This window comes from Raineyella sp. LH-20 (assembly GCF_033110965.1).
Taxonomy (GTDB): domain Bacteria; phylum Actinomycetota; class Actinomycetes; order Propionibacteriales; family Propionibacteriaceae; genus Raineyella.
The window spans coordinates 57,672-115,342 of record NZ_CP137003.1; the positions used below are offsets into that span (position 1 = coordinate 57,672).

Below are 57,671 nucleotides of genomic sequence, written 5' to 3' on the forward strand. Positions count from 1 at the left end.
GTCGCCGCTGGCCGTCGCTGGCCACCCGGGCCTCCGGACGTCGCCTCGGATCCGCCACCGGCAGCCCGCGCCCCCCGGGGCCGACCGACGGCCGGCGCCGTTCCGGCCCGCCGGATCAGGAACCGCGCGGCCCGGCGGCCGTCCATCTCCAGCACCGACACCTCGACCGCACGATGCTGGTCCGGGTCATCGGCCGACGCCAGTTCCGCCTCCGTGCTGTCACCCACCGAGGGGATGGCGCCGAGGCGGAACATGAACCAGCCGGCCAGGGTGTCGTACGGTCCCTCCGGGAGCACCATCCGGGTCTCGTCCTCGAAGTCCTCCAGCGAGGTCAGCCCGTCGACCTCCCGTGTGTTGGGCGCCGCCGGGGCCTCTTCCTGGACGATGTCGTACTCGTCGGTGATCTCGCCGACCAGCTCCTCGACCAGGTCCTCCATCGTCACGATGCCGGCGGTGCCGCCGTACTCGTCGCGGACCACCGCCATGTGGCTGGACACCCGCCGCATCTCCGCGAGGGCGTGGATGACGTTGACGGTCTGCGGGAAGTTCGCCATCGGCCGGACGAGCTCCTCCACCGGGGTCGCGCGCTGGGCCCACCCCGGGTCGAACAGGTCACGGACGTGGACGAAGCCGAGCAGGTCGTCGACCGACGCCCCGGTGACCGGGTAGCGCGAGTGCGGCGCCCCGGTCAACTCGCGGACGGCCTTGTAGACCGGTGTGTCGCCGGGCAGGAAGTCGACCTCGGTGCGCGGCACCATCACCTCGCGCAACGTACGGTCCCCGGCCTCGAAGACGTCCTCCAGGATCCGGCGCTCCTCGTCGCCCAGGGCGGCCGCGTCGGAGACCAGCGACCGCAACTCCTCCTCGGTCACCTCCTCCCGGGCGGCCTCGGGCCGACCGCCGAGCAGCCGGACGACGGCGTTCGTGGAGACCTCCAGCAGCCAGATCACCGGCCGCATCGCCTGGGCGATCCCGTCGACCGTCGGCCCCAGCGCCATCGCGAACGATTCGGCCCGCTGGAGCGCCAGCCGCTTCGCAGCGAGCTCACCGAGCACGATCGACACGTACGAGATGACGATGGTGATGACCACCAGGGAGGCGGTCGAGGCGACACCGTTCGGCACCCCCCAGCCGACCAGCACCGGGGTGAGGCGACCGGCGAGGGTGGCGCCGCCGAACGCGGACGACAGGAACCCGAACAGCGTGACGCCGATCTGCACGGCCGACAGGAAGCGCTGCGGATCGGCCGCCAGGTGGGCGACCTTCTGCCCGCGCCGCCCTCGGGTGCGGAGCTGCTTGATCTGGCTCTCCCGCAGCGAGATCAGCGCCATCTCCGCCGCGGAGAAGAAGCCTCCGCAGAGCGTGAAGAAGAGGATCAGCAGGATCTCGCTGATCATGCGGCTCATCGACGCCCGCCTCCCCACGTCATCGGCCGAGGTGCCTCTCTCTGGCACCGGTGCGGGGAGGCGCCGATACTGTGGTCATCGATCACCCGCACAGAATAGCGGCAGGTGCCCACAGACGAGGGCCTGCACGGCGCGCTGTCCGGGCAGGACCGGCGCCAGTCCGGGAGACACCCGGTCCGGCCTGGTGCTATCTGTTTCAATCGACGACGTGACGACTCTTCCCCGCTACGGGCTCCGGACCATCGGTCGGCGGACGTTCGACTTCGATCGGCAGGCGGCGGTGATGTCGGTGGTGAACCGTACGCCGGACAGCTTCTGGGACCGGGGCCGGACCTACCTCCTCGACGCCGCCGTCGAGGCGGCGCTGGCCGCGGCGGCCGAGGGTGCGGACTGGGTCGACATCGGCGGGGTGCCGTTCTCGCCCGACACCCCCGCGGTCACGGTGGCCGAGGAGATCGAGCGGGTGGTCCCGGTGGTCGAGGCGGTGACCGCCGCCAGCGACGTGGTGATCTCGGTCGACACCACCCGGGTGGACGTCGCCGAACGGGCGATCGCCGCCGGCGCGGCGGTGATCAACGACACCTCGGGGCTGGCCGATCCGGCGTTGGCCGAGCTGGCCGCTGCCACCGGGGCGACGCTGATCGTCACGCACTGCCTGGCGGCACCACATGCTCACCATCCGCGGCCGCACTACGACGACGTGGTGGACGAGGTGGTCGCCTTCCTCGCTGACCGGCTCGACCGGGCCCGCGACCTCGGCGTACGTGACGAGCAGATCGTCCTCGACCCGGGCCACGACCTGAACAAGAACACCCGACACACCCTGGAGCTGACCCGCCGCTTCGATGAGGTCGTCGCGCTGGGCCTGCCGACGCTGGCGGCCGTCTCCAACAAGGACTTCATCGGCGAGACGCTGGGCCGCGACCGCGAGGAACGGACCATCGGCTCGGTCGTCGCCGCCACCTGGTGCATCCAGCAGGGCGCCCGGGTGATCCGGATGCACGACACCCGGGCGGCGGTCGACACCGTGCGGCTGTGCGCGGCGATCGCCGGCACCCGCGAGCCGGCGTACGAACGCCACAACCTCTGACCGCCCGAGTCGCCGTCACCCCGACGGCGCCGTCACCCCGAGTCGCCGTCACCCCGAGTCGCCGTCACCCCGATGGCGCGGAACCAGCCGGCACCCCGATCGTCACGGGATGTCGGCCGGTTCCTCGTCACGACGCGCCCGACGGGGTGGCGCCGGCGCGTCTCCGGGGCCGGGTCAGGCCCGCCCGGGGCGGGTGGCCTGCAGGCCGAGTACCTTGCCCTGGCCGGCAGCCGGGGTCAGCGAGGTCACCGTGCCGGTCCGCTGGTCGAGCAGCACGGTCGGCGCCTTCGGGTGGCTGAAGTCGAACATGCCGGTGATCGGATTGGCGATCGCGTCGAACGAGCTGTCGCCGATCCGGCCGGTCTGCCAGTTGTCCTCGACGAACGTCAGGATCGAGGACTGGTCGGTCAGGGTGTGGTCGACGTAGTTGGTCTTCGCGTAGGGCGAGATGACCAGCAGCGGCTGGCGCGGGCCGTAGCCACAGCGATCGGCGTAGCCGCCGAGCACCGGAGTGCCCTTCGCCGCGGCGTCGGTGCACCAGGCCGCGTCGTCGGCCGAGGCGGAGGCGTTGACGACCGGCGCCTTGGCGTGGTCGTACCAGCCGTCGGAGTCGTCGTACGCGATGACGACGGCGGTGTCCTGCCAGTTCTTCGACTGCTGGATCTCGTTGACGGTCTTCGCGATGAAGGCCTGCTCGTCGGCCGGGTCGGAGTAGTTGGCGTGGCCGTCCTGGTAGGACGAGGCCTTGAGGAAACTGACCGCCGGCAGGTTGTCGGTGGTGACGACCTTGTCGAAGTCGGTCAGGTCGTACTGGTGGTTGGCCTGGCCGTTGTGGCCGATCTCCGCGTCGCCGGCCGGTGCGACGTGGTGCGGGTTGGCGGTCGACTTGTAGTACTGGAAGGGCTCGTGGTGCGGCGAGTAGTCGACCACGGAGGCGCCGCCCACGTTGGTGTGGGTGCTCTTGCAGGCGGCCGGGGTGGTCGCGGTGGCAGCGGTGGTGGGACGGAAGCCGCCCTGGAACCAGCCCCAGCTGACGCCCTTGTCGTTGAGCAGGTCACCGATGTTCCTGCCGTCCATCCCCGCGAGGGTGTTCTTGGACGCGTGCGAGTTGTTGGAGCAGTCGTCGTACACCGGATCGGGGTCGTTGGTGACGGTGCCCACGCCGTTGGCGTCGGGGACGCGTACGACGTAGTCGCTGGCGGTCGGCTTGACCTCGGTCGTGCCGTCGGCGCTGAACTCGTGCACGCCGTGGGTCTGGCCGGAGATCAGGTTCAGCGCGCCCGGGGTGGAGGGGCCGAACGTGGTGCTGTAGGAGTTGTCGCTCATCGCGTACTGCTGGGCGTAGTTCCACAGGCCGGTGACCGTGTTGCCGTCGTAGTAGCCCATCACCAGGCCCTTGGTGCCGAAGACGCCGGGCGGGGTGGCACAGGTGTCCTTGCTGGTGGTCTCGACGGCCTTGTCCATCAAGCCGCCGTCGTACGCCCGCTGCTCATTGGTGTACGTGTGGTCCTGGTCGCAGGTGATCTGCTGGCCGGGGGTGAGCCGGAAGGGCTGCACACTGTTCGGGTTGGACGGGGCAAGCAGGCCCGCGTTCTGCAACGTGTCGATGGTCTTCGGGGTGCCGGGGCGGGCCTGGAAGGCCGGGGCGGTGACCCCGGTGCCCTGCTGCTGCTCACCCGCGGTGTTGGCGGCGTACGGGTAGGTCGCGAAGTAGTGATCGAAGGAGACGTTCTCCTGGAAGATCACCACGACGTGCTTGATCGGGGTCGTGGTCTGCGCAGCGGCGCGGGGTGCGGCAGAGGCCTGGACGCCACCGAAGACGGTGGTGGCCAGGCAGACCGCACCCACGCCGGCCAGCACGCGCCTGCGCGGGTGACTGGTGGACATGAGCGGCTCCTCAGCTGGGCGGGCCCGGCCGGTCCGGGTCCCCCAGCGCCGGAAGCTACGCGGCCCCGCCGGAGCCGGGCGAGACCTGCGACACATGATTCGGCGTGAATTCATCGGCCGTTCGGCGGTCGTTGCCGCGACACACAGGTCGGCACGCTATTGACAGTCCATCCCTGTCGGATCTTCACGATGCTCCAAGGATCGGCTCGGGAAACGTACGGTCCGACAGGGTGGGACCACGGCCGGCGAGCACCACTGCAGACCGTCGCTCCGCGCGCTGAACGGCGTTCTGCCCATCGCCATCGTCGGCTAGCCTGACGGGGTGATCGAGGGTCAGAACGCGGCAGCGGGGATCGACGGCAGCGCCGACCAGTGGGTCGTCACGTTGAGCTGCAAGGACCGGCCGGGCATCGTGCACAAGGTGTCGGGTGCCGTGGTGGGCGCCGAGGGCAACATCACCGAGTTGCAGCAGTTCACCAGCCAGGACACCGGCAACTTCTTCATCCGGCTGCAGTTCGCCACCCGGCAGCCGCGCGAGGCGATCGTCGACCAACTGACCCCGGTGGCCCGGGAGCTGCAGGCCAGCTGGCAGATGGATGTCGTCGGTCGACCGCTGCGGACGCTGATCCTGGCGTCCCGCGCAGGGCACTGTCTGCAGGATCTGCTCTTCCGCCAGCACGCCGGGCAGCTGTCGGTGCACGTGCCCCTGGTGTTGTCCAACCACGACAACCTGCGCCAGCTGTCCGACTTCTACCACGTGCCCTTCGAGTCCCATCCGGTCACCCCGGAGACCAAACCCGACTTCGAGCGTCGGGTGCGTCAGGTGGTCGAGGACGAGGGCGTCGAGCTAGTCGTCCTCGCCCGCTACATGCAGATCCTCTCCCCCGAGCTGTGCGACTTCCTGCAGGGGCGCGCGATCAACATCCACCACTCGTTCCTGCCCGGCTTCAAGGGCGCCAACCCGTACCGCCAGGCGCACGCCCGCGGCGTCAAGCTGATCGGGGCCACGGCGCACTTCGTCACCGCCGACCTGGACGAGGGCCCGATCATCGAGCAGAACGTCGTACGGGTCGACCATGCGGACTCCCCGAAGCAGCTGATGGCGATCGGCCAGGACGTCGAGTCGCGGACGCTGTCGCAGGCCGTCCGTCTGTTCTCCGAGCATCGGGTGCTGCTGGACGGGATCCGGACGATCGTCTTCCAGTGACCCTCGGGCAGGTCAGGTTACTACATCGACCGTAGTCACGACGTCGTTGTGTCGTACGTCACACGAATGGCTTGACTTTGCAGTGTTCATGCGTGGTCAGACCATTTTAAATGACAACAACGGATACCCCCTCCACCCCCTCGACGACGATCCCGGGGGTGCTAGCGTCAGCCTCGTACGGACCCGAGTCCCCGGGTGCCCAGACAACTGACAAGGGAGTACACCGTGTCTCAAGCCCCCGTGAAGGTGGCTGTCACCGGCGGTGCCGGTCACATCGCCTACAGCCTGCTGTTCCGCATCATCAACGGCCAGCTGCTGGGCAATCGCCCGATCCAGCTGAGTCTGCTGGAGATCACGCCCGCGATGAAGGCCCTCGAGGGCGTCGCGATGGAGATCGAGGACTGTGCCTCGCCGCTGGTCGCCGGGGTGGACCTGTCGGACGACCCGAACGTCGCCTTCGACGGCGCGAACATCTGTCTGCTGGTCGGTGCCCGCCCGCGTGGCAAGGGCATGGACCGCTCCGACCTGCTGGCCGCCAACGGCGCGATCTTCGCCCCCCAGGGCAAGGCCATCAACGACCACGCGGCCGATGACGTGCGTGTCCTGGTGACCGGCAACCCGGCGAACACCAACACGCTGATCGCCCGTACGCACGCTCCGGATGTCCCGGCGACCCGCTTCACCTCGCTGATGCGCCTGGACCACAACCGGTCGATCGCCCAGATCGCCGCGAAGACCGGCTTCTCGGTCAAGTACATCGAGCGGATGGTCGTCTGGGGCAACCACTCCGACACCCAGTACCCCGACGTCACCAATGCCACCATCGCCGGCAAGTCGGTGATCAGCATCGTCGACGACGACAAGTGGCTCGAGGAGACCTTCATCCCGCGGGTCGCCAAGCGCGGTGGCGCCATCATCGAGGCCCGCGGTGCGTCGTCGGCGACCTCGGCCGCGAACGCCACGGTCCAGCACATGCGCGACCTGCTGCTGGGCAGCCCTGAGGGCGACTGGGTCACCATGGGCGTGACCTCCGACGGGTCGTACGGTGTCCCCGAGGGCCTGACCTTCGGCATGCCGTGCATCACGAAGAACGGTGAGTACGAGATCGTCCAGGGTCTGACGTTCAGCGATTACGGCAAGGCCAAGCTGGCCGCCACCATCGAGGAACTGGAAGCCGAGCGCGCCGCGGTCCACGAGTTGGGACTGGTCTGAGCCTCCGAGCTTCCCGGTCACAACGGCGTGGCAGGGCAACGTGAGAGGGGTGGGAGCCTACGGGCTCCCACCCCCCTCGCGTTCCGGCGATGCGGTGGTTCCTTGACGTCGTGACGCAGTGGTCACCCGATGTCAGGAGCGGGCCAGTACCATCCCCCGCGACGTCAGGAGCGGGCCAGCACCATCCCCCGCGACGTCAGGAGCGGGCCAGTACCATCGCGATGATCCCGGCGCCGACGCCGAGCATCCACAGTACGTCGAAGACCTTGCCGCGGACTCGTAGCAGTCCGATCTCTCGGGTGGGGATGCTGAGCCGCATCAGCGCGCCGACGATCATCCCGGCCCCGATCAGGCCGCTGCCGGCCTGCCACAGCCCCATCGCCGTCACCACCACACCGATGGCCATGATCGCCAGGACGATCGCCAGCCAGGTCCACCGCAGACCGGGATCCTGCCGGGTGCGTTCCCGGCCGGTGAACGGGACGCCGGCGGGCGGCACGGTGCCCGGCGCGGGCGGATCGGGGATGATCGGCACCTGCGGGCCGACCGGTCCCTCGACGGGTGACGGCTCTCCCCCGTCGCCGGCCGCGGCCTCGCCGGGGAGGTCTTCGCCGCTCCGGTTCACCGTGAGGACTGCCCCGCCAGATCCAGCTCCGCCTGCTCCACCACGTTGGCGAGCAGCATCGCCCGGGTCATCAGGCCCACGCCGCCGGGCGTCGGGGCGACCTTCGAGGCGACCTCCCAGACGGACGGGTCGAGGTCGCCGACCAGACCGGCATCGGTGCGGGTCATGCCGACGTCGACGAGCACCGCACCGGGCTTGACCATGTCGGCGGTGATCAGACCGGGGCTGCCGGCGGCACCGACGACGATGTCGGCCCGGCGGGTGTGCGCGGCCAGGTCGCGGGTGCCGGTGTGGCAGAGGGTGACGGTGGCGTTCTCGGTGCGGCGGGTCAGCAGCAGACCGAGCGGGCGGCCGACGGTGGTCCCGCGGCCGACGACGCACACCTCGGCACCGTTCAGTTCGACGTCGTTGCGGCGGAGCAGGTCGACGATGCCGCGCGGGGTGCACGGCAGCGGGGCCGGGACACCGAGCACGAGCCGGCCGAGGTTCGTCGGGTGCAGGCCGTCGGCGTCCTTGGCGGGATCGATCTGCTCGAGCGCCCAGTTGTCGTCGAGGTGGCCGGGCAGCGGCAGCTGCACGATGTAGCCGGTGCAGGCCGGGTCCTCGTTGAGCCGGGCGATCTCGTCGGCGAGCCGCTCACGGGAGGTGTCGGCCGGCAGGTCGACCCGGATGGAGGCGATACCGACCTCGGCACAGTCGCGGTGCTTGCCGCGGACGTACGCGTGGCTGCCCGGGTCGTCGCCGACCAGCACGGTGCCGAGCCCGGGGGTGATGCCCTGCGCGACGAGCGCGGCCACGCGGGCCTTGAGGTCTTCCTTGATCGCCGCCGCGGCGATCTTGCCGTCCATCTTCGTTGCCGTCATCAGGCTCCTCCTCCGCCGGGTGGTCGACGTGTGACGTACGTCCCGGGCCGTCGTCGCACGCGAACAGCCTAGTGCCACGGCCGCCCGCCAATGGCGACGGCCGAGGACGGCGGAAATGCGTACGGGCCGGGCGGGACCCCGCAGGGATTCCGCCCGACCCGTGGTCGGCCCGTCAGGACCGCTGCCGGTGGAGCACCGACCTCAGTGGAAGAAGTGGCGGGTCTTGGTGAAGTACATCGTCACGCCGGCCGCCTTCGCCGCCTCGATGGTCTGATCGTCGCGGATCGAGCCGCCGGGCTGAACGATCGCCTTGACCTTCGCGTCGAGGAGGATCTGCGGGCCGTCGCTGAACGGGAAGAACGCGTCCGAGGCGGCGACCGACCCGGCGGCGCGCTCCCCGGCGCGCTCGACCGCGAGCTTGCAGGAATCGACCCGGTTGACCTGGCCCATCCCGACACCGACCGAGGCGCCGCCCTTCGCCAGCAGGATGGCGTTGGACTTCACCGAGCGGCAGGCCTTCCAGGCGAAGACCAGGTCGCGCAGCGTCTCCTCGTCGGCTGCCTGGCCGGCGACCAGTTCCCAGTTCGCCGGGTCGTCGCCGGCGGCATCGATCCGGTCGGGCTGCTGCAGCAGCGCACCACCGGAGATCGGGCGCAGGTCGACCGGCCGATGGGCGTACGCGGGGGCGGTGAGCAGGCGGATGTTCTTCTTCGCCGAGAGGATCTCCAGGGCGCCGTCCTCGTAGCCCGGGGCGATGACGACCTCGGTGAAGATGTCTTTGACCGTCTCGGCCATCGCGACGGAGACCGGGCGGTTGGTGGCGATCACGCCGCCGAACGCGGACAGCGGGTCGCAGGCGTGGGCCTTGGCGTGGGCGTCGGCGATGTCGGTGCCGACGGCGATGCCGCAGGGGTTGGCGTGCTTCATGATCGCGACGGCCGGCTCGGCGAAGTCGTACGCGGCCCGGTAGGCGGCGTCGCCGTCGGTGTAGTTGTTGTACGACATCTCCTTGCCGTGGTGCTGCACGGCCTGGGTGAGCCCCTCGGTGCCATCCTCGGCGGCGTACAGCGCCGCGGCCTGGTGGGAGTTCTCCCCGTAGCGCAGGGTGCCCTGCTTGGTCCAGGCGCCGCCGATCCAGGCGGGGAAGCCGTCGCCGGCGGAGGAGTCGGTGAGCACCGACCCCATCCAGGAGGCCACCGCGATGTCGTACTCGGCGGTGTGCACGAAGGCGGCAGCCGCGAGCTGCTGGCGCTCGGCCAGGGTGTACCCGCCCTCGGTGAGGGCGCGCTTCAGGTCCTCGTACTGGCCGGCGGAGGTGATGATCGCCACGCTGGGGTGGTTCTTGGCTGCGGCGCGGACCATCGACGGCCCGCCGATGTCGATCTGTTCGACGCACTCGTCGGGGGTGGCGCCGGAGGCGACGGTCTCCCGGAACGGGTACAGGTTGGACACCACCAGGTCGAACGGCGCGACACCCAGCTCGACCAACTGGTCGCGGTGGGACTGCAGCCGGCGGTCGGCGAGGATGCCGGCGTGGATCTTCGGGTGGAGGGTCTTCACCCGCCCGTCGAGGCACTCCGGGAAACCGGTGACATCCTCGACCGGGATGACCGGGACGCCGGCCTCGGCGAGCTTCCGGGCGGTGGAGCCGGTCGAGACGACCTCGACACCGGCCGCGGCGAGGGCGCGGCCGAGATCCTCCAGACCTGTCTTGTCATAGACGGACACCAGGGCTCGCTTGATGGGGAGCCGCTCGGGCGTTGCGGACATCGGACCTTCTTCCGGTGGGTGTTCGGGACGGTGGACGGATGGGGGTTCGGCCGCCTGGGCGGCCCGATCAGGCCTGCCGGACGTCGGCCGGTGGAGTGCCGTCCGGAGCACTGCCCGACCGGGCCGGCTCAGCCGGGGCGGCACCTTCACCCGGGGTCTGGGCCCGTGCGGCGTCGGCCAGGTCGGCGACAGCGTCGATCAGCAGCCGGCGCTCCTCGACCTTGATCCGCTCGTGCAGGGTCTCGACGGTGTCGTCGGGCAGCACCGGCACGGCCGCCTGGGCGATGATCGCGCCGGTGTCGACGCCCTCGTCGACGAAAAAGACGGATGCGCCGGTCACTTTGACGCCGTACGCCAGGGCATCCCGCGGCCCGTGGGTGCCGGGGAAGGCCGGCAGCAGAGCGGGGTGGGTGTTGATCATCCGGCCGCCGAACCGCTCGAGGAAGGCCGGGCCGACGAGCTTCATGAATCCGGCGCTGACGACCAGGTCCGGCTCGTACGCGGCGACCGCGTCGGTCAGCGTACGGTCCCAGGCGGATCGGTCGTCGCCCTTGCGCAGCGGGACGACGAAGGTGGGGATCCCGGCCGCGTGTCCACGCTGCAGACCGTACGCACTCTCCCGATCCGCTCCGACGGCGACCACCCGGACGTCGTGCGCGGCCGCCCAGTCGGGGTCGGCGCAGGCGTCGAGCAGGGACTGCAACAGGGTGCCCGAGCCGGACACGAGGACGACAACGGAATACGCCACGGGGGCAGCCTACTCAGCCGCGTCCCCGAGGTCCGAGGCGTCCGCCCCGACGACAGACCCGGCAGGAGTGTCGGACGCACCGGTAGAGGCCGTCCCGATCGGGGCGTCGTGGCTCGTGCCCGTCGGGACGTCCGCCGCCGTCCCCCCGGCCGGCGGGACCGAGGCCGTCACCCGGGCCTGCCGACGGCCGGTCAGCCACCGTGCGATCCCGATGCCCAGCCCGGTCACCAGTCCGCCGGCCGTGGCGAGCGTGACCGCGAGGACCAGCAGTTCCAGTGGACGCGGACCGAGGCCGACCAGCCGGGACACCCCCAGATCGCCGCGGGTGAGCAGACCGATCCCGGTGGTCACCAGTCCCACCAGAAGCCCGACGCCGCCGCCTGACGCCGTGCTGGTGTCCGGCCGGGTGCGACGGGCCCCCCGCAGGAACGTCCAGGCGGCGAGGCCACCGGCCACGACGCCGCCCGCCAACCAGACCAGGCCGAGCACGGTGCCCGGGCCGTTCGGCGGGACCGCGGCGGTGAGCGGCCAGCCGGGCAGCAGACCGAGGTGGGTGTCGCTCGGGGAGACGAGCGACCCGTCGCCGAGACCGACCCCGGCACCGAGGGTGTAGCTGACCGCCCAGACGATGACGGTCGGCAGATAGGCCGCCTGGGCGACGACGGCACCGAGGCCGCCGACCACACCGCCGCCCAGGGCACCGGTGAGCACGACCACCTGCGCCCAATGCACGACGAGTCCGGTGACGAGGGCGCCCGCCCCGACCGTCGCGAGCGTGAGCAGCCCGATGGCCAGGGCGCGCAGCAGGCGGCGGACCCCGTCCGGCACCCATGCCTCGCTGCCACGGCCGAACGTCCTGGCTCCGGCCCAGCCGACGCCGGCCACGGCGACCGCGACGGCACCGGCGAAGGCCCCGACCCCCTGACGCGGATTACCGAGGGCGAGGCCGACCCCACCGACGATGACCGCGTAGATGAGGACGACGAGAGCACCGCGGGTGAGCAGGGTGATCCCTCGGGGCTCCTCGGCGTCGCGCCACCGGCGCAGGATCTCTCCGCTGACCAGGGTGAGCAACCAGACCAGCAGCAGGCTGATGCCGTACGGCACAAGGGTCCACCGGGTGCCCTCGATGTACAGGCCACCGCCGTGACCGGCCAGCCAGAGCTGGGTCGAGACGGCAAGCACACCGCCGTACGTTCCGACCGGGGCGGTCAGCCAGGCCAGCGACGCCAGCGCGGCCAGTGCCACCCAGCCGACGACCGCGGGCACGCCGCCGGCCGCCAGGATCCACAGCCAGCCGGGACGCCGGGCGGCGGTGACCAACGGCACCTCCGCCAGCGGCAGCTCCGGGCGTACGCCGGTGACGCCCTCCACGAGATCGTCGGGCTGCTGGTCCGCGGTCCGGGCGCGCCCGTCGCGAGGCGTACGCCGCACTCCGGCGGGCCGACCGAGGTCCGGGCGGGTGCGGGGTGGGGTGTTCCGGTTCTGGCTCATAGCTGTTCCATGCTCGCGTGCGAGGCGGGGACGGGTCGCTAAAGACACGCCTCACCGGGTAATGTCGAAACGACCAGTGACCGTCCGGGACGTCTGGATCGCAACGGGGGCGACCGACATCGGCGTCGCTCCACCGCTGCCCGGTCGGATCGATGCACCGGATCGGCACGACGGACGGGAAGGACTGAAGTGGACGACAACGTACCCGAGGTGCCTCGGCCCCGTCGTGCGGCACCGCCGCCCGGGGACGGCCCGGAACCCCAGGGGACGCCGGGCGACGACCGTCCCCGCGCCCGCCGCGCGCTCGGCCCACTCCCGGGGAACGATCGCCCCGCCGGGGCGTCGAGCCCGTCCCGCCCGACGAGCCCCTACCCGGCACCCAGCGCCCGCCCGGCACCGACCCCGTATCCGGCGCCGACCGCCCGCCCGTCCGCGAGTCCGTATCGCCCGGTCGGCCCCGCCCGTCCGGTGAGCCCGACCAGTCCCACCGGCCCGGCCCGCCATGCCGGGCCCGAGACGCCGCCGCCCCGCCCGCAGCCCCCGCACAGTGCCTCTCCGGGGTGGTCCGATGCCGCCGCCACCGGACGATCGGCCCCACGGAGCGGGTCGGTCTCCCCCGGACTCCCGTCCAGCCCCACCAGTCCGGCCGGCCCGACCCGGCCGTCCCCATGGCTGTCGTCGGGACCTGCGTCGCGCGACCCGGCGACCACCGGCCCGCTGCCCCGGGTGACGCCCGACCCGACGACCAACGGCTCGATACCGCGAGTCACTCCCCATCCCGCCGTCACCGGCCCGATTCCGCGAGTCGCCCCCCATCCCGCCGTCACCGGCCCGTTGCCCCCGGTGACGTCTCCCACCTCCGCACCGCCAGGCGCCCCTGCGACGCCTGCGACCGGTGCCGCGGCCCCTTCCGGGTCCGGGACGCCGTCCAGTCCGCGTACGCCCACCTACCCGGCGGATCCGTCGGGCCCCGCCACGGGCATCGGCGCCACCATCGCCGCCGCAGCCTCACCCACGCGTCCGGCCCGTACTCCTTCGTCGCCCTCCCCGGCGCCGGTCACGCCGTCACTCACCGAGACCGGCATCACCGCGGCGATCACCGCGGAACAGCAGCTCTGGTCTCCTCATGGCGGTGAGGGCGGTGCCCCCGCGTCCGCCGGCTCCCCGCCCGGCGTCGGTTCACCCACCACCCGGTCGTACGACACCACCGGCCTGACCCCGGTCAGTCGGACCGACACCACCGGCCTGACCCCGGTCAGTCGGACCGACACCACCGGCCTGACCCCGGTCAGTCGGGCCGACACCACCGGCCTGACTCCGGTCAGCCCGGCCGCGGCCGCCGACCAGTCCCCCTCATCCCCCAGCACAGCGGGCTTCTCGCCTTCCCGTGCGGCCGAGGGCCCGGCGATCCCACCCGGTGGAGCGGCCCCTGGTGGAGCCGACAATCCTCCCTCGCCGCCGCGAGGCAAGGGCCCCTCGCGCGCGATGGACGACGGTGGAGGTCGGGGCTGGTCGAGCCCCCGTACGCTTCTGATCGGCGCAGTCGCCGCCGTCCTGGTCGTCGGTGTCATCGTGACGACCGTGCTCTTCCGTGACCGTACGCACGGCCCGGTCGCCACCGGTACCCCGACATCGTCGGAGAGTCAGGTGCTGTCGGCCGATGCCCTGCTGACCACCGACGATGCGAAGCGGCTGGATGACAAGGTCGCCTGGACCGAGACGCTGACCCAGGGCCGGGTCGACGCCAACACGCCCAAGCCGAACTGTCTGACCACCGACGCCGAGGGCGTACCGCTTCCCGTCGCCACCATGGTGCGCGCCATCCAGGGCGGGGACGCCAACACGAACCTCCTGAACGAAGCTTTCCAGTTCAACTCGGCGAAGGACGCGACCACCGCGGCCACGATCTGGACCACGCAGCTCGGAGCCTGCGAACGCCCGGTGAGCTACCTCGAGGGCGGCTGGACGGTGAGCAATGTCGGCGATGCCTCGGTCGGCGTCTCGGCCGTGGTGCAGGACAAGACCTCCGTCCACCACACCGTGATGCTCAGCCGCAGCGGTTCGGTGATCACCGTGGTCGACGCGAGCCGCCCCGACAACACGCCTGACGGCGCAGTGGTCGCCGGTCTCCTCGGCACCGCGGTGGGACGCACCTGTCAGGCCGCCGGCGGTGCCTGCACGACGGACGCACAGGCCACCAGCGGCGTGCCGCCGAAGACGGCCACCGACCCTCAGTTCCTGGCGAACGCGGACCTGCCGCGGATCACCGCCGGAACCGGACGCTGGGGCGGGACCGACGTCGCGACCAGCTTCGACTTCTTCGGCAGCCAGTGCGAGGGCAAGGATCTCGCCACCGTGGGCGGACCGACGGACCGCAAGCACCGCGCCTACCTGCTGCAGGAGGATGCGTCCGCGCCGCAGACCTTCGGCGTGGACGAGTACATCCTCACCTTCCCCGATCGAGCGAGCGCCGACAGCCTGGTCAAGGACGTCAGCGGCTCGATCGACGGCTGTGACAAGGCCATGCTGACCGCCAAGATCGAGAAGACCGACGACCTGTCGGCCAAGGGGGCCGCGGACAAGGCCATCACCGGTCGGACCTGGGTGGTCACCCAGCAGGTCAATCAGACCACGAAGCAGAAGTACCGTCTCGCCCTGGCCCAGGTCGACAACTCGGTGATCTACCTGATGGTGCCGACCGGCGATACGTTCGACTTCAACAACGCCCAGTGGAAGGCCATCGGCGAACGGGCCGGCTCCCGACTGAGCAGCACGCTCTGACGCCCCACCGAGCGGACCCGGCGGCCCGACGAGCCGACCGGCGTCGCGGCCGGTCCGGTACGACCTGACCGGCCGAGGAACGACCCTCCCGACCACCGGCCTGCCCACGCCGGTACGCGACGGACCACAGCTGTACACACGGAGGAGGGGCTCCCGAGTCATCCCGGGAGCCCCTCCTCCGTCGCCGCCTGGGCGTCAGCCGGTCGGTCAGGACCTCACAGGCCCAGCTCGGCGATCAGCTGCTTGGCCAGCCCGGCGGTCTCCGACGGCGTGTGGCCCACCTTGACGCCGACGGCCTCGAGGGCCTCCTTCTTGGCCTGCGCGGTGCCTGCGGAGCCCGACACGATCGCGCCGGCATGCCCCATCGTCTTGCCCTTCGGGGCGGTGAAGCCGGCGACGTACGCCACGACCGGCTTCGTCACGTGCTCCTGGATGTAGCGCGCGGCACGCTCCTCGGCGTCGCCACCGATCTCGCCGATCATCACGATGACCTTGGTGTCGGGATCGGCCTCGAACGCCTCCAGAGCCTCCACATGGGTGGTGCCGATGATCGGGTCGCCGCCGATGCCGACGGCGGTGGAGATGCCGATCTCGCGCAGCTCGTACATCATCTGGTAGGTCAGGGTGCCCGACTTCGACACCAGACCGATCGGGCCGGGGCCGGTGATGCCGGACGGGATGATCCCCGCGTTCGACTCGCCGGGCGACTGGATGCCCGGGCAGTTCGGGCCGAGGATGCGGCTGGTGCCCTTCTCCTTGGCGTACGAGTAGAACTCGGCGGTGTCGTGCACCGGGACACCCTCGGTGATCACGACGATCAGCGGGATGCCTGCGTCGATGGCCTCGATGACCGCACCCTTGGTGAACTTCGCCGGGACGAAGATGACCGAGACGTTCGCCCCGTCCTTCTCCATTGCCTCGGCCACGGTGGCCCGGATCGGGACGGACGCCAGGCCGCCGGCCCAGGAGAAGTCCAGCGACTGGCCGGCCTTCTTCGGGTTGGTGCCCGCGACGACCTTCGCGCCGGAGGCCAGCATCAGCTGGCCGTGCTTGCGACCCTCGGAGCCGGTGAGGCCCTGGACGACGATCTTGCTGTTCGAGTCGATAAGGATGGTCATCAGTTCTCGCCTTCCGGGGCATCGCGGAGCTCGTCGACAGTGGCGACACCGGCCGCCAGCTTGGCGGCCTTGAGGGCGCCGCCGTCCATGGTGGTGGCGATCACGACCACGCCGGCCAGGCGCTCGCGTGCCTTGCGGAGCACCTGCCGACCACCGGCCGCGTTGTTGCCGTCGAGACGCAGCACCAGCGGCTTGTTCGCACGCTCACCGAGCAGCTCGAGGGCCTGCACGATGCCCTGGGCCACCTGCTCGCAGGAGGTGATGCCGCCATAGACGTTGACGAAGACGCTCTTGACGTCAGGGTCGGACAGGATCAGCGACAGGCCGTCAGCCATCACCTCGGCCGAGGCGCCGCCACCGATGTCGAGGAAGTTGGCGGGGCTCGGCTTGCCCGGCAGGTCCTCGCCGGCGTACGCCACGACGTCCAGGGTGCTCATCATCAGACCGGCACCGTTGCCGATGACGCCGACGTTGCCGTCCAGCTTCACGTAGTTCAGGCCCTTCTCGCGGGCCTGCTGCTCCAGCGGGTCCACCGCCGACGTGTCAGCCAGAGCCTCGTGGCCCGGGTGGCGGAAGGCGGCGTTGTCGTCGAGGGTGATCTTGCCGTCGATGGCGATCATCGAGCCGTCGCCGGCCTTGATCAGCGGGTTGACCTCGACCAGCGTGGCGTCCTCGTCGCGGAACACCTCCCACAGCTTCGTGAAGATCGCCTCCAGAGCGGGGCGATCGGCCTCCTCGAAGCAGGCCGCGGCGGTGATCTCGGCCGCCTTGGCCGCATCGATGCCGACCAGCGGGTCGATCCCGACCCGGGCCAACTGATCGGGGTGCTCGACCGCGAGGGTCTCGATGTCCATGCCGCCGCTGCGGGAGCACATCGCCAGGTAGCGGCGCTCCGAACGGTCGACCAGGATCGAGAAGTAGTACTCCTCGGCGATGTCGGCGCCCTCGGTCACCATCACCCGATGGACGGTATGGCCCTTGATGTCCATGCCGAGGATCTGTCCGGCCAGTTCCTCGGCCTCGTCTGCGGTCTTGGCCAGCTTCACGCCACCGGCCTTGCCGCGCCCGCCGGTCTTCACCTGGGCCTTGATGACAGCCGGCCAGCCGAGCTCTTCGGCGACCTGTCGTGCCTCGGCCGGAGTGGTTGCGGTCTGAGCCCGCATCACCGAAACGCCGTAGGACTCGAACAGGTCGCGGGCCTGATACTCGTACAGATCCATCGCGATCCTTTCGCCTTGACAGGCGGCACACAGGCGCCGCCCTCGCCCCGGCATCGGTGCTCGGGGCATGCAACGGCGCCGAGTCTAAACGAGACCGGGTCCGTGACGGAGACCACCCCTCCCTACACATCCGACAACCACCCGACGGCCCGTCGTTCGGGGGATCGAACGCGAGACGAGGGTGCCCGCCGGCCGAGCCACCCAGGCACATAAGCGACACGGCACAATAAAAACGACACGGCCGGCAGGAGCCCCCGAGGGGCCGACCTGCCGGCCGAGGTGTCGTCGGAGCCGGGCCACTCCCCCGAGCCCCGCGAGCCTGTGTATCGCGCGATCTGTCAGGCGGCGTGGGTATGCACGTTGCCCCGGACCCACTCCACGATGCTCTCCATCGTGGTCCCGGGGGTGAAGATCTGCGCCGCGCCCATGTCGCGGAGCGGCTGGATGTCCTCCTCCGGGATGATCCCACCGCCGAAGACGACGATGTCGGCGGCGTCCTGGGCCTTGAGCTGCTCGAGGACATCCTGGAAAAGGGTCAGGTGGGCGCCGGAGAGCACCGACAGGCCGATGCCGTCAGCGTCCTCGGCGATCGCGGTCTGCACGATCTGCTCAGGGGTCTGATGCAGACCGGTGTAGATGACCTCCATGCCGGCGTCGCGAAGGGCGCGGGCCACCACCTTGGCCCCGCGGTCGTGGCCATCAAGGCCGGGCTTGGCGACTACCACTCGAATCCGTGCGTTCGTATCCACGAGCCATAGCCTAGCCGTGCGCCTTCTGCCGCGAGGGGCGGCCCCGTCAACTCCCCGTGCCGGTTCCACCACGTTCTCCCGGCGGGCCGTCGACCGGCCCCGACGGCCGCTGCGGCAGAGGACACGTCCCTCAGAACGGCACATCAACCTGCTCCGGACACCGTCCGGGACCTGTGATCTTGTACACGTCCCGCCCCCGGTTTCCGCGGCGATCCCGCGACTTTCGGCTACTAGGGGGCTCGACCCGCAGTCCCGCGATTTGGCTCTCGGTTTACCAATCCGTTATGTTCGCCAAGGCGTTTGTTTCCACCCGTGAGAAACGTACGTCGTTTGGTCAGCCGAACCGAGGAGAGCCCGTGTCACGGATCCCGACACCCTCGTCGCATCCCCGACGCGCCGTCGCCGCCGACGACTCATCGGAATCGACCCTCGGATCCCCCCGGGCCCCCATCACCACTCTCCGCGACCGGTTCCAGCAGCCGGCTGCTGACGGCACGCCGGGGCGCTATGCCCAGATCGACGGCGGCGACGAGACCGACGACAACCGCCACACCCTGAACACCAGCCTGGCCGCCCTGACCGTCTCGGCTCTCGGTCTGGCCGTGGCCGGCGCGGTCACCCTGACCTCCAACGCTCAGGCGGCCAACCCTGAGGCCGTTCTCGCGGCGCAGCAGCGCAACGGCGGCTCGCCGACCGTGGCGCAGCCCGCGCCCGCCTCCGCCGCCGACACATCCAACGGGGGCGGTGCGGCCAACACGTCGGACGGCCAGTCCCCGGCGGGCGGCGCCCTGGACGGCAGGTCCACCGACGGCACCTCCCGGACGGCGGCCCGTACGGAGCTCGACGCGGCGATGAGCGCCCAGCTGGCGACCGAACGGTCCAAGCAGCTGTCCGCCGCCAACAACTCCGCCACCGAGGCGTCCATCTCGAAGGCCTCGGCCTCCCGCTCTGCGCTGCTGAACGACGCGAAGAAGGCCACGTCGAGCCAGAACGAGCAGCTGAAGACCCCGACCGGCACCCTCAGCGGTGCAGCCGCCCGCTCCGCCACGATGTCCGTCGCGGCCTCCGGTGGCGGCGGTGCGACGCCGCTGAAGCCGGGCACCTACACCCTCGGCGCACGGTTCGGCGCCGTCGGCTCGTGGTCCCGCTACCACACCGGCCAGGACTTCCCCGCCCCGATCGGCACCCCGATCTACGCCGCGGCCGCCGGCGTGATCGCCCCGGCCAACGGCGGGTCCTGGGCCGGCAACCATGTGGTCATCGACCACCCCGGTGGTGGCGCCACCCTGTACGCCCACATGTCCTCCACCGCGGTACGCGTGGGCCAGCAGGTGCAGGCCGGCCAGCTGATCGGCTACGTCGGGGTGACCGGCCGCTCCTTCGGACCGCATCTGCACTGGGAGTACTACCCGAACGCCAAGACGGTCGGCGACCCGTACACCGCGGCGAACCCGGTGCCGTGGCTCGCGGCCCGCGGCGTCGCTCTCTGATCCTCCGCTGACCCTGCCAGCGGGCGTACGTCGCTCGTCAGGGCACTGACCTCCCAGGGGCCCGCACCTCGTCGTGGTGCCCCCGGAGCCCGGCTCGGCCGCCCGTTTCTCAGGCTCTGCCCGGCCAGATTCCCAGCCTCAGCCCGGTAAGGTCCTCAGCCTCCGCCGCGAGGTCCTCAGGCTGTTCGGCTAGAGCTTCTCCATCGGCGCGTGCCGCAGCGACAGCCGCTTCACCCCGAGGGACCCGAAGTCGACATCGGCCTTCGCATTCTGTCCCACCCCCACTGTGCCGACCACGGTGCCCAGTCCGAACGACGTGTGCAGCACCCGGTCCCCGACCGCCACGGCATCCACGTGCGGTCCCCGCGGCGGCTGACCGGACCCGAAGATCCGGCCCCCCTCGGTACGGTCCTTGGCCGAGGACGTCCGGGCCGCGGCGCGGATCTCCCAGGTCGACCCCGGCTCGACAAGACGGCGCCAGTCCAGCAGATCCGTCGGCATGTCCGCGATGAACCTGCTCGGCGGGTTGTACGAGGGCTGCCCCCACTGCGTCCGCACCACCGCGCGGGTGAGGAAGAGCCGCTTGCGGGCCCGGGTGATCCCGACGTACGCGAGGCGGCGTTCCTCCTCCAGCTCGTCGGGATCGTCGAGGGCACGCATGTGCGGGAACACCCCGTCCTCGAAGCCGGTGAGGAACACCGTGTCGAACTCCAGGCCCTTCGCGGTGTGCAGCGTCATCAGGGTGACCACGCCCTCCTCGTCGCCCTCGGGCACGGAGTCGGCGTCGGCGACCAGGGCGATCCGCTCCAGGAACGCCGGCAGTGAGTCGTCCGGTTCCGGGGCTCCACCGCCCAGACCGCCGAGCTCTGCAGACACCGCCGGCCGCTCGGCGTCGGACTCGGACTGCTGGCGCTCCGCATCCTCGACGTCGGGGTCGGTGGCGAGCGGGGTGCCGGTCTCCGGGTCGATCGGCCGTCCGGTCTCGTCGTCGATGTCGACCACGTGGGCCTGGGCGACGAACTCCTCGGCCACCGCCACGAACTCGGTGAGGTTCTCCAACCGGCTCTCGTCCTGCAGGTCGGTGCTCTTGCGCAGCGTGTCGACGTAGCCGGAGGCCTGCAGGATCGACGCGAGGATCTCGTCGGCCGGGCTCCCGGCCGCCATCAGGGCGCGGTGGTCGGCCATCATCGTGGCGAAGCCCCGCAGCTGCGTGGTCGAGCGGGTGGCCAGACCCTCGATCTCGTCCAGGCGGTCCAGCGCGCTGCCGAAGCTGATCCGCTCCCGGTCGGCGAAGTGCTGGACCTGCTCCTGGGCCCGGTCGCCGATGCCGCGCTTGGGCTCGTTGACGATGCGGCGTACGGAGACGTCGTCGTGCGGGTTCGCGATGGCCTTCAGGTAGGCGATCGCGTCGCGCACCTCCTTGCGCTCGTAGAAGCGCACCCCGCCGACCACACGGTAGGGCAGCCCGACACGGATGAAGACGTCCTCGAACGCCCGCGACTGCGCGTTGGTCCGGTAGAACACCGCTGTCTGGCCGTACGTGGTGGTGCCCGCATCGACCAGCCGATCGACCTCGTCGGCGACGAACTGTGCCTCGCCGTGTTCGGTGTCGGCCACGTAGCCGACGATCTTGTCCCCTTGCCCGGCGTCGGACCACAGCCGCTTCTTCGGTCGGTCGGGGTTCTTGGCGATCACCGCGTTGGCCGCGGAGAGGACGGTCTGGGTGGAGCGGTAGTTCTGCTCGAGCAGGATCGTCCGGGCGCCCGGGAAGTCCTTCTCGAAGTCGAGGATGTTGCGGATCGTCGCACCCCGGAAGGCGTAGATCGACTGGTCCGAGTCGCCGACGACCATCAGCTCCGGCGGGTCCATCGGGACGATCCCCGCCTCGGCGAGCCCCTGTGCGGTCTCGTCGCGGTGCTCGTCGACACCGCACAGCTCGCGCACCAACGCGTACTGGGAGGGGTTGGTGTCCTGATACTCGTCGACCAGTACGTGCCGGAAGCGCCGCCGGTACTTCTCCCGGACCTCGGGGAACTCGCGGAGGAGCCGTACGGTCTCCATGATCAGGTCGTCGAAGTCGTACGCCTCCGCGGCACGCAGCCGCCGCTGGTAGTCGGCGTAGACGCCCGGGTAGACGTCCTCCTGCCCGCGCGGTGCCCGCCCGGCCGAGCCCTCGGGACGGACCAGCTCGTTCTTGCAGGCCGAGATCCAGTTGAGCAGCTCACGCGGCTGGTAGCGCTTGGGATCCAGGTTGCGGTCCCGGCAGATCATCTGCATCAGGCGCTTGGAGTCTGCGGTGTCGTAGATGGAGAAGTTGGCCGAACGGTCGAAGTGGCCGATCTCGGCACGCAGAATGCGGACACAGGCCGAGTGGAAGGTCGACACCCACATCACCCGGGCCCGCGGGCCGACCAGCTCCACCACCCGGGAGCGCATCTCCGCGGCGGCCTTGTTGGTGAAGGTGATCGCCAGGATCGATCCAGGATGCACATCACGTACGCCGACGAGGTACGCGATGCGGCGGGTGAGCACCCGGGTCTTGCCCGAACCGGCCCCCGCGACGACCAGCACCGGGGCCCCCGCGTGGACGACCGCCTCCCGCTGCGGGTCATTCAGCCCCGCGACCAGTTCCTCCGGGGTGACCTTGTGCCGCCCGCTCCGCGGACGTCCGCCGGCCGTGGTGCCGGCAGGCCCGGCCTCCCGCAAAGCACCGGCGCCGCCGGGCCCCGAGCCACCCGCACCGCCGGCCATCAGATCGGCGGCCATCGGATCGCCAGCCATCGGATCGGCGGCCTCACCGCCCTGACCGGGTCGGCCGGTGTCCGGACGCTCGCCGACACGCCCGCCGCGGCTCGATGCCGAGCGGGGTCGGGTGGGCGCGCCGAAGGCGGCACCGAAGGCAGGAAAAAGGGTCGGCGAGTCAGCTTCGTTCATGGCATCGTCCAGCCTAGAGGGTGTCTCGGCTATTTTGGGTGGCATGCCAGAGCGTCGAGGGGCCGCAACCACCAGGCCGGTCCGGCACCCCGCCAGGCTCTTCCCGGTGAGTCCGCTGCCCCGGATCCGCCGCCTGGCGGGCCGCCTGTTCGCCCTCGTCGGCATCCTCCAGGCCATCAGCATCGCCGGCCTGCAGGTCGCCGCCTACCTGCGCAAACGACGCCAGGGCCCGATCCGGTTCCCGCGTACGCCTCCCCAGGAGTTCACCACCGCCGAGGGCACCGCGACGATCTTCACGTACGGCCAGGATCTCTACGACGACATGCTGGCGGCGATCCGCTCGGCGCAGCACAGCATCTACTTCGAGACCTTCATCTGGAAGGGCGACGAGATCGGCCAGCAGTTCAAGGACGCCTTCGTCGAGGCCGCCGAACGCGGCGTCGAGGTGTACGTGGTCTGGGACCGCTTCGCCAACCTCGTCGTCGACCACCGCTTCTTCCGGTTCCCCACGACCGTGCACGCCCGCCGACACCCGTTCTATCTGCGGTGGCCGCGTGGGCTGCGGCTCGGCAAGTACGCCCGCAACCACCGCAAGGTGCTGGTCGTCGATCTGGCGACGGCCTGGGTCGGCGGCTACAACATCGGGGCGCGCTACGCCGGCGACTGGCGCGATACCCACGTCCGGCTCACCGGCCCGATCGCCCCCGATCTGGCCGACGCCTTCGTCGACTACTGGAACGCGATCGGCGGCCCCCGGGGCAGGCACCTCGAGGAGCCCCGCGGCCGCGCCTGGCACCGTGCCTCGCGGGTCCACCGCAATGTCCCGATGTACGCGACCTATCCGATCCGCGGGTTGTACCTGGAGGCCATCGACCGCGCCAGCCAACGCATCTGGCTGACCCACGCCTACCTGATCCCGGACCAGGACCTGCTCGACGGCATCCTCCGGGCTGCGGCGCGCGGGGTGGACGTACGGATCATCATCCCGGCGGAGTCCAACCACATCGAGGCGGACTGGCTGTCGCGCGGCTTCTACGGCACGCTGCTACGCGGTGGCGTACGCCTCTTCCTCTACCAGCACGCCATGGTGCACTCGAAGACGGCGACCATCGACGGCGAGTGGGCGACGATCGGCACGGCGAACCTGGACCGGCTGAGCCTGGTCGGCAACTACGAGATCAACGTCGAGTTCATGGATCCGTCGGTCGCCCAACGGATGGAGACGATCTTCTCCACCGATCTGACGAACTGCCGGGAGCTGACCCTGCGGGAGTGGCAACGCCGACCGCTGATGGCGAAGGTCTCCGAGGAACTGCTGAGCCCCTTCCGGCCGTTCCTCTGACGCCTTCCAGCCCGTTCCGGGGACGACACTCGTGGTCGAGTCGGGGTGATCCCCCGAACGCTCCCGTGCCTCCTTCAGGAGCGGTGCCCCGCGCGCCGCGCCCACCTACAGTAGGAGCCATGACAGAGCTTCTCGTTCCTCTCGCCCTCAACGTCGGTTGGTTCGGTCTCATCATCATCGGACTCGTCGCCGGCGCCATCGCCAAGGCCATCCTCCCGGGCAACGACCCCACCAGCTGGGTCACGTCTCTCATCCTCGGTGTCGTCGGCGCTCTCGTCGGCGGCTGGATCGGCAGCCTGGTCGGGATCCAGGGCCACGGCTTCTTCTCGTTGTGGACGTGGATCCTCGCCATCGTCGGCTGCATCGTCGTCCTGTTCGTCTATGGCCTCCTCACCAAGAAGAAGGTCTGATCCGTCCGTCCTTCGCGATCTGACAGTGCAGAAGCCCCACCCGGGAGTCCGGGGTGGGGCTTCTGAGCGTCCGGGCGAGTGCCCGAGCCAGTCCGGGCGAGTGCCCGAGCCGGTCGCGAGTCTCAGACCAGTCGCCGATCGTTGGCCCAGCGGGCGAGCTGGTGGCGGTTGGACAGCTGGAGCTTGCGCAGCACGCTCGACACGTGGGTCTCCACCGTCTTCACCGAGATGAACAGCTCCTTGGCGACCTCCTTGTAGGAGTAGCCGCGGGCGATCAGGCGTAGCACGTCCCGCTCCCGCGGCGACAGCTTGTCGAGGTCCTCGTCGACGCTGGCCACGTCGATCGACCCGGAGAAGGCATCCAGGACGAAGCCGGCCAGCCGCGGGGAGAACACCGCGTCCCCGCCGGCGACCCGTTCGATCGCCTCGATCAACTCATCGGCGTTGATCGACTTGGTCACGTAGCCGCGAGCACCGCCCCGGATCAGCGAGATCACGTCTTCGGCGGCGTCCGACACCGACAGTGCCAGGAAACGTACGTCCGGGTGGCGCTGGTGGACCTGGCGCAGCACCTCGACCCCGCCGCCGCCGGGCAGGTGCACGTCGAGGAGCACCACATCGGGATCGGTGGCGAGGATGGTCCGGACGGCGCCGGGCGCGTCGGCCGCCTCGCCGACGATGGTCACCCGGGCGCCGATCTCGTGCTTCACGCCGGCCCGGAACATGTCGTGGTCGTCCACCACGACCACCCGCAGCGAGCCGGTCCGCAGGCCCTCGCGCGGTCCGGCGCCCTCGGCGTCCGGTGTCTGCGGTTCGGGTTGATGGGTCGTCATCGTGTCATCTCCAGTCGTACGTCGGTCCCCTGGCCCGGCGCCGAGCGGATCGTGGCCCGCCCACCGTGCCTCTCCATCCGTTCCATGATGCTGCGCCGGACCCCTTGGCGGTCGGCGTCGATCGCCTCGGGGTCGAATCCCTGACCGCGGTCACGGACGAACACCTCGACGGTATCCTCCAGCACTTCGGCGTACACGTCGACCCTGTCGACGCCCGCATGCTTCGCCGCGTTCACCATCGCCTCGCGGGCCGCCCGCACCAGCGCGTCCAGGTCCGGGGTCATCGTCGTGTCGCCCACCGTGACGAGTTCGACGTCGATGTCGTGCTCGTCCTCCACTTCCAGCGCGACGCGGCGGACAGCCGCCGCCAGCGTGGTGTCGTCCGGTGGGCTGCCGTACAGCCACTCCCGCAGTTCCCGTTCCTGCCGGCGGGCGAGCCGGGTGACCGCCCGCGAGTCGTGGGCCTGTCGCTGGATGAGGGCGAGGGTCTGCAGCACCGAGTCGTGCAGATGGGCCGCCATGTCGGCCCGGGCGTCCGCCCGGATCTTCTCCTCGCGGATCCGGTCCAGCTCCGCACGGGTGCGGAAGAACCAGGGGGCGCCGACCACGGCGACCCCACCCAGGCTGAGGATCAGCACCATCATCAGTTCGGACGTACGCCCCTCACCGCCCGGATCCGGCACCACCAGCACGAAGGCGATGCCGAGCAGCAGCAGGCCGGTCAGCGCGACCAACAGTGATCCCAGCCGGTCCCGCCGCGACGGGCCACCGTCACCGGCGCGATTGCCCCGCCAGGTGCCCATCGAGTCCGCCTCGCGCCAGATCACGGCCACTCCGGCGCTGGCCAGCATGACGGGCCAGAAGACCGCCCACGGCATGCCGAACCGGGTCATCTGGACCAGCCACAACACGCCCCCGCCGAAGAGGCCCATCGCCAGCGCGGCGCCCATGTCGATGCGGCGGCGCAGCCTGCGCGGAACCGTACGGGCCCCGGTCCGCGCCGCCGACTCCAGGCCCGGAGCGGAGGCCCGTGGCGGTTCGGGCGGCAATGCCACCCACAGCACGGCGTACACCACGGCACCGACGAACTGGGTCATCGTCAGACCGACGAAGGCCAGCCGCAGCAGCATCACCGGCCAGCCGAGATGCTGGCTCAGCCCGGCGCAGACCCCGCCCAGCCATCGCCCGTCGTCGACCCGGTAGGCACGGCGGCGCTCCGGCTCGGCCGGCAGCGCGGGGCCCCTGCCGGTCGGGGGCACGCCGGGGCCCTGCCCTGACCCGCGTGCGGAATCCTTCGCGACACCGGTAGGGTCCCCCGGGACGGGCGAGAGATCATCCATGGTGGATCCAGCAAACCACGCGCCGCTGACAAAGCCACCCTCGGCACCCCTCGTCCCAGCGAAGATGGGGGATGTGCCCGATGGTCCCTTCCACGGACGCGAGACAGGATGGGGGCATGGAGCCGGCGACCACCATGCATCGACCCGCGACGGGAGCACCGATCGCGGGTGTCTGCGCCGCCATCGCCGACCGCGTCGGGATCGATCCCCTGATCATCCGCGTCGCCGCCGTCGTTCTCGCCGTGAGTTCCGGCATGGGCGTCGTCCTCTATCTCGCCGGCTGGGTGCTGATCCCCCGCGAGGGTCACGAGCGGGGTCCCCTGCTGGAGACCTTCCCGGCCCTCACCCGCGCCCCACGCTGGGTGCTGATCACCGCCGTCGCCGTCGTCGTCGTGGCCGTCGCCGCCACCCTCGGCAGTGTGACGTCGCTCTCCCTGTTCCCGGCGGTGGTGCTCGGCCTTGTCTACTACTTCGGCGTGCACCGGCCCCGCCGCGAACGTTCCTTGCGCCGGCCCGGTGTCCCGCCGGTCGTGCCCCCCGGCACCATGGGCCGGTATGTCCCGGGCAACGGTGACCGTGCGACCGGTGATCCCGGCCCCGCCCAGCCGTACGGGCAGGGGCCTCGGCTGGATCAAGCCCAACCTTTCGGGGCCCCTCGGCCGATGACCTCCTCCCCGCAGACGCCGCCGCAGGCCTCGCCTCCGTGGCCCGAGGGAGAGATCCCTACGGCGGTCCGTCCGGTCGCCGGTCCCGCCGCACCCCACGACGTGAGCAACTACCTGGCCAATCCCGACCCGATCGGCCTGTACGCGCCTCCGCCCCCGCGACCCCGCGCCCCGCGAGTACTCGACCCGCAGCGAGTGGGCAAGCGGACCCTCGCCCTGGTCACCCTGACCTCCGTCGGCCTGCTGTGGACTCTGCTGTCCCTGCTCGGCTCCACCGGACGCCCGGTGCCCCCGTTCGCCTGGGCAGCCTCGGCGCTGGTGGTCGTCGGGTGTGCACTGGTGATCGGGGCATGGGCCGGCAGGCCCCGCGGTCTGATCGCGGCAGCGGTGATCCTCGGACTCATCGCGACTGTCGGCGCCTACCAGCACGGACATCCGTCCATCGGCGAACGTCCGGTCGCGGCAACCGCCCCGGTCTCCGTGACGTACGTGAGCGAAGCCGACCTGCCCTCCGGCGACAACTGGGACTTCGGCCGGGTGACGGTCGACCTGTCCGCGCTGGATGCCACTCAGGACGTCCGGTACGAGGCCCACATGGGTGCCGGTTCGCTGACGATCCTGGTGCCCGCCGACATCCGCGTGGTCGCGACGACCCAGGTCGGGATGGGGACGCTGCAGCTCGGCGACTCGGCTCCGGAGTCGGTCACCCAGGAGGATCCCACGACGACGGTCCTCCAGCCCGGCCGCCCCGGCGCCCCGACGATCACGATCAATGCCTCCACCGATCTCGGTGAGCTGGTGGTGAAGACGCGATGAGCACACACCGCACTCCCCCACGCCGCCCGCGCCGCGCCGACGTGCTGTCCTTGGTCCTCGGCCTGCTGGCCATCATCTACGGCGCCGCCATCCTGTGGTCCGGCATGGTGGGCCCGATCGATCGGGACCTGGTGAGCATCGCGCTTCCCGCCGCGCTCGTGGTCATCGGCGTCATCGGCCTCGTGGCCGGTGGCAATCGCGGGTGATCCCCGGTAGCTCGCCTGGTCCCGGGTAGTTCACCTGGTCCCGCACATGTCGCCTGATCCCAGCACCGGACGTACGGAGGGGACGGACCACGTGGTCCGTCCCCTCCGTACGTCGTCGTCCCCGCCTCGCGGGGTGGCGACTCACTCCCACTCGATGGTGCCCGGCGGCTTGCTCGTCACGTCGAGGACCACGCGGTTGATCTCGCGCACCTCGTTGGTGATCCGGGTGGAGATCTTCTCCAGCAGGTCGTACGGCAGCCGGCCCCAGTCAGCGGTCATCGCGTCCTCGCTCGTCACGGGGCGCAGCACCACGGGATGCCCGTACGTACGACCATCGCCCTGCACACCCACGGAACGTACGTCGGCGAGCAGCACGACCGGGAACTGCCAGATGTCGTTGTAGAGGCCGGCGGCCTGCACCTCGTCGCGGGTGATCGCGTCCGCACGCCGCAGCAGGGCCAGCCGCTCCTCATCGACCGCGCCGATGATCCGGATCGCCAGGCCCGGGCCGGGGAACGGGTGGCGCCAGACCATCTCCTCGGGCAGTCCGAGCTCGGTGCCGACCGCCCGGACCTCGTCCTTGAACAGGGTGCGCAGGGGCTCGATGAGCTTGAACTGCAGGTCGTCGGGCAGACCGCCGACGTTGTGGTGGGACTTGATGTTGGCAGCGCCCTCACCACCACCGGACTCCACCACGTCCGGGTAGAGGGTGCCCTGGGCGAGGAACTCGATGGGCTCGTCCTCGTTGAGTTCCCGGGTGGCCGCCTCGAACGCACGGATGAACTCCCGGCCGATGATTTTGCGCTTGGTCTCGGGATCGGTCACCCCGGCGAGTTCGCGCAGGAAGACGTCAGCGACCTGCTTGACGACCAGGTTCACCCCGGTCGCGGCGACGAAGTCCTTCTCGACCTGTTCGGCCTCTCCCTCGCGCAGCAGGCCGTGGTCGACGAAGACACAGACGAGCTGGTCGCCGATGGCCCGTCGCAGGAGCGCGGCGGCCACGGCGGAGTCGACGCCGCCGGACAGGCCGCACAGCACGCGCTTGTCGCCGACGATCTCCCGGATCCGGGCGATCGAGTCCTCGACGATGTTGGCCGGGGTCCAGTCGGGGCGGCAGCCGGCGATGTCGTAGAGGAAGTGCTCGAGCACGCGCTGGCCGTGTTCGGAGTGCATCACCTCGGGGTGCCACTGCACGCCGGCGACCCGACGGTCCAAGTCCTCGAACGCCGCGACCGGGGCGCCGGCGGTGCATGCCAGGGCGGTGAATCCCGCCGGTGCCTCGCGGACGGCGTCACCGTGGCTCATCCATGTCCGGAACTCGGCGGGAAGGTCACGCAGCAGGGTGCCCGCCTCGACGACGGTGGTCTCGGTGCGTCCGAACTCCGACAGCCCGGTCCGGGCCACCTCACCTCCGAGTGTTGCTGCGATCGCCTGGTAGCCGTAGCAGATGCCGAATACGGGGATGCCGGTGTCGAACAGTGCCGGATCGACCTGTGGCGCTCCCTCGGCGTACACCGACTGCGGGCCTCCTGACAGGATGACCGCCCTGGGGTGCCGGGCGGCGACCTCCGCGGCGGTGGCCGTGTGCGGCATGATCTCGGAGAAGACCCGGGCCTCGCGGACGCGGCGGGCGATGAGCTGTGCGTACTGCGCGCCGAAGTCGATGACGATGACGGTGTCGTGGGTCTCTGCCCCCGCAGCACCGCTCGCTGTCTGATCTGCCATAGGCGGCAGTCTAGGGCCTCGCACCGACACCCCCGGCGGCGCCCGAGGTCGGCACCTCACGCCCCACAACACGTGATATAGACCATAAGTTGGTGTATGACTTGGTCATGGCGCTTTTCGAGAATGTCACCCAGGCCTTCGGCAACACCCCGCTCGTCCGTGTCAATCGCCTGTTCGGCGACACGGCCGCCCATGTGTTCGCGAAGCTGGAGTACTACAACCCCGCGAACTCCGTGAAGGACCGTATCGGTGTCGCCATCGTCGACGCCGCTGAGGCCTCCGGCCAGCTGCAGCCTGGCGGCACCATCGTCGAGGGGACGTCCGGCAACACCGGCATCGCGCTCGCCCTGGTCGGCGCGGCCCGTGGCTACAAGGTCGTGCTGACCATGCCCGAGACCATGTCCAACGAGCGCAAGGCACTGCTGCGCGGGTACGGGGCCGAGCTGGTCCTGACCCCGGGCAAGGAGGGCATGCGTGGGGCCGTGGCCAAGGCCGAAGAGATCGCCGCCGAGCGCGGTGGCATCCTCGCCCGCCAGTTCGAGAACCCGGCCAACCCCGAGATCCACCGGACGAGCACCGCCGAGGAGATCTGGACCGACACCGCCGGTGCGGTCGACATCTTCGTCGCGGGCATCGGCACCGGTGGCACCATCACCGGCGTCGGCGAGGTGCTGAAGTCCCGCAAGCCCGAGGTGAAGGTCGTCGGCGTCGAGCCGGCCGATTCTCCGCTGCTCACCGAAGGCCACCCCGGACCGCACAAGATCCAGGGCATCGGCGCGAACTTCGTCCCGGAGATCCTCAACCGCGACGTCCTCGACGAGGTGCTCACCGCGACCACCGAGGAGTCGGTGACGTTCGCCCGCGGCGCGGCGACCCAGGAGGGTCTGCTCGTCGGCATCTCGTCGGGTGCGGCACTGAGCGCCGCGGCCAAGGTGGCCGCCCGCCCGGAGAACGCCGGCAAGAACATCGTGGTCCTGCTGCCGGACTTCGGCGAGCGCTACCTGTCCACCGTCCTCTTCGAGGGCCTCGTCTGAGGGATGAAACGAACGGGCCCGGGTCCGGAAGCGATTGCTTCCGGACCCGGGCCCGCAGCATGGTCGGCCGTCGGTCCGACGGCGGCCGGCTCAGCCCTTGGCGGCGGTGATCTCGGAGACCCGTTCCTCCTCCGCCCGGGCGGTGAGGTCGGCACCGGCCGCCGCATCCCGGGTGAGGTTGCTGCCGTCGGTCGGGTCGAACACGTGCACCTTGCGGGTGTCGACCCACAGCTGCGCAGGCCGTCCCCCGCGGACCGTGCTGGCCGAGTCCAGGCTGACGACCAGCGTCGGCGGGATCTCGTCCTGGTCCAGGTCGCGGGCCAGTTCCGCCATCAGCGCGGCGACCTTCGGATCCGGCTCGTAGTCGATGTAACCGTACTGTTCGTTGCCGAGCCACTCGGTGTGGGTGGCGGTCGCCTGGAAGGTGGTGCCGTACGGGCGCACCGCCGGGTCCACCAGGGCGTCGTCCTCGAAGAACTCGGGGCGTACGCCCAGGATCACGTTGTCCTTGCTCCGGGCCGCCGCGAGCACCCGATCGGGCACGGTCAGCACCCCGATCGGCGTGACGAGGCGGTCGCCCTCGACATGGCTCGGCAGGAAGTTCATCGACGGAGAGCCGATGAAGCCCGCCACGAACAGGTTGACCGGCTGCTCGTACAGCTCCCGGGGGCTGCCGACCTGCTGGAGCAGACCCTTCTTGAGCACGGCCACCCTGTCGCCGAGCGTCATCGCCTCGGTCTGGTCGTGGGTGACGTAGACCGAGGTGGTGCCGAGGCGACGCTGCAGCTGCGCGATCTGCGAGCGCATCTGGCCGCGCAGCTTGGCGTCCAGGTTGGACAGCGGCTCGTCGAACAGGAACGCATCGGCGTGCCGTACGATCGCCCGTCCCATCGCCACCCGCTGTCGCTGGCCACCGGAGAGGTTGGCCGGCTTGCGGTCCAGGTGTTCGCGCAGGTCGAGCATGTCGGCGGCCTGGCGGACCCGGCGGTCAAGTTCCTCGGCGGGGATCTTGTTCTTGGTGAGCCGCAGCGGGAAGGCGATGTTCTCGTAGACGGTGAGATGGGGGTAGAGCGCATAATTCTGGAAGACCATCGACAGGTTGCGGTCGCGCGGCGGGAGTTCGTTGACCCGTGTCCCGTCGATCAGCAGGTCCCCGGAGGTGATGTCCTCCAGGCCGACGATCATCCGCAGCAGGGTCGATTTGCCGCACCCGGACGGGCCGACGAGGATCATGAACTCGCCGTCGGCGATCTCGAGGCTCACGCCCTTGACCGCGGTGAAGCCGTCGTCGTACGTCTTGACGAGGTTGTTGAGAGATATCTGGGCCATGGCAGTTCCTTGGGTGTGAAGGGCCTTGGGTGTGAAGGGCCCGGAGAGTGGAGGCGCATTGCCGGTGCTGGGCCCCGACGGTGCCGGAGCGACAGCAGGCGTCAGCCCTTGACCGCGCCCTGGGTCAGGCCGGAGACGATCTGGCGCTGGAAGAGCATCACGATGATGACGATCGGGATGGTGACGACGATCGCTGCGGCAGAGATGGCCCCGGTCGGCTGCTCGAACTGCGAGGCCCCGGTGAAGAAGGCCAGCGCGGCGGGCACCGGTCTGGCGATCGAGGTCGATGTCAGCGAGATGCCGTAGACGAAGTCGTTCCAGGCGATGAAGAAGGCGATGATCGCGGTGGTGAAGACTCCCGGCAGGGCGAGCGGGATGATTACCCGGCGGAAGGCCTGCCAGGTGGTCGCGCCGTCGACCTGGGCCGCCCGTTCCAGGTCCCACGGAATCTGCTGGAAGTACGCCGCGAGGGTGTAGATCGAGATCGGCAGGGTGAGCGACAGGTACGGGATGATCAGGCCCGGCCAGGTGTCGTACAACCCGATCCGGCGCCACAGGTTGAACAGCGGTGTGGTCAGCGAGATGATCGGGAAGATCGACACCCCGAGCGCGGTGTTCAGGACGAGCCGCTTGCCGGGGAAGTCGAGGCGGGCGATGGCGTACGCACAGAACGTGGCCAGGACGACCGCGATCGCCGTCGCGATCAGCGAGATGCCGATCGAGTTGCGTAGGGCCGGCAGGAACAGGCTCTGCGCGGCGCCGGCGAAGATCATCGCGTAGTTGTCCCCGACCCACGCGGAGGGCCAGAAGTTGCCCGAGGTGACATCGGAGGATGACTTGAAGGAGGTGACCAGGATCGAGAAGATCGGCCACAGTGTGTAGAGCAGGACGAGCAGGGCGATGAGTCCCCACAACACCCGCTGTCTGGTGGACAGACCGTTCATGTCACTTCACCCCTCGTCCGGCGAGGTCCACCCGGAATCCCTTGATGGCGATCACCGAGATGAGGATCACGCTCAGGAAGAGGATCACCGACACGGCGGAGCCCAGGCCGATCTCGAGGCGCCCGATGGATGTCCGATACGCGAGCAGTGACAGCGCCTCGGTGCCGTACGCCCCGTTGGTCATGATGAAGATGTTGTCGAAGATGCGGAAGGCGTCGAGGGCCCGGAACAGCACCGCCACCATGATGGCGGCCCGCATGTTCGGCAGGATGACCCGGCTCATCCGCTCCCACCAGGTGGCCCCGTCGACCCGGGCGGCCTCGGTGAGTTCCGTGGGCACCTGGGCCAGACCGGACAACAGCAGCAGCGAGATGAACGGCGTGGTCTTCCACACCTCGGAGGCCATGATGACGAACAGGGCCGGCGCGGTGGAGCCGAACCAGTCGAACGTCGGCCCGATGCCTGGCAGCCACCCGAACCACTTGTTCACGTACCCGGCGTTGATGTCGAACATGTAGAACCAGGCGAAGGCCGACACCACGGTGATGGTGCCGTACGGGATGAGGATCACCGTACGCAGCCATCCGCGGATGGTGCGCAGTGCGTTGTTCATCACCAGGGCGAGGAAGAAGCCCAGGACGAGCTCGACGGCGACGGTCACCACAGTGATCAGCACGGTGACGCCGAAGTCGCGCCAAAAGACCGGATCGGTCAGCACCACGCCGTAGTTGGCGAGCCCGACGAAGCGGCGCTCGGCGGGCGCGGTCAGCCGGTAGCTGAACAGGGAGTCGTAGACGCCCTGGAGGATCGGGTAGATGGTGACGGCGATCATGATGAGGAAGGCCGGGGCGGCGAGTGCCCACCCCATCCGACGTTCGCCGCGGGCGCGGGCGGTCAGCGGCGGCCGCCCCTCGACGACGGCGTGTCGGGCCTGGACGGTGGACGCGGCAGTTGCTGTGGTGCTCATAGCAGTCGTTCTCCCTTCAGCACGGCCATCACGAAGTCCTGAGTCTCTTTGGGCGTCGTCGGTGTCACCTCGGGAAGCGGTGTCCACCGCTGCTGGATCGACGTGCTGATCTCGTTGTAGAACGGGGTCTGCGGACGCGACTTGGCCAGATCGAGCGACTCACGGATGGTGTCGGCCATCGGATACTTGGCACGGACCGCCGGGTCGTCGTACGCCGTCTTGTCGGCCGGCGGATTGCCGTTGGAGACGAAGTAGTACGCCTGGTTCGCCGGCGAAACGATGCAGGAGATCGCCTTGTAGGCAAGGTCGGGATGCTTGCTCTTCGAACCGACGCCGAGAACGATCCCGCCGTACGGCGGCGCGGTCGGCTCGTCGGCCTTCACTCGCGGGTAGAGCGCCCAGCCCATGTCGTCGAGGACGGACTTCTGGACGGTGCCCTGCTCCACCGCGCTCTGGGTAGCGGCGTAGACGAACGGCCAGTTCACCATGAAGGATCCCTGGTCACCCTGCCAGTTCACCATGGTGATGTTCTCGTTCTGCGTGGTGATGCCGGGCCCACCGAGGCCCTTCTGGCCGATGGTCGACACGATCCGGGCGGCTTCCTTGCCGGCGGGCGTGTCGAGGCCGAGCTGGTAATCGGCGGCCGGCGCGTCCGGGTTGAGGACGATGTGCTGACCCTGCGACTCGTACAGGGCGTTCACCCAGACCGTCATCGACTCCGAACGGATCCCCTGCACGCCCAGTTGCTTGCCGGTCTTCTCGGTCGCGGCCATCAGCTGGTCCCAGGTGACCGGCTGGCTCATGTCCAGCCCGGCTTGCTGGGCGACGGACTTCTTGTACCACAGGAGCTGCGTGTTCGCCCAGAACGGGACTGCCGTGATGCGCCCGCCCCAGGTCGCTGCCTGGACCGCCCCGTCGACGGCGTTCGCTGTCGACGCCGCCGCCACGTCGGCCGGCACCGGCGCCAGGAAGCCTGGCTCGGCCAACTCCGGCATGAACGGCGGATCGAGGCTCATGATGTCCAGTGAGGAGTCGCCCGCGGCCAGGCGGCGGGCCAGTTGTTCGCGCTGCGAGGTCGCGTCACGCGGGAGCAGGGAAGTCTGGATGGTGTACGCGCCGCCGGAGGCGGCCGAACAGCGCTGGGCGATCTCCGCTTGACCGCCGTCATCGGGGTTGATGTACCAGGTGAGCGTGGGGGTGCCAGAGCCCCTCGTCGAAGCGCAACCGCTCAACGCGATTGTCGCCGCGAGCGCGACAGCTGCGGCCGTCGCCAGCGCCCGCCGTGGCCGCCTGGGAGGCGAACCGGGCTGATGCATGACCATTCCTTCCACAACGTTGTAGACAGGGACGCGCCGGGGGAAACGCCGAGAGTGGAGGGGCCATAATGATGCGTACGTCACTCCAGACCTGACTCGACCATCGCTATCCCCGCAGCGAATGTCAAGGGTCTAGCATGCAAAAACAACCGACGCGCCGGGATACAGGCAACTGAATGGTGCCGCGGCAGAACTCACGGTCGGTGCTCAGCCGAATCCCGCCGAGGTTCCGAAGAAGTCGAAATAGCCTCGGTCGGCCAAGAACGACCTCAGCGCTCTTGCCGGCATGGGATCGTTCCGGAGTTGTCACCGGTGGGAACGACGGACCTCAGTCCGTGCCCCGGCGCGGTCAGCCTGTCGGTCGGCTGGGCCACAGTGCCGGCTCAGCGCCGGGAGGACCGGCCACGCCGTGATGACCGGCCACGCCGGCCGGAAGGCGGCCGCGTCACTACCATCCGTGACGGCTCAGCACTCGGGCGGAAGGTCTCGCCGGATCGCCTCATGATGCCGGACCACCTCCGACACGATGAAAGCCAGGAACTTCTCCGCGAACTCGGGGTCCAGGTGGGATTCCTCTGCCAACCCCCGCAGACGGCGGATCTGCTCGGCTTCGCGCAGCGGATCGGCGGCAGGAAGGTCGTGGGCAGCCTTCAGCACCCCGACCTGTTGGGTGATCTTGAACCGCTCCGCCAACAGGTGCACCAGCGCAGCATCCATGTTGTCGATGGACGCGCGCAGACGCCCCAGCTCCGCCATCACGTCCTCAGGTGCCACATCCCCGACCCTAGCGCAGGAGGGCCCACGGCACGCGAATCCGGAACGACCCGAGCGATCGCGCCACCCATGGACTTCTGCCTCCCGCTCCTCCACGGTCGGTGGGGCCTCCGGGGGCGGGTTGCCCACGCGTAGGCGCCCGGCGTCCATGGCAGTCCGCGCGGCGGCAGGCTGACACCGCGTCCCCGCCGTGGCCGCCCGGACCCCGTCTCCGATCGTGGCCGACTGGGTCCGCCAGCCGATCGTGGCCGACTGGTCCGGCCTCCCCCGAATCCGCCGCATGTCAGGGCCAGTCTGAGCCGGTGATCAGAGCCCGGCCCGTCGCTGCCGCTGCAGCCAACCGCCGCCGTTTCAGCTAGCCGCCGCCGTTTCAGTCAACCGCGGCGCGTCGGCGGGCCGCGGTTGACTGAACGCGCGGCGTATGCCGATGTGACGCACCTGTCGGCCCTCGAAGACACCATCGGGTGCTCCTGGCAGTCGCAGTAGATCCCGCCTGCGGGATTCGCCTGTCGCCTCAGTGCGGACCGGACCGAGGGGCGTCCCGTGGCTGGTCGACTGGTCGCCTGTGGGTTGACGTGAGGTGGCTCTCATCCCTGTGGATAAGTCGTTTCCGCGGCTTGTTGTGGCCCGTCTGTACGACAGGCTGTGCGGAACGCGAGTCGAAGGGGATGAGACGTGGCGTCGAGACGTGTCTGCGGGTCCGTGGTGGCGTGGATGATGGTCGGTGCGGCCGGCTTGTTGGCCGGTTGTGGCGGTGGTCCTGGCGTGGCGCCGAGTCCGACGCCGACGTATTCGTGTACGCCGGATCCAGCGGGCGCTCCGTGCACGCCGGAGTTGGCTGCGTCGCAGGCTGAGGAGGCCGAGGCGTACGAAGACGCGGTCTTCGTGTATCAGGAGTTCACCAAGGAGCGGAACCGGCTGATTCTGGCAGGCGGGAGTCCGACGCCTACGCCGACGATGGAGAAGTATGCTTCTGGTGACTATCTCGATACTGTTGCGGAATTTATCTCGTCGGGGTATTTTGCTGGCCGGCGAGCTTCGGGTCCTCTGGAGATCCTGAGACTGGAAAAGCTTTCAGTTGATGCGGATCGGGTCACCTTCCTTGCTTGCGAGGATGGCCGCCGCATAGAAGTAGTTGATGCCGAGGGCACCGTTGTTGCGCGTGGTCAGCTGGGGGCGCTCGAGATTGTTGCTGAGCGCTCGGCCAGTGGGTGGATGTTGGTCAATGGTGCCGATGTCGAGGTGTCTCGATGCGGGTAATTCAAGGAATCGCTGTCGGGGTCATTCTATTGATGGCTGGTTCTTCACCTACGTATGCAAACGCGTCCCCGGGCGGTTTTACGGACTTTTCTAGTGTTGAAGTAAGGCCAGACCAGGGCTCGGCGAACGGGCGTGTTCGTGTTGAATCTCGGATGGATGGTCAAAGTAGTGAATCAACGTCCATACGAAAGCAACCTGTGAGTGAGGTGAATTCTGAGGAGCGCCTCATTCGATACAAGCGTATTTTGGGTTTGGATCAGACCAGTGGAAAGGGAGTGCTAGTCGTCAATCCTCCTGATCCGCATCTGCCATTCGCTCGGCTGGCACCGCCGACACGATATCGGGCAGCGCCGCCGGCCGACTTAGCTGTTGTGGCTCGGGAGGCGTCGGCGATGTTGCGGTTGCCGGGTCAGGTGGTGCGGGTGGGGCCGGATCCGTCGTTGAATGAGTGGAACATGCTGGCGGTGGGGTTTCCGGTGTGGTTGTGGTGGGAGGGTGACAGCACGACGAGTCAGACGGTCACTCTGGATGGGGTGACGTTGGAGATGGTTGCTCGTCATCAGTCGTCGTCGTTCGAGATGGGGGATGGGACGACGGTGACGTGTGGGGTGTCGACGCCGTGGGTGGCGGGGGCGCGGCCGCCGGGGTCTCCGTCGCCGACGTGTGGGCATTGAACCGCCCCGGCATGTCCGGAGACTCGCTGGTTTGACTCCTCAGCTTGCTGCTGAGGGTTGTTGTTGAGCGTAGTGGGCCTGCTCGAGAACGACCGGTGGCATGTCTCCGCAGTACTCGTTGAGGCGGCGGTGGTTGTACCAGTCGACCCACTTTGCGGTGGCGATCTCGACGGCGTTCACGTCCCTCCAGGGTCCCTGCCGGCGAATGACCTCGGTCTTGTACATCCCGTTGATGCTCTCGGCCAGGGCGTTGTCGTAGCTCGATCCGACGGCGCCGGCTGAGGGGGTGATGCCGGCGTCGGCGAGGCGTTGGCTGTGGGCCAGGGAGAGGTATTGGCTGCCGTGGTCGTGGTGGGCGACCAGGGCGGTGAAGTCGGCACGGTCCTCCCGCTCACGCACCCAGATGGCCTGCTCGACCGCGTCGAGGACGAGGTCGGCGGTCATCGTGGTAGCGGCCCGCCAGCCGATAATCCGGCGGGCGTAGGCGTCGACGACGAACGCCACGTAGGTCCAGCCGGCCCAGGTCGACACGTAGGTGAAGTCGGCGACCCACAACCGGTTCGGCGCGAGCGGCTCGAAGTTGCGATTCACCAGGTCGGCCGGCTTGGGCCCGATCCCGGCGATCGTTGTCCGTTTCACCTTGCCGCGGACCACCCCGGCCAGCCCCGCCTGGCGCATCAGCCGCTCGATGGTGCAGCGGGCGACGGGTATGCCTTCCCGGTTCAGCGCCAGCCACACCTTGCGGGGTCCGTACACCCCGAAGTTGTCGGCATGGATCCGCCGGATATGTGCCAGCAGCACCTCGTCGCGCTGCTCGCGCTTGGAGGGCAGCCGGTCGCGCCACTCGTAGTAGGTCGACGGGGCGATCTTCACACCATGCTCGGACAACACGGCACAGATCGGCTCTACCCCCCATCGCAACCCACCGGTGGCGGGCTGGTGGTCGGCGTGCTCGCGGATGAAGTCCACGATCACTGCCCGGGCCGGTCGAGCTCGGCCGCGAAGAAAGCCGACGCCGCCTTCAGGATCGCGTTCGCCCGCCGCAACTCGGCGTTCTCCCGCTTCAACCGCTTGACCTCGGCCGACTCCTCCGACGTGACCCCCGGCCGGGCGCCCTGGTCGACCTCGGCCTGCCGCACCCACTTACGCACCGTCTCGGCCGTGGAGATCCCCAGCAGCTCCGCGACCCGGGCCATCGCACCCCAATCGGTGTCCTGATCCGGCCTGATCTCGGCATACATCCTCACCGCCCTGGCCTTCAGCTCAGCCGGATACCTCTTCGACGTGTTCCCTGCCATGACTCCAACCTTCCCAAGGTTCGGAGTCTCCGGACATGCCGGGGCGGTTCACATGTCTATACGGAGCCGGGTGTTTACACGATCACCGCGACGCATCACTGGCAGTTGTCGTGGACGGCGTTGGGCCGGTCGGGGGTGTTGCCGATGTCGAACACGTCATCGACCGAGCTCGAGGTCGGAGAGCTGGCCGCCGTCATCGTCGAACGCTGACGACACTGGCCCGGCCGCCCACCAGCCGGGCCAGTTCGCGGCCGGTGCGTCCGAACGGCGTGCACGAGGCTCCCCCGTGCACGCGGACGATACTCAGGCCGTGGGATGCGAGCGTGTCCCGGCACGAGGCCTCTCCGTGCACGCGGACGTTTACCTACTCGATCACGTTCCCAGGCTGTCTGCCGGGCGGTCGACAGGTCGTGCCTGGGCATTATCCTCAGGCGCCGCCACCATTGCGGGGCGCAATTGCAGAGCGGGCCGGCACCCTGTTCAGGGTGTCGGCCCGCTCTGTCACGCCACCCTGGGGGTGGTGTGTGTTGTCCGGCGATGTCCTAGTCTCCCACACACTCCCGTGTGCAGTACCATCGGCGCTGGAAGGCTTGACTTCCGGGTTCGGAATGTGACCGGGTATTTCCCTTCCGCCATGATCACCGTAACACTGTCGAAACAGCAACAACACTATTCAACTGTCCCCCACCCGCCCAGACGGGCCGGGGTGGGGTTCGGGAACCGTGTTTGTGTTCCGGGAACAACATAGTGGACGCGAACATACTCAGCAGAATAGTTTCTTGTGTGTTTGGGTAAGCCCTCGGCCTATTAGTATCGGTCAGCTCCACCCATTACTAGGCTTCCACATCCGACCTATCAACCCAGTCGTCTACTGGGGGCCTTACCAAAACAGTGGGAGTCCTCATCTTGAAGCGTGCTTCCCGCTTAGATGCTTTCAGCGGTTATCACTTCCCAACGTAGCCAACCAGCCATGCCCTTGGCAGGACAACTGGCACACCAGAGGTTGGTCCGTCCCGGTCCTCTCGTACTAAGGACAGCCCTTCTCAAGACTCCTACGCGCACAGCGGATAGGGACCGAACTGTCTCACGACGTTCTGAACCCAGCTCGCGTGCCGCTTTAATGGGCGAACAGCCCAACCCTTGGGACCGACTCCAGCCCCAGGATGCGACGAGCCGACATCGAGGTGCCAAACCATGCCGTCGCTATGGACGCTCGGGCAAGATCAGCCTGTTATCCCCGGGGTACCTTTTATCCGTTGAGTGACGGCGCTTCCACACGCCACCGTCAGATCACTAGTCCCGACTTTCGTCCCTGCTCGACCCGTCGGTCTCACAGTCAAGCTCCCTTGTGCACTTACACTCGACACCTGATTGCCAACCAGGCTGAGGGAACCTTTGGGCGCCTCCGTTACTCTTTGGGAGGCGACCGCCCCAGTCAAACTACCCATCAGGCACTGTCCCTGAACCAGATCATGGTCCGAGGTTAGATAACCAGAACAACCAGAGTGGTATTTCAACAATGACTCCACAACCACTGGCGTGACTGCTTCAACGTCTCCCACCTATCCTACACAAGCTGTACCGATCACCAATACCAAACTATAGTAAAGGTCCCGGGGTCTTTCCGTCCTGCTGCGCGTAACGAGCATCTTTACTCGTATTGCAATTTCACCGAGTTCGTGGTTGAGACAGTGCCCGAGTCGTTACTCCATTCGTGCAGGTCGGAACTTACCCGACAAGGAATTTCGCTACCTTAGGATGGTTATAGTTACCACCGCCGTTTACTGGGGCTTAAGTTCAGTGCTTCACCGAAGTTGACACGTCCCCTTAACCTTCCAGCACCGGGCAGGAGTCAGTCCGTATACATCGTCTTACGACTTCGCACGGACCTGTGTTTTTGATAAACAGTCGCTTGGGCCTGGTCTCTGCGGCCATCAACGCTCACCACGTAAAGTGTTCACGCATCCGGCCCCCCTTATCCCGAAGTTACGGGGGTATTTTGCCGAGTTCCTTAACCACGATTCTCTCGATCGCCTTAGTATTCTCTACTCATCCACCTGTGTCGGTTTAGGGTACGGGCGGCTCATGACATCGCTCACGAAGCTTTTCTCGGCAGCAGAGGATCACCCACACCACCACCCGAAGGTGACAGTGGCATCAGGTCTCAGACACACAGGGCACGGATTTACCTACACCCCGTCCTACACCTTTACCCTGGGACAACCACCGCCCAGGATGGGCTACCTTCCTGCGTCACTCCGTAGCTTGCCTACTACACGTCTGGGTCGCAGAGTCACCACACCCAGAACCCCGAAGGGCCCACAGATGCAGCTTCCGTGCTCAGCATCGCGCGCCTCAGCATGGTCGCCATTACACCGGTACGGGAATATCAACCCGTTGTCCATCGACTACGCCTGTCGGCCTCGCCTTAGGTCCCGACTTACCCAGGGCAGATTAGCTTGACCCTGGAACCCTTGGATATTCGGCGGACGGGTTTCTCACCCGTCATTCGCTACTCATGCCTGCATTCTCACTCGCACACACTCCACAACACGGTCACCCGGCTGCTTCACCACGTGCACGACGCTCCCCTACCCATCCAACAAAAATTGAATGCCACAGCTTCGGCGGACTACTTAGCCCCGCTGAATTGTCGGCGCAGAATCACTTGACCAGTGAGCTATTACGCACTCTTTCAAGGGTGGCTGCTTCCAAGCCAACCTCCTGGTTGTCACCGCAACTCCACATCCTTTTCCACTCAGTAGCCGCTTAGGGGCCTTAGCTGATGATCTGGGCTGTTTCCCTCTCGACAATGAAGCTTATCCCCCACTGTCTCACTGCCACGCTCTGGCTTCACCGGCATTCGGAGTTTGGCTGATTTCGGTAAGCTTGTAGGCCCCCTAGACCATCCAGTGCTCTACCTCCGGGAAGAAACACGTGACGCTGCACCTAAATGCATTTCGGGGAGAACCAGCTATCACGTAGTTTGATTGGCCTTTCACCCCTATCCACAGCTCATCCCCCCAGTTTTCAACCTAGGTGGGTTCGGTCCTCCACGACGTCTTACCGACGCTTCAACCTGGCCATGGATAGATCACTACGCTTCGGGTCTAGAGCATGCGACTCAACGCCCTTATCGGACTCGCTTTCGCTACGACTACCCCACACGGGTTAACCTCGCCACACACCACTAACTCGCAGGCTCATTTTTCAATAGGCACGCCGTCACCCTCACGGGCTCCGACGGCTTGTAGGCGACCGGTTTCAGGTACTATTTCACTCCCCTCCCGGGGTACTTTTCACCATTCCCTCACGGTACTGATCCGCTATCGGTCACCAAGGAGTATTCAGGCTTAGCGGGTGGTCCCGCCAGATTCACACGAAATTCCAGGAGTCCCGTGCTACTTGGGAACCCGACAATGGAGTGCGCAGTTTACGTCTACAGGGGTATTACCTGCTCTGCCGGACCTTCCCAGAATCCTTCGACTTCACCACACATTTCTGACTCCACGACCCGTCAACAGCCAGATCAAGTCGAGCCCCACAACCCCACGCATGCAACACCTGTCAGCTATCACACACACGCAGTTTGGCCTCATCCGCGTTCGCTCGCCACTACTTACGGAATCACTATTGTTTTCTCTTCCTATGGGTACTGAGATGTTTCACTTCCCCACGTTCCCTCCAACTACCCTATACATTCAGGTAGAGGTCGCTCCACATGACTGGAGACATTCAAGGTTTCCCTATTCGGACATCCCCGGATCACAGCTCGTTTACCAACTCCCCGGGGCTTATCGCAGGTTACAACGTCCTTCATCGGCTCTTGGTGCCAAGGCATCCACCGATCGCCCTTAGTAGCTTTCCCAACACAAATATCAAGAAAAAATCTACAAAGATGCTCGCGTCCACTATGAAGTTCTCAAAACACAAACAACACCACAACCAACCATCCCTGATCAGCCGTGATCCCGTCAAAGACCCACCACCACCAGACACCCCCACACGAGGAGAAGCCCGACGACAGCACCACACGTCACGCATGGCCGAGGTCTCAGGACCCAACAGTGCACCCCACCCACCAGACAACAATCCAGTGACCCCCACCCGCCCCACGACAACCGCGAGACGACCAGAGGCAGTCAATGTTCCACCCAGAAAACCCACCGGCACCCGCCGGCCACCACAACAGCGACCGATCCGACCGGCAAACCACCCACAACCCCCAACCAACAGGCCGAAGCATTACGAGCGTCTTGTTTTGGGCTCCTTAGAAAGGAGGTGATCCAGCCGCACCTTCCGGTACGGCTACCTTGTTACGACTTAGTCCTAATTACCAGCCCCACCTTCGACGACTCCCTCCCCACAGGGTTGGGCCGCCGGCTTCGGGTGTTGCCGACTTTCATGACTTGACGGGCGGTGTGTACAAGGCCCGGGAACGTATTCACCGCAGCGTTGCTGATCTGCGATTACTAGCGACTCCGACTTCATGGGGTCGAGTTGCAGACCCCAATCCGAACTGAGACCGGCTTTTTGAGATTCGCTCACCCTCACAGGCTCGCAGCTCTTTGTACCGGCCATTGTAGCATGCGTGAAGCCCTGGACATAAGGGGCATGATGACTTGACGTCATCCCCACCTTCCTCCGAGTTGACCCCGGCAGTCTCCTATGAGTCCCCAACCGAATTGCTGGCAACATAGGACAAGGGTTGCGCTCGTTGCGGGACTTAACCCAACATCTCACGACACGAGCTGACGACAGCCATGCACCACCTGTAAACCGGCCCAAAGGGAGGCCACATCTCTGCAGCTTTCCGGCATATGTCAAACCCAGGTAAGGTTCTTCGCGTTGCATCGAATTAATCCGCATGCTCCGCCGCTTGTGCGGGCCCCCGTCAATTCCTTTGAGTTTTAGCCTTGCGGCCGTACTCCCCAGGCGGGGCACTTAATGCGTTAGCTACGGCACGGATCACGTGGAATGTGACCCACACCTAGTGCCCACCGTTTACGGCGTGGACTACCAGGGTATCTAAGCCTGTTTGCTCCCCACGCTTTCGCTTCTCAGCGTCAGGAAAGGTCCAGAGAACCGCCTTCGCCACTGGTGTTCCTCCTGATATCTGCGCATTCCACCGCTCCACCAGGAATTCCATTCTCCCCTACCTTCCTCTAGTCAGCCCGTATCGAAAGCAAGCTCAGGATTAAGGCCCGAGTTTTCACTTTCGACGCGACAAACCGCCTACAAGCTCTTTACGCCCAATAATTCCGGACAACGCTCGCACCCTACGTATCACCGCGGCTGCTGGCACGTAGTTGGCCGGTGCTTCTTCTGCAGGTACCGTCACAAAAGCTTCGTCCCTGCTGAAAGCGGTTTACAACCCGAAGGCCGTCATCCCGCACGCGGCGTTGCTGCGTCAGGCTTCCGCCCATTGCGCAATATTCCCCACTGCTGCCTCCCGTAGGAGTCTGGGCCGTATCTCAGTCCCAATGTGGCCGGTCACCCTCTCAGGCCGGCTACCCGTCGAAGCCTTGGTGAGCCACTACCTCACCAACAAGCTGATAGGCCGCGAGTCCATCCCCCACCGCCGGAGCTTTCCACCCCCACCCATGCAGGCAAGAGTCATATCCGGTATTAGCCACCATTTCTGGAAGTTATCCCAAAGTAAAGGGCAGGTTACTCACGTGTTACTCACCCGTTCGCCACTCGTGTACCCCGAAGGGCCTTACCGTTCGACTTGCATGTGTTAAGCACGCCGCCAGCGTTCGTCCTGAGCCAGGATCAAACTCTCCATCGAAAAAATATCGCCACACCCCACAAAAGAGGGGCGAAAAGCGTCACAATGAAAAGAGACCCGACATACCAGACATAAACTGGTCAATCAACATCTCAAAGAAATTCCAGACCCCAATAAACATCGAGGCCCGGGGCACCACAAAAAAGTGATGTCATTTGGCATTGACTAAACAAAGCACACTGTTGAGTTCTCAAACATCGGACACACACCTCACCACCCCGGACGAACCGGAGCCGCTCAGGGCGACCAGATTTACTTTACTCATCGATCTTCGTGAAGTCAAATCCGACTTCCTCAGATCTCCGAGCCTTGATTACCATCCCTGATAATCAAGATCACCATTCCGGTTTCCCGGCCCGGCGACTCGTACTACTTTAATGAGTTCATCATCCGGAGTCAAATCCGAACATCTCCCTCACCAGCATTCCGAAACCCATCCAAACACGCCCAAAAAGACAGTCCGGAAACATTCCAAAACACACAAGCCACTAATCCGAAAACACCCTTCCGAGCATTTCCCGCGAAAAGCAACTCCCCCACCATAGAGAGGAGCCTCGCCGGAGTCAAATCCGGCCGACACCCCCTCCCCCCGCCCCCGAACCCAGCCGGCACAACCGACCAAACCCACAAGAGCAGACCCCACCCCAACCCAAAGACCGAAGTGGAAGGCGAAGACCCCGGTTCACGACCCCTCTCACAAGGACCCGCTCCCAACAGGGCTCGACGAACACTACCCGCACAGAACAAGAACGTCAAACCGACCGACCGGGTCATCGCCGTCCTTCAGGCGCCCTCCCGCGACTTCTATCGTCCTTCTCTCTGCCCAGCAGCGGCGACCTGAGGCCAACGGACTGGCCGGACTGGTCCGGCGGCACCACAGCACGTCGTACGCCCCGCACGCTCCTGTGGTCCGGCCCCCGATCCATCTCGGGTGCCGGACCACAGGGATGCCCGGAGTCGTCTCCCGTACCGACAAGACCAGCGGCCGGGAGACGTACGTGACGGAACGGTCAGGAGTCCGAGGCGTCACGGACGCCGTACGTACGTGACGGACGGCCCACGGGAGGATCAGACGCGGTGCGGATCAGAGGCGGTGCAGCACGACCTCGACCCGCTGGAACTCCTTCACCTCGGTGTAGCCGGTGGTGGCCAGCGAGCGCTTCAACGCACCGACGAGGTTCATCGTGCCATCCGCGGTGTGCGACGGGCCGACCAGGATCTCGCGCAGCGAGCCGACCGTCGGGAAGTGGACGCGTTCGCCACGGGGAAGTTCCCCGTGCCAGGCCTCGGCGCCCCAGTGGTACCCACGTCCCGGTGCCTCCTCGGCCGACGCCAGCGGGGCGCCGACCATCACGGCGTCCGCGCCGACGGCGATCGCCTTGGCGATGTCACCCGAGCGTCCGACAGCCCCGTCCGCGATCACGTGGACGTAGCGGCCACCCGACTCGTCCAGGTAGTCCCGACGGGCCTCCGCGACATCCGAGATCGCCGTGGCCATCGGCACCTCGATGCCCAGCACCCGGCGGGTGGCGTGGGTCGCCGCACCACCGAAGCCGACCAGCACGCCGGCGGCGCCGGACCGCATCAGGTGCAGCGCGCTCTGGTAGGTGGCACATCCGCCGACGATCACCGGCACGTCCAGCTCGTAGATGAACTTCTTCAGGTTCAGCGGTTCACGCCGGCTCGACACGTGCTCGGCCGAGACGACCGTGCCACGGATGACGAAGAAGTCCGGCCCGGACGCAACGACATCATCGGCGAACTCGGCGGTGTTCTGCGGGGACAGCGATCCCGCCACCGGCACCCCAGCGTCCCGCACCTCCGCCATCCGCTCCCGGATCAGTGCCGGCTTGATCGGTTCGGCATAGATCTCCTGCAGTCGGCGGGTGGCCGCCGTCGGATCCGCGATGCCCCCGAGCTCCTCCAACAGCGGCTGCGGATCCTGGTAGCGGGTCCACAGGCCCTCCAGGTTCAGCACTCCCAGGCCGCCCAGCCGGCCCACCTCGATCGCGGTCTGCGGCGACATGATGGAGTCCATCGGCGCGGCGATCAGCGGGAAGTCGAAGCTCACCGCGTCGATCTTCCAGGTGAGGTCCACCTCCTCGATGCCGCGCGTACGTCGCTGCGGGACGATCGCGATGTCGTCCAGGGCGAACGCCGACGCTGCACGCTTGCTCCGACCGATGTCGAACATGACTTCTCCTCCTCGAGCCGAGGGACGCCACGTCCCCCGGTGTGGACCGCGGGCGAACCGGCCCGCGACGGCTGCGGACGTACGCCGCTGGGTGTCAGGACGTCACTTCTCGTGGCCCGAGTAGTTCGGTGCCTCGACGGTCATCTGGATGTCGTGCGGGTGGGACTCGCGCAGGCCGGCGCTGGTGATCCGTACGAAACGGCCCTTGGCGTGCAGTTCGGGGATCGTACGGGCACCCGAGTAGAACATCGACTGGTGCAGGCCGCCGATGAGCTGGTAGGCGACCGCCGCAAGCGGACCCTTGTAGGGCACCTGCCCCTCGATGCCCTCGGGGATCAGCTTGTCGTCGGTAGCGACGTCGTTCTGGAAGTAGCGGTCCTTGGAGTACGAGGCCTTGCGTCCACGGGTGGCCATCGCGCCGAGGGAGCCCATCCCCCGGTAGCTCTTGAACTGCTTGCCGTTGAGGAAGATCAGGTCGCCGGGGGCCTCGGCACACCCGGCCAGCAGCGAGCCGAGCATCACGGTGTCGGCGCCGGCCACCAGTGCCTTGGCGATGTCACCGGAGTACTGCAGGCCACCGTCGCCGATCACCGGAACACCGGCGGGGCGGGCCGCGCGGGCGGCGTCGTAGATCGCGGTGATCTGCGGGACCCCGACGCCGGACACGACACGGGTGGTGCAGATCGAGCCCGGCCCGACGCCGACCTTGATGCCGTCGACGCCGGCCTCGACCAGGGCCTTCGCGCCCTCGTACGTCGCGATGTTGCCGCCGATGATGTCGACGCCCTCGGCGCGCTTCTCCTTCTTGAGGCGCTTGATGATCTCGATCTCGGAGCGGGAGTGGCCGTGGGCGGTGTCCACGACGATGACGTCGACACCCTCCTCGATCAGCGACATGCCGCGTTCCCACGCATCGCCGAAGATGCCGATGCCGGCGCCGACACGGAGCCGGCCCTGGGGGTCCTTGGTGGCGTTGGGGTATTGGTCGGACTTCACGAAGTCCTTCAGCGTGATCAGGCCGGTGAGCCGGCAGTCCGCGTCGACCAGCGGGAGCTTCTCGATCTTGTGCTTCGCCAGCAGGGCGAGCGCTTCGTCGTTCGAGATGCCGACGTGGCCGGTGACCAGCGGCATCTTCGTCATCACCTCGGACACCTTGCGGCTCGAGTCCGACTCGAAGCGCATGTCGCGGTTGGTGATGATGCCGACGAGCTTCATGTCACCCTCGACGACCGGCACCCCGGAGATGCGGAAGTGGGCGCAGATCTCGTCGACGTCCTTCAGGGTGGCGTCCGGGGAGATGGTGATCGGCTCGTCCACCATGCCGGCCTCGGAGCGCTTCACCTGGTCGACCATGCCGGCCTGGTCGGCGATGGAGAGGTTGCGGTGCAGGATGCCGATGCCACCCTCGCGGGCCATCGCAACGGCCATCCTGGTCTCGGTCACGGTATCCATGGCGGCGCTGATCAGCGGCACCTTGAGCGAGATGTTCTTCGTGAGGCGAGAGGTGGTGTCCACCTCGGAGGGGATCACATCGGATTCGTTCGGCTGGAGCAGCACGTCATCGAACGTGAGACCGAGCACCCCGAACGGGCTGGGAACCTGTGACGTGACCAGATCGCCGAAATCCGACACTATGAGCCTTTCGCTGGGGTTGCCGAGGCGCCGTCCGCCGCGCGGCGCCCCTCCATGCTAAACCCCTAGGGGAAACGCCCCGGCCGCTCGAACAGGCTCAGCCGCTCGCCAACGCCTCACGGAGGCGATCCAGGAACGGGAGTTGGGAGCGTACGATCCGGTCGCCCGCCTCGGTGACCGGGAACCACGCGGCACGGTCGGCTTCCGGGAAGTCCTGCAGCCGCCCGCTGTGCGGCGGCCATTCCAGGGTGAAGGTGTTGCTGGAACGGAACGCCAGGCCGGGATCTGCCTCGACGGCGTACGCCTGGATCACCTTGGCCCCGCTGCGTACGGTGCCCAGATCGACCACCTCACCGGCCGGCGCGGGCACCCCGACCTCCTCCGCGAACTCCCGGCGAGCGGCGGCCAACGGCTCCTCGTCGGCGTCACGGATCCCCTTGGCGATCGACCAGGCGGCGGCGTCCTTGTGCGCCCAGAACGGGCCGCCCATGTGGACGAGGAAGACGTGCAGGTCGTCGGCGCTCCCGGCCCACGGCAGCAGGCCGGCACTCAGGATGGTCATCGGGTGCTCCGGGTGTCAGGCGGCGGAGCGGTCCGGGTGCTCCGTACGCTCCGGGTGGTCATCGGGTCAGGCCGTAGGGCCGTCGAACAGGTCGCCGGGGAACTCCGGAGGGAGATCGTCCGCCGCGATGTCATCCAGCGAGGTGACGAACTCCGCGACGAGGTCGTTGAAGGCCTGCGGATCGTCCTGGTGGGGACGGGGTCCGCCGGCGACTGCCCGGAACGTCGCGTTCGGCAGCCGGGAGGCGAGTTCCTCGGCGGCGTGCCGAGACGCCCTGTCGTCGGCGTGCAGGATCAGCACCGGGCAGGTGACGTGGTCGGTCGCGTCGCCGAGGTCGAGGGTGGCGAGCATGTCCATCGCCGCCAGCAGCCGGTCCTTGTCGAGATTCTGGGCGGCCAGCCGAGCCCGCGGGACGAGCCGCAGCGCCGTACGCTGCCGCCGCAGTTCCCGCCCGCCCGGGGCCACCAGCGGATTGACCAGCACCAGACCGCGGACCATCGACGGGCTGTCCGCGGCACAGCGCAGCGCGACAGTGCCGCCCAGCCCCTCGCCGACCAGCGCCACCGACTCGACGCCGTACTCCAGCGGGATCACGCTGAGCGCATCGGCGGCCGCCTGGAGGTCGAAGACCTCCTTGTCGATCGGCTTCATGCCCCGCAGCCACGGCGTCAGCGGGCGCCAGCCCTCCGGCAACGCACCGACCTGGTCCTGCCAGGTCAGCGGCGTGTCGGCCATGTCGTGCAGGAACACGAGGATCTTCTCGGGGCGCGAGACCGCTTCGGGCTGGTCGAACGGCGACGGGGACTCTGGCATGCCCCTCACTCTACGGCCGGCGCGTCGTCCTGCGGCGATGATGCCGCGCCGGGGTCCGCGGTGCTGCGACGCCGGGTCCGCGGTGCTGCGACGCGGGTCCCGCCGTCCTGCGACGCCGGGGTCCGCGGTGCTGCGACGCCGGGTCCGCGGTGCTGCGACGCGGGTCCCGCCGTCCTGCGACGCCGGGTTCCGCGGTGCTGCGATGCCGGAGCACGGTGCTGCGCGGGACCCTACTGTGGGGACCATGGAATCGGGACTCTCCGCCGCAGGACGTACGGCACTGATCACCGCCGGCACCCAGATGGTCCGCACTCTCGAGGCGTGCGCCGCGGCGCTGGACCGGTTGGCGGAGGTCGCCCGGGCCCAGCGCACCGACGGGGCCGGCGTCGAGGAGATCGCCGAGGCATTGCAGGTGACGGTCGACTTCGCGGAGGCGTTGCTCTCGGAGGACCGTACGCCGACGGTGCGTCTCCAGGTGCCCCAAGAACAGTAGGCCACGCGGCCGGCAGGGCATGCACCCAGATGCACCCCGTCGTACGCATTCGTTCGTGGGCGGCCACGAACGAATGCGTACGACCGGGTGCATCTAGCGGGACGCGGGAAACGGACGCGGCGGGCGAACCGATCGCGGCAAGACACGCAGAACGGGGGCCCCGGATGGGACCCCCGTTCTGTTGCGTCAGGACGCAGTGCCTCACGCGGCGTCGTACGTCGCCCGAGGCGAATCGATCACTCCGCGGCGGCGGCGTCCTCGGCCGGCTTCTCCACCACCAGGGTCTCGGTGGTGAGCAGCAGCGAGGCGATCGACGCGGCGTTGGTCAGCGCGGACCGGGTGACCTTGACCGGGTCGATGACGCCCTGGGCGATCAGGTCGCCGTACACGCCGGTGGCCGCGTTGTAACCCTCGTTCGGGCCCAGCTCGGCAACCTTGGTGGTGATGACGTAGCCCTGCTCGCCACCGTTCTCGGCGATCCAGCGCAGCGGCTCGGCGACCGAGCGTCGGATGATCTCCGCGCCGACCTTCTCGTCACCCTCGAGGTCGAGCTCCGCCAGCACCTTGGAGGCGTGGATGAGCGCAGCGCCACCGCCGGCGACGATGCCCTCCTCGATCGCGGCGCGCGTCGCGGAGACGGCGTCCTCGATGCGGTGCTTGGTCTCCTTGAGCTCCACCTCGGTGGCGGCGCCGACCTTGATCACGCACACGCCGCCGGCCAGCTTCGCGACCCGCTCCTGGAGCTTCTCGCGGTCCCAGTCGGAATCGGTGTGCTGGATCTCGGCCTGCAGCTGGGCCACCCGGCCCTCGACCTCGGCAGCGTCACCGGCACCGTCGACGATCGTGGTGTCGTCCTTGGTGACGACGATCCGACGAGCGCGACCGAGCACGTCCAGGCCGACCTGGTCGAGCTTGAGGCCGACCTCGGGGGCGACGACCTGGCCGCCGGTGAGGATCGCCATGTCCTGCAGCATCGCCTTGCGACGGTCGCCGAAGGCCGGGGCCTTGACGGCGACCGAGGTGAAGGTGCCGCGGATCTTGTTCACGACCAGGGTCGACAGCGCCTCGCCGTCGACGTCCTCGGCCACGATGAACAGGGTGCCGCCGGCGCCGATGACCTTCTCCAGCAGCGGGAGCAGGTCGTTCATCGAGGAGATCTTGCCGGAGTGCAGGAGGATGTACGGGTTCTCCAGCACGGCTTCCATGCGCTCGGTGTCGGTCACCATGTACGGGGACAGGTAGCCCTTGTCGAACTGCATGCCCTCGGTGAACTCGAGCTCGGTGCCGAAGGTCTGCGACTCGTCGACGGTGATCACGCCGTCCTTGCCGACCTTGTCGAACGCGTCGGCGATCAGCGCGCCGATCTGCTCGTCACGCGAGGAGATCGTGGCGACCGAGGCCATGTCCTCGGTGGTCTCGACCTGGCGGGCCTGCTCGGCCAGCTTGTCGACGACGAAGCCCACGGCCTTGTCGATGCCGCGCTTGAGCTCGATCGGGTTGGACCCGGCCGCGACGGCCCGCAGGCCCTCGTGGACCATGGCCTGCGCGAGCACGGTCGCCGTCGTGGTGCCGTCACCAGCGACGTCGTTGGTCTTGGTGGCGACCTCCTTGGCGAGCTGGGCGCCGAGGTTCTCGTACGGATCCTCGAGCTCGACCTCACGGGCGACGGTCACGCCGTCGTTGGTGATGGTGGGGGCGCCCCACTTCTTGTCGAGGACGACGTAACGGCCCTTGGGGCCGAGGGTCACCTTGACGGTGTTGGCGAGGATGTCGACGCCACGCTCGAGCGAGCGGCGGGCCTCCTCATCGAACTGCAGCAGCTTTGCCATGAATGCGTCTCCTCAGCGGGTCACTTGGAGACGACCGCGAGGATGTCGCGGGCGTTGAGGAGCAGCAGGTCCTTGCCGTTGTACTTGACCTCGGTGCCGCCGTACTTGGAGTAGATGACGGTGTCGCCCTCGGCGACATCCATCGGGACGCGCTGGCCCTTGTCGTCGATGCGGCCCGGGCCGATCGCGAGGACGGTGCCCTCCTGCGGCTTCTCCTTGGCGGTGTCCGGGATGACCAGACCCGAAGCGGTGGTGGTCTCGGCTTCCAGCGGCTGGACGAGGACGCGGTCCTCGAGCGGCTTGATCGTGACTGCCACGTCAAACCCCTTTCACATGTCTCGATGTTTCAGTGTCTGTTGAGTGGCAGGGGCGTCGTCGCGGGTGCCGTCCCTGACCTTTGGCACACTCCGAAGGAGAGTGCTAACCGGAACGTTAGTCGGGGGTTAGCACTCGCGCAACCCGACTGCCAACGGATCGCGTCATCCACCCGGTCGGCACCACCAGGAACGCCACCATGACCGGCAGCAGGACCACCACCGGCACGAAGAAGGACCGGAACACCCTCGAACTGACCCGGATCCAGTAGCCGACCTGGACGAGAGCAGCCCCTTCTGCTCTGCCACCGGACTGCTGCCCGGAGACGACGTGGAGCGGCTGCTCGTTGCGGCCGGATTCGTGGTGGAGGACGCCTCACCTGGCACCCGCCGACACGGCCGATCCCGGCCGCCTCGAGCCACGACCCGGCCGCGAGGGCGGGCTGTTTTGCGTCGTCCGAGCACGGCGGGTGTCGGCAGGCCTCGGACGGTGGGAGCATGACAACATGACCTCACCGGAGACCGGGCCTGACCTCCCCGCGGAACGACCGGACCAGGCCGCACAGCCGGAGCAGTTCACGCGATCGGACCAGCCCGCACCGCCGGGACAGCCCGCTCGAGTCGAACACCCCGCGCCGGCTCCGCGGCCCCCGGAGCCGGCACGACCGGAGGCCTCGACGGAGGTGCCGGGGTCCTCCCCCACGCCCTCCCGGGCGCCCCGATCGCCGACTGCGTCCGCCCGACCGTCGGGGTTCATCCGGCCCGGTGACTGGTCATCCCAGGGCTCCGGGGCCGCCACGCCGCCGACGTCCTCCTCGGACCGGCAGACGTACCGGGCGACCGCCGGGGAACCGGTGACGTACGCCCCCTCGACGTACGACCCCATGAAGACCGGCGACCGGCCGACGTACGACGCGTTCTACCGGGCGATCTACGGCGAGGCTGCCCCGGCCGGGCCGACGGCCCCCGGGCCCTCGGCGCCCACCGCGCCGGCGGTATCTCCGGCGCCCGGTCCGGTGGAAGCGGCGCCGCCCTATCCGGCCGAGACGCAGGGCTATCCCTCGCCGGGCCGGCAGCCCGAACGATCGGGGTATCCGCCCTACCCGGGCGCCGGATACCCCTATCCGGCGGGGCAGGCGGGCTATCCGGTGCCGACGTCGGCGCCGCGGGACTCCGCGCTGGCGATCCTGCTCACCGCGGTCGGGTTCTTCGGAGTCGCCGGGCTGCAGTACTTCTACATCGGCAAGATCGGCAAGGGCGTCGGCTACCTACTGACCGCCGGATGGCTGGGCATCGGGACGATCGTCAGCCTCTTCACCATCAACGACGAAGTGGCCCGGACGAACGACGAGCGGCGGCGCGGTCTGCGCTGAGCGTACGCACGACACCGACCTGCGCACCACACCGACCGTACGTACGACAGAGGAGACTGGTCGCGTGTATTTCGTCGGCATCGACCTCGCCTGGGGCGAGCGCGCCCGTACCGGTCTCGCCGTCCTCGACGACACCGGAGCGCTGGTCCACCTGTCCGCGGCGACCACGGACGACACCATCGCCGCGGCGCTGGGCCCGTACCTCGACGACGAATGCCTGGTGGCGATCGACGCACCGCTCATCGTCACCAATCCCACCGGCAACCGCCCTTGCGAAGCCGCGTTGAACCGCGACTTCGCCCGCTTCGAGGCCGGTGCTCATCCCTCGAACACCGGCCGGCCCGAGTTGCACGACACCCCGCGCGGGGCCCGGCTCGCCGCCCGGTTCGCCCTGGACATCGATCCCGACTCCGTCCGCACCCGCCGCGCCATCGAGGTCTATCCGCATCCGGCGCTCGTCGCGCTGTTCCGGCTCGGGCGGACGCTGAAGTACAAGCAACGCCAGAACCGGCCGTTCGAGGGGATGCGCGAGGAGATGCTACGGCTGATCGGCCTGCTGGACGGACTGGCCGACGCCCCGCTCCCGCTCCGCCTGGCCGACTCCGCGCCGTGGCACGAGGTCACCGAGGCCGTGCGGGCGGCCACCCACAAGAGCGAGCTGCGCACCGCTGAGGACCGGATCGACGCGGTCGTCTGCGCGTACGTCGCGCTCTACGCGGTCCGCCGCCCGGCCGGCACCACGGTGTACGGCGACGGGCGCACCGGCTACATCGTCACCCCGACGCTGCCCGCCGACCTCGTCCCCGAACCCCCGGCCCACCCACCCGTCGCCACCGATCCGGAGCTGACCCGGCTGGTCCGCGGCGCCGCCCGGCGCTACGCGGAACTCCAGCCGTACGCCGAGGAAGCGGCGCAGCGTCTCACCCGCTGGCTCACCGGCACCCTCGACGACGCCGGCATCAACTACCTCGACATCACCGGACGGGGCAAGGGCATCGCGTCCTTCGCCGCGAAGGCGAACAAGGCGGTCGACGGGCATCCGGTCTATCCCGATCCGCTGCGCGACATCACCGACCAGATCGGTGCCCGGATCATCACCTACGTCCGCAGCGACGTGGCCGTCGTCGCGGACCTGCTCGCCGACCACCTGACGGTGCTCGACGACCGCGACATGGGCCAGTTGACCGCCAGTGAGGGCCGCTTCGGGTACGTCAGTCGCCACCTGCAGATCGCCCTCGACCCGCTCTGGCTCGGCGACCTGCCGGTGGATATGTTCCCGGCACCCAGTGCCCAGGTGCAGATCCGTACGGTCCTGCAACACGCCTGGGCGGAGTTCGAGCACGACATCCGCTACAAGGGCTCGGTCCCCGAGGAGCTCGCCCCGGATCTGAACCGGCGGTTCACCCTGGCGGCCGGCCTGCTGGAGCTGGCCGACCGCGAGTTCGAGGTGATCCGCGAACGCCTGCGGGAACGGACTCCACCGCGCGACCTGGAGGCCGACCCGTACGATCCGCGGATCAGCGCCGAGGAGCTGGCGACCTTCCTGGCCGGGCAGTTCCCGGACTCCGGCTGGTCACGGACCGACCACTACACCTGGATCTCCGGGTTGCTGCTGGAACTGGGGGTCGATTCCCTGCACAAACTGGCGGGTCTGCTGGGATCGGTCGACTCCGCCGCGATCACCGACCGGATGGGCTACAAGCATCCGCCGGGGGCGGTCCGCCGGCTCGACGACGCCCTGTTGGCCCTCTTCGGGACGTCGTACATCAGGCTGAAGGGCAACGGCCATCGAGTCGAGCTGCTCACCGCCCGGCTCGACAGGTTGCAGAGCGGAGACGGCCCGACACAGTGAGCGGGCATCGCCCGCCGCGCCGGACCGGCCGGGGTGGCGGCGGTCAGGCGCCGACGATGTTCTGGCCGCAGACCCGTACGACCTGGCCGTTCACCCCGCTGGTGGCCGGGTCGGCCAGGTAGACGATGGTCTCGGCCACGTCGATCGGCCGACCGCCCTGGTGGAGGCTGTTCGTCCGGCGGAAGATCTCCTTCTGCAGGGTCGGGATGACGGCGGTCATGTCGGTCTCAATGAAGCCGGGGGCGACCGCGTTGACGGTCAGCGGACGGTCGGCGTACGCCTCGCACAGGGCCATCACCACGCCGATCACGCCGGCCTTGGAGGTGCCGTAGTTGGTCTGGCCCCGGTTGCCGGCGATGCCGCTGGTCGACGAACTCGCGACGATGTGGACGTCCTCGGCGTAACCGCCGGGCAGGTCCGGGTCGAGCAGCACGGCGTTGATCCGTAGTTGCGCGGCGAGGTTGACGTCGAGCACTTGGCCCCACCGTTTCTCGTCCATGTTGGCGAGCAGCCGGTCGCGGGTGATGCCCGCGTTGTGGGCGATCGCCTGGATCCTGGCGTCGGCGCCGTAGCGCTCCGCCACGTGGGCGGCGATCCGCTCCCCCGCGTCGGGCGCGGTGATGTCGAGTTGCAGCGCGGTGCCGTGCACCTCGTTGGCGACCGCGCCGAGGGACTCCCCGGCCCGGGGCACGTCGACCGCGACCACCGTCGCACCGACCCGGTGGAACGTGCGGGCGATGTCGGCGCCGATCCCGCGGGCCGCGCCGGTGACCACGACGATCCTCCGCACTCCTGCGGACGGGAGGGTCCCGGTGGTGGTCTCGGCGGCCTGCGGCGCCGGTGGCGTACGCCGGGGGCCGACCTCCCAGGACTGTCCGCTGACGAACGCCGACCGCCCCGACAGCAGGAAATCGAGGGTGGAGCGAAGGTCGTCGGGCCCGGCGCCGGCGGCCAGTCGGATCAGGTTGGAGGTGGCGCCGCCGCGCAGTTCCTTGGCGACCGACCGGTTGAGGCCGTCCAGGCTGCGGGCGACGGCCTTCGCCTCGAGCCCGTCGACATCCTCGGCTCGCGGACCGACCAGGACGACCCGGCCGCTCCGCTCCAACGCCCGGACGGCCGGACGGAGCACGGCCCGGACATCCTCGAGGGCGGCGATGGTCCGCACTCCGCTGAGGTCGAGCACGACGGCTCCGAGATCGGTGGCGTACGCCGGCGGCTGCGGCTTGCCGTCGGGACCGGTGGTCCGCTCCGCCGGGTCGTCCCGCAGCGGATCGATGGTCGTGATGCCGAG

Annotated in this window: 42 protein-coding genes and 3 rRNA genes (2 of these 45 cut by a window edge); 14 read left to right on the forward strand and 31 right to left on the reverse strand. The window is 68.4% G+C overall.

Translation table 11 applies throughout. The features are described 5' to 3' along the window. On the reverse strand, positions 1 to 1,406 hold the 5' portion of the coding sequence (locus R0146_RS00265) for a hemolysin family protein (RefSeq protein WP_317690876.1). 118 nt of this gene lie to the left of the window's left edge; the window shows 1,406 of its 1,524 coding nt (coding positions 1–1,406); its start codon is at positions 1,404 to 1,406; the stop codon falls past the left edge of the window. Between the two features lie 208 nt (positions 1,407 to 1,614). Here R0146_RS00265 and folP point away from each other — a divergent pair, with 208 nt between their 5' ends. Next, a complete protein-coding gene (gene folP, locus R0146_RS00270) occupies positions 1,615 to 2,496 on the forward strand; it encodes a dihydropteroate synthase (protein ID WP_317690877.1) in 882 nt (293 codons plus the stop codon). 174 nt (positions 2,497 to 2,670) lie between these two features. Here folP and R0146_RS00275 read toward each other — a convergent pair whose 3' ends face one another. Continuing rightward, on the reverse strand, positions 2,671 to 4,383 hold the full coding sequence (locus tag R0146_RS00275; protein ID WP_317690878.1) for a phospholipase C: 1,713 nt from the start codon (positions 4,381 to 4,383) through the stop codon (positions 2,671 to 2,673). A gap of 325 nt (positions 4,384 to 4,708) precedes the next feature. Between R0146_RS00275 and purU the strand changes: the two genes are divergently transcribed. Both purU and R0146_RS00285 read left to right on the forward strand, forming a co-directional pair. Next, a complete protein-coding gene (gene purU / locus R0146_RS00280; RefSeq protein WP_317692305.1) occupies positions 4,709 to 5,590 on the forward strand; it encodes a formyltetrahydrofolate deformylase in 882 nt (293 codons plus the stop codon). A 225-nt stretch (positions 5,591 to 5,815) separates the two neighbouring features. After that, positions 5,816 to 6,802: a malate dehydrogenase gene (locus R0146_RS00285; protein WP_317690879.1), complete on the forward strand. Its 987-nt coding sequence runs from the start codon at positions 5,816 to 5,818 to the stop codon at positions 6,800 to 6,802. Between the two features lie 196 nt (positions 6,803 to 6,998). On the opposite strand, the gene R0146_RS00290 is transcribed toward R0146_RS00285, so the two are convergent. The 6 genes from R0146_RS00290 to R0146_RS00315 all read right to left on the reverse strand — a co-directional run bounded on the left by R0146_RS00290 (position 6,999) and on the right by R0146_RS00315 (position 13,072). Then, on the reverse strand, positions 6,999 to 7,427 hold the full coding sequence (locus R0146_RS00290; protein ID WP_317690880.1) for a DUF3017 domain-containing protein: 429 nt from the start codon (positions 7,425 to 7,427) through the stop codon (positions 6,999 to 7,001). Next, positions 7,424 to 8,290, reverse strand: a complete 867-nt coding sequence (locus R0146_RS00295; protein ID WP_317690881.1) for a bifunctional methylenetetrahydrofolate dehydrogenase/methenyltetrahydrofolate cyclohydrolase — start codon at positions 8,288 to 8,290, stop codon at positions 7,424 to 7,426. Before R0146_RS00295 ends, R0146_RS00290 begins: the two co-directional genes overlap by 4 nt. A 201-nt stretch (positions 8,291 to 8,491) precedes the next feature. Then, positions 8,492 to 10,060, reverse strand: coding sequence for a bifunctional phosphoribosylaminoimidazolecarboxamide formyltransferase/IMP cyclohydrolase (gene purH, locus R0146_RS00300; RefSeq protein ID WP_317690882.1), 1,569 nt, complete (start codon positions 10,058 to 10,060; stop codon positions 8,492 to 8,494). Between the two features lie 67 nt (positions 10,061 to 10,127). Further along, positions 10,128 to 10,808, reverse strand: coding sequence for a phosphoribosylglycinamide formyltransferase (purN, locus tag R0146_RS00305; protein ID WP_317690883.1), 681 nt, complete (start codon positions 10,806 to 10,808; stop codon positions 10,128 to 10,130). 9 nt (positions 10,809 to 10,817) lie between these two features. After that, positions 10,818 to 12,302, reverse strand: a complete 1,485-nt coding sequence (locus tag R0146_RS00310) for a cell division protein PerM (RefSeq protein ID WP_317690884.1) — start codon at positions 12,300 to 12,302, stop codon at positions 10,818 to 10,820. A 368-nt stretch (positions 12,303 to 12,670) separates the two neighbouring features. After that, positions 12,671 to 13,072: a hypothetical protein gene (locus R0146_RS00315; RefSeq protein ID WP_317690885.1), complete on the reverse strand. Its 402-nt coding sequence runs from the start codon at positions 13,070 to 13,072 to the stop codon at positions 12,671 to 12,673. 73 nt (positions 13,073 to 13,145) lie between these two features. Between R0146_RS00315 and R0146_RS00320 the strand changes: the two genes are divergently transcribed. Further along, positions 13,146 to 15,083, forward strand: a complete 1,938-nt coding sequence (locus R0146_RS00320; RefSeq protein ID WP_317690886.1) for a hypothetical protein — start codon at positions 13,146 to 13,148, stop codon at positions 15,081 to 15,083. A gap of 215 nt (positions 15,084 to 15,298) precedes the next feature. Here R0146_RS00320 and sucD read toward each other — a convergent pair whose 3' ends face one another. The 3 genes from sucD to R0146_RS00335 form a co-directional block, all read right to left on the reverse strand. Further along, positions 15,299 to 16,201: a succinate--CoA ligase subunit alpha gene (gene sucD / locus R0146_RS00325; RefSeq protein WP_317690887.1), complete on the reverse strand. Its 903-nt coding sequence runs from the start codon at positions 16,199 to 16,201 to the stop codon at positions 15,299 to 15,301. Then, positions 16,201 to 17,421, reverse strand: a complete 1,221-nt coding sequence (sucC, locus tag R0146_RS00330) for an ADP-forming succinate--CoA ligase subunit beta (RefSeq protein WP_317690888.1) — start codon at positions 17,419 to 17,421, stop codon at positions 16,201 to 16,203. The genes sucD and sucC overlap by 1 nt, the downstream gene beginning before the upstream one ends. 338 nt (positions 17,422 to 17,759) lie before the next feature. Further along, positions 17,760 to 18,170, reverse strand: coding sequence for a coenzyme B12-dependent isobutyryl CoA mutase small subunit (locus R0146_RS00335; RefSeq protein WP_317690890.1), 411 nt, complete (start codon positions 18,168 to 18,170; stop codon positions 17,760 to 17,762). 356 nt (positions 18,171 to 18,526) lie between these two features. Between R0146_RS00335 and R0146_RS00340 the strand changes: the two genes are divergently transcribed. Further along, a complete protein-coding gene (locus R0146_RS00340) occupies positions 18,527 to 19,660 on the forward strand; it encodes a peptidoglycan DD-metalloendopeptidase family protein (protein WP_317690892.1) in 1,134 nt (377 codons plus the stop codon). Between the two features lie 189 nt (positions 19,661 to 19,849). On the opposite strand, the gene R0146_RS00345 is transcribed toward R0146_RS00340, so the two are convergent. Next, positions 19,850 to 22,411 carry a UvrD-helicase domain-containing protein gene (locus R0146_RS00345; RefSeq protein WP_411567179.1) on the reverse strand — a complete coding sequence of 854 codons (2,562 nt, stop codon included), beginning with the start codon at positions 22,409 to 22,411 and terminating at the stop codon, positions 19,850 to 19,852. Between the two features lie 298 nt (positions 22,412 to 22,709). On the opposite strand from R0146_RS00345, the gene R0146_RS00350 reads away from it, so the two are divergent. Both R0146_RS00350 and R0146_RS00355 read left to right on the forward strand, forming a co-directional pair. After that, the gene (locus tag R0146_RS00350) at positions 22,710 to 23,936 is read left to right on the forward strand and encodes a phospholipase D-like domain-containing protein (RefSeq protein WP_411567180.1); all 1,227 of its coding nucleotides are present in this window, start codon (positions 22,710 to 22,712) and stop codon (positions 23,934 to 23,936) included. Positions 23,937 to 24,055: 119 nt separating this feature from the next. Continuing rightward, positions 24,056 to 24,346 carry a GlsB/YeaQ/YmgE family stress response membrane protein gene (locus R0146_RS00355; RefSeq protein WP_317690893.1) on the forward strand — a complete coding sequence of 97 codons (291 nt, stop codon included), beginning with the start codon at positions 24,056 to 24,058 and terminating at the stop codon, positions 24,344 to 24,346. Between the two features lie 122 nt (positions 24,347 to 24,468). On the opposite strand, the gene R0146_RS00360 is transcribed toward R0146_RS00355, so the two are convergent. Together R0146_RS00360 and R0146_RS00365 are read right to left on the reverse strand one after the other, a co-directional pair. Further along, positions 24,469 to 25,179 (reverse strand): response regulator, encoded by a 711-nt coding sequence (locus R0146_RS00360; RefSeq protein WP_317690894.1) that lies wholly within the window; start codon positions 25,177 to 25,179, stop codon positions 24,469 to 24,471. Further along, the gene (locus R0146_RS00365; protein ID WP_317690895.1) at positions 25,176 to 26,438 is read right to left on the reverse strand and encodes an ATP-binding protein; all 1,263 of its coding nucleotides are present in this window, start codon (positions 26,436 to 26,438) and stop codon (positions 25,176 to 25,178) included. Before R0146_RS00365 ends, R0146_RS00360 begins: the two co-directional genes overlap by 4 nt. A gap of 197 nt (positions 26,439 to 26,635) precedes the next feature. On the opposite strand from R0146_RS00365, the gene R0146_RS00370 reads away from it, so the two are divergent. Continuing rightward, on the forward strand, positions 26,636 to 28,000 hold the full coding sequence (locus R0146_RS00370; protein ID WP_317690896.1) for a PspC domain-containing protein: 1,365 nt from the start codon (positions 26,636 to 26,638) through the stop codon (positions 27,998 to 28,000). Continuing rightward, positions 27,997 to 28,206 carry a hypothetical protein gene (locus tag R0146_RS00375; protein WP_317690897.1) on the forward strand — a complete coding sequence of 70 codons (210 nt, stop codon included), beginning with the start codon at positions 27,997 to 27,999 and terminating at the stop codon, positions 28,204 to 28,206. Before R0146_RS00370 ends, R0146_RS00375 begins: the two co-directional genes overlap by 4 nt. A gap of 141 nt (positions 28,207 to 28,347) precedes the next feature. On the opposite strand, the gene guaA is transcribed toward R0146_RS00375, so the two are convergent. Further along, positions 28,348 to 29,931: a glutamine-hydrolyzing GMP synthase gene (gene guaA, locus R0146_RS00380; RefSeq protein ID WP_317690898.1), complete on the reverse strand. Its 1,584-nt coding sequence runs from the start codon at positions 29,929 to 29,931 to the stop codon at positions 28,348 to 28,350. Positions 29,932 to 30,038: 107 nt separating this feature from the next. On the opposite strand from guaA, the gene cysK reads away from it, so the two are divergent. Then, positions 30,039 to 30,965, forward strand: a complete 927-nt coding sequence (cysK, locus tag R0146_RS00385; RefSeq protein WP_317690899.1) for a cysteine synthase A — start codon at positions 30,039 to 30,041, stop codon at positions 30,963 to 30,965. A 90-nt stretch (positions 30,966 to 31,055) separates the two neighbouring features. Here cysK and R0146_RS00390 read toward each other — a convergent pair whose 3' ends face one another. From R0146_RS00390 to R0146_RS00410, 5 genes are all read right to left on the reverse strand, one after another. Further along, positions 31,056 to 32,294: an ABC transporter ATP-binding protein gene (locus tag R0146_RS00390; RefSeq protein ID WP_317690900.1), complete on the reverse strand. Its 1,239-nt coding sequence runs from the start codon at positions 32,292 to 32,294 to the stop codon at positions 31,056 to 31,058. A 101-nt stretch (positions 32,295 to 32,395) separates the two neighbouring features. Continuing rightward, on the reverse strand, positions 32,396 to 33,238 hold the full coding sequence (locus tag R0146_RS00395; RefSeq protein ID WP_317690901.1) for a carbohydrate ABC transporter permease: 843 nt from the start codon (positions 33,236 to 33,238) through the stop codon (positions 32,396 to 32,398). Between the two features lies 1 nt (position 33,239). Then, positions 33,240 to 34,205 (reverse strand): carbohydrate ABC transporter permease, encoded by a 966-nt coding sequence (locus R0146_RS00400; RefSeq protein WP_317690902.1) that lies wholly within the window; start codon positions 34,203 to 34,205, stop codon positions 33,240 to 33,242. Further along, positions 34,202 to 35,437, reverse strand: a complete 1,236-nt coding sequence (locus R0146_RS00405) for an extracellular solute-binding protein (RefSeq protein WP_317690903.1) — start codon at positions 35,435 to 35,437, stop codon at positions 34,202 to 34,204. Before R0146_RS00405 ends, R0146_RS00400 begins: the two co-directional genes overlap by 4 nt. 549 nt (positions 35,438 to 35,986) lie before the next feature. Further along, positions 35,987 to 36,277, reverse strand: a complete 291-nt coding sequence (locus R0146_RS00410; RefSeq protein WP_317692309.1) for a chorismate mutase — start codon at positions 36,275 to 36,277, stop codon at positions 35,987 to 35,989. 852 nt (positions 36,278 to 37,129) lie between these two features. Here R0146_RS00410 and R0146_RS00415 point away from each other — a divergent pair. Next, the gene (locus R0146_RS00415; RefSeq protein WP_317690904.1) at positions 37,130 to 37,555 is read left to right on the forward strand and encodes a hypothetical protein; all 426 of its coding nucleotides are present in this window, start codon (positions 37,130 to 37,132) and stop codon (positions 37,553 to 37,555) included. A gap of 713 nt (positions 37,556 to 38,268) precedes the next feature. Here R0146_RS00415 and R0146_RS00420 read toward each other — a convergent pair. The 8 genes from R0146_RS00420 to R0146_RS00455 all read right to left on the reverse strand — a co-directional run bounded on the left by R0146_RS00420 (position 38,269) and on the right by R0146_RS00455 (position 50,519). Continuing rightward, positions 38,269 to 39,527, reverse strand: a protein-coding gene (locus R0146_RS00420) for an IS3 family transposase (protein ID WP_317690159.1) whose coding sequence is annotated in 2 segments (ribosomal slippage) — positions 38,269 to 39,239 and positions 39,239 to 39,527 — 1,260 coding nt in all. Because the reading frame shifts where the segments join, the coding sequence is not laid out codon by codon here. A 529-nt stretch (positions 39,528 to 40,056) separates the two neighbouring features. Then, positions 40,057 to 40,173, reverse strand: a 5S ribosomal RNA gene (gene rrf, locus R0146_RS00425). 141 nt (positions 40,174 to 40,314) lie between these two features. After that, positions 40,315 to 43,395 (reverse strand): 23S ribosomal RNA (locus R0146_RS00430). Between the two features lie 406 nt (positions 43,396 to 43,801). Continuing rightward, positions 43,802 to 45,318, reverse strand: a 16S ribosomal RNA gene (locus tag R0146_RS00435). Together the 16S, 23S and 5S rRNA genes form the textbook arrangement of a ribosomal RNA operon. A gap of 1,084 nt (positions 45,319 to 46,402) precedes the next feature. Further along, complete coding sequence (locus R0146_RS00440) at positions 46,403 to 47,512, reverse strand: GuaB3 family IMP dehydrogenase-related protein (RefSeq protein ID WP_317690905.1); 1,110 nt, start codon at positions 47,510 to 47,512, stop codon at positions 46,403 to 46,405. A 102-nt stretch (positions 47,513 to 47,614) separates the two neighbouring features. Further along, positions 47,615 to 49,126: an IMP dehydrogenase gene (gene guaB / locus R0146_RS00445; RefSeq protein WP_317692310.1), complete on the reverse strand. Its 1,512-nt coding sequence runs from the start codon at positions 49,124 to 49,126 to the stop codon at positions 47,615 to 47,617. 115 nt (positions 49,127 to 49,241) lie between these two features. Continuing rightward, on the reverse strand, positions 49,242 to 49,706 hold the full coding sequence (locus tag R0146_RS00450) for an NUDIX hydrolase (RefSeq protein WP_317690906.1): 465 nt from the start codon (positions 49,704 to 49,706) through the stop codon (positions 49,242 to 49,244). A 66-nt stretch (positions 49,707 to 49,772) separates the two neighbouring features. Continuing rightward, positions 49,773 to 50,519 (reverse strand): alpha/beta fold hydrolase, encoded by a 747-nt coding sequence (locus tag R0146_RS00455; RefSeq protein ID WP_317690907.1) that lies wholly within the window; start codon positions 50,517 to 50,519, stop codon positions 49,773 to 49,775. A gap of 244 nt (positions 50,520 to 50,763) precedes the next feature. Here R0146_RS00455 and R0146_RS00460 point away from each other — a divergent pair, with 244 nt between their 5' ends. Further along, complete coding sequence (locus tag R0146_RS00460; RefSeq protein WP_317690908.1) at positions 50,764 to 51,012, forward strand: hypothetical protein; 249 nt, start codon at positions 50,764 to 50,766, stop codon at positions 51,010 to 51,012. Between the two features lie 236 nt (positions 51,013 to 51,248). Here the strand turns inward: R0146_RS00460 and groL are convergent, their stop codons facing one another. Both groL and groES read right to left on the reverse strand, forming a co-directional pair. Continuing rightward, positions 51,249 to 52,841 carry a chaperonin GroEL gene (gene groL / locus R0146_RS00465; RefSeq protein ID WP_317690909.1) on the reverse strand — a complete coding sequence of 531 codons (1,593 nt, stop codon included), beginning with the start codon at positions 52,839 to 52,841 and terminating at the stop codon, positions 51,249 to 51,251. A 20-nt stretch (positions 52,842 to 52,861) separates the two neighbouring features. Beyond that, complete coding sequence (gene groES, locus R0146_RS00470) at positions 52,862 to 53,158, reverse strand: co-chaperone GroES (protein ID WP_317690910.1); 297 nt, start codon at positions 53,156 to 53,158, stop codon at positions 52,862 to 52,864. Between the two features lie 851 nt (positions 53,159 to 54,009). On the opposite strand from groES, the gene R0146_RS00475 reads away from it, so the two are divergent. Beyond that, the gene (locus tag R0146_RS00475) at positions 54,010 to 54,528 is read left to right on the forward strand and encodes a TM2 domain-containing protein (protein ID WP_317690911.1); all 519 of its coding nucleotides are present in this window, start codon (positions 54,010 to 54,012) and stop codon (positions 54,526 to 54,528) included. Positions 54,529 to 54,592: 64 nt separating this feature from the next. After that, positions 54,593 to 56,380 (forward strand): DUF429 domain-containing protein, encoded by a 1,788-nt coding sequence (locus R0146_RS00480; protein ID WP_317690912.1) that lies wholly within the window; start codon positions 54,593 to 54,595, stop codon positions 56,378 to 56,380. Between the two features lie 43 nt (positions 56,381 to 56,423). On the opposite strand, the gene R0146_RS00485 is transcribed toward R0146_RS00480, so the two are convergent. Further along, positions 56,424 to 57,671: the 3' portion of a 3-oxoacyl-ACP reductase gene (locus R0146_RS00485; protein ID WP_317690913.1), read on the reverse strand. Its footprint extends 321 nt past the window's final position; 1,248 of the gene's 1,569 nt are visible here — the last part of the coding sequence; its start codon lies beyond the right edge, outside the window; the stop codon is at positions 56,424 to 56,426.

Coding starts and splice junctions, on each gene's coding strand:
- guaA (WP_317690898.1), bottom strand. CDS start 29,931: ATGGCAGATCAGACAGCGAGCGGTGCTGCGGGGGCAGAGACCCACGAC.
- R0146_RS00275 (WP_317690878.1), bottom strand. CDS start 4,383: ATGTCCACCAGTCACCCGCGCAGGCGCGTGCTGGCCGGCGTGGGTGCG.
- R0146_RS00410 (WP_317692309.1), bottom strand. CDS start 36,277: ATGGCGGAGCTGGGGCGTCTGCGCGCGTCCATCGACAACATGGATGCT.
- R0146_RS00370 (WP_317690896.1), top strand. CDS start 26,636: ATGGAGCCGGCGACCACCATGCATCGACCCGCGACGGGAGCACCGATC.
- R0146_RS00440 (WP_317690905.1), bottom strand. CDS start 47,512: ATGTTCGACATCGGTCGGAGCAAGCGTGCAGCGTCGGCGTTCGCCCTG.
- R0146_RS00450 (WP_317690906.1), bottom strand. CDS start 49,706: ATGACCATCCTGAGTGCCGGCCTGCTGCCGTGGGCCGGGAGCGCCGAC.
- R0146_RS00345 (WP_411567179.1), bottom strand. CDS start 22,411: ATGGCCGGCGGTGCGGGTGGCTCGGGGCCCGGCGGCGCCGGTGCTTTG.
- R0146_RS00395 (WP_317690901.1), bottom strand. CDS start 33,238: ATGAACGGTCTGTCCACCAGACAGCGGGTGTTGTGGGGACTCATCGCC.
- R0146_RS00460 (WP_317690908.1), top strand. CDS start 50,764: ATGGAATCGGGACTCTCCGCCGCAGGACGTACGGCACTGATCACCGCC.
- sucC (WP_317690888.1), bottom strand. CDS start 17,421: ATGGATCTGTACGAGTATCAGGCCCGCGACCTGTTCGAGTCCTACGGC.
- R0146_RS00455 (WP_317690907.1), bottom strand. CDS start 50,519: ATGCCAGAGTCCCCGTCGCCGTTCGACCAGCCCGAAGCGGTCTCGCGC.
- cysK (WP_317690899.1), top strand. CDS start 30,039: ATGGCGCTTTTCGAGAATGTCACCCAGGCCTTCGGCAACACCCCGCTC.
- purH (WP_317690882.1), bottom strand. CDS start 10,060: ATGTCCGCAACGCCCGAGCGGCTCCCCATCAAGCGAGCCCTGGTGTCC.
- R0146_RS00375 (WP_317690897.1), top strand. CDS start 27,997: ATGAGCACACACCGCACTCCCCCACGCCGCCCGCGCCGCGCCGACGTG.
- sucD (WP_317690887.1), bottom strand. CDS start 16,201: ATGACCATCCTTATCGACTCGAACAGCAAGATCGTCGTCCAGGGCCTC.
- R0146_RS00355 (WP_317690893.1), top strand. CDS start 24,056: ATGACAGAGCTTCTCGTTCCTCTCGCCCTCAACGTCGGTTGGTTCGGT.
- groL (WP_317690909.1), bottom strand. CDS start 52,841: ATGGCAAAGCTGCTGCAGTTCGATGAGGAGGCCCGCCGCTCGCTCGAG.
- R0146_RS00400 (WP_317690902.1), bottom strand. CDS start 34,205: ATGAGCACCACAGCAACTGCCGCGTCCACCGTCCAGGCCCGACACGCC.
- R0146_RS00310 (WP_317690884.1), bottom strand. CDS start 12,302: ATGAGCCAGAACCGGAACACCCCACCCCGCACCCGCCCGGACCTCGGT.
- R0146_RS00295 (WP_317690881.1), bottom strand. CDS start 8,290: ATGACGGCAACGAAGATGGACGGCAAGATCGCCGCGGCGGCGATCAAG.
- R0146_RS00360 (WP_317690894.1), bottom strand. CDS start 25,179: ATGACGACCCATCAACCCGAACCGCAGACACCGGACGCCGAGGGCGCC.
- R0146_RS00390 (WP_317690900.1), bottom strand. CDS start 32,294: ATGGCCCAGATATCTCTCAACAACCTCGTCAAGACGTACGACGACGGC.